Consider the following 57245-nt stretch of genomic DNA (forward strand, 5'->3'; position numbering starts at 1 on the left):
GCTGCCCGGGTGGGTTCGGCCGCGATCGGGGTCCCGGCGGCGGTGGCCCGTCGCAGCGGGACGGGAGTGGTCGCGGATGCGGGCGCGGCCGTCGGCTCGGGCGCTGGACCGGTGTCCGCCGTACGCGCCACCAGCGGGTCGTCGGGGAGTAGGGGCCTGGACGGAGCATCGCCGCGCGGCAGTTCCGGCGGTACGGCTTCCGGTTCCTTGGGCGTCAGGGCCCCGGTGCTCGCCACGGGCTCGCGCTGGGCGGTCGGCGGCAACTCGGTCAGCGGCTCGCCAAGCCCGAAGGCGGCGGGCCGCTGGAGCGGTGGCGAGGGCGGGGAGGGGGACGCGGCCGGTGGGTCGCTCGCCTCCGTATGGGCCCGGGGCGTGGTGAGGGGCAGTGCGGTCAGCTGACGGATCCGTTCGTCCGGAGGGCGTGCGGAGATCAGCGGCTCGACCACCTCCGGCGCGTCCGGGGCGACGGCACCCTCCGTCCCCCGCGCGTCCGGGGCGACCGTACCCTCCGCCACCCGCTGTACGGGCGCACTCCGAGGCGTGGCGAACTCCCGTGCCACGACGGGACCGACCTCGCGGCTCACCGTCGGCGGTGTGCGGGCCGCGTTCGGCGTATCGGCAGGGGGCGGCGGCGTGGCGAGACCATGCCCCACCCCCGACGGCGCCCGCGGGCTCACCAGGTGGCCAAGCGTCCCGAGGAACGACGCGTTCTGCCACGTCCCCAGCCCCGTGCGGAAACCGGCGGGGTCGGTCACCAGCTCGGGCTCCGCCACCGTCCGCTGCAACGGTGGCACCTCCCGCCACCCCGGCACGGGCGGCGACACCGGGCGACTCGTCTCCGATCCGTCGCGCCCCGGGTCCGCCGCCGGGCCCGTATCGCTCCGCCGGTGTCCGGCCAGCCAGGACAGCAATCCCATCTCACATCACCGCTCGTTCAGCCGGGCGATGTGGTCCACGTACCGCAACCGGTCGGTGTGTTCCAGGTCGAGGATCTCGTCGAGGGACCAGTGGAAGTGGTAGGCGAGGTACGCGACCTCCTCGTGGATCCGGTCGGTCGCGTACGTCACGATTCCCCCAGGCGACCACCACCGGACAGGTCCACCGCGAAGTTCTCCTGGCACGAGGGGCAGGTGACCGCGGCCCTGGTGTGCCCTTCCGCGTTGATCCTGCGGTAGAAGTCCTGAAGAAAGGCGAGGTCGGAGGCGAACAGATCCTCCACGATGCCTGGATGGATGTCCTCGATCGAGCCGATCCGGGTGATCACCCGGGAGATCAGCACCACCGAGAGGTAGGCGGAGTTCTCCCGTACCCGGTCGTCCCGCAGCGGGACCAGCTCATCGCGGGCGGTGGCCAGCCGCATGACGCCGTCGCGGTGCACCGTTCCGGATTCGTCCACGTATCCGCGCGGCAGCTCGAAGGGGAATTCGGTCCTCAGTGTTTCGGTCTGCCGGTCCGGGCCGGCCCGCTCGGGGGATGGACGCTCGGGCGATGCCGCGATGGTGCGCCGCATCAGTCGACTTCCACGCTCTCGTAGGTGATGGCCAGCTTCTCGGTGAGTACGGAGGTGTCACCGGCCTTGAGGGTGCTGATCTCCAGGGACTTGGGCCAGGCGTTGATGAGCTTGTACCGCTTGATCGGAATGCCCTCGTAGTCGTAGACGATGATGGAGCCGTTGCGCCGGGCGTTGGTCATCTTCCCGAACCGGGAATCCCTGATCCACTGCTCGAAGCTGTTGTCCTCGGTCAGACCGCGGGTGACCGTGACCTCACCGGCCTTGGGACGGCCGGGCAGCTTCTTGATCGCGTATTTTCCGTCGGCGGTGTTCTGCTTCAGCTCGATCACGTCCTGCTCCATCTTCAGACCACTGACCTCGGTGATCTGCCTGATGAGCACGCTGTCGAATTCCAGTCCGAAGGAATGGCCTACGGAGCTGTCGAGTTCGGGGAGCGGCATATCAGCCTCCTAGGATCGCTCGGCCGTGGTGGTCATCACTCGTCGACCGCTCCCGTGCCCGCGGAGAGCTGGGCGAGCCGGAACACCACGAACTCCGCGGGCTTCACCGGGGCCACCCCGACCTCGCAGATGACTTGGCCGGCGTCGATGGACTCCGGCGGATTGGTCTCGCGGTCGCATTTCACATAGAAGGCCTCGTCCGGGGTCAGCCCGAAGAGCGCGCCCTTGCGCCATTCATTGACCAGAAAGGCCGAGATGGTGCGCCGGACACGGGCCCACAGGGCGTCGTCGTTGGGCTCGAAGACCACCCACTGGGTGCCCGCCAGAATCGACTCCTCCAAGTAGTTGAAGAGCCGCCGCACATTGAGATAGCGCCAGGACGCGTCATCGGCGAGGGTGCGCGCCCCCCATACCCGGATGCCGCGGCCGGGGAAGGCGCGGATGCAGTTGAGCCCGATGGGGTTGAGCAGGTCGTGCTCGCCCTTGGTGATCTGCGTCTGGAGGGCGACGGCGCCCCGTACCACCTCGTTCGCCGGGGCCTTGTGGACCCCGCGCGTCTCGTCGTTCCGCGCCCACACCCCCGCGATATGACCGCTGGGCGGCACGAAGGCGTCCCGGCCCACGGCCGGGTCGAACACCTTGATCCACGGGTAGTAAAGGGTCGCGTACCGGGAGTCGAACCCGGTGGTCTCCTCGCGCCAGGTCTTGATCTGCCGCGGGCTCAGGGCGGGCGGCGGATCGAGGATGGCGATCCGGTCGCCCATCGCCTCGCAGTGGGTGATCAGCCCGCGTTGTACGGTGATCACCGCCTCCAGGTCCAGCGCACCACGCTGATACGCGCTCATCAGGTCCGGCGCGGCCACCATGGTGATCTCCTCGACCGCCTCCAGACCGCCGAATCCGGTCCGCCGGTCGGGATCCCCCACGTACGCATCAGCCGACAGCGTGTCCGGCACCACGGCCGCCCCGGCCCCCGGGCCGGCCCCTGGGGAGGCGGCGAGCGTCACCACTTGTGCCTCGGGCCTCGCGGGCGCCGCGCCCTTACCGGGCTCCTCCAGCCTGATCAGCTGGGACCGGGCCCTGACCTGGGTGGCCACGTTCTCCTTGCTGCGCTTGGTGGTCACGGCCGGGTAGGTCTCCGCGACCACTCCATCGTGCTTGACCACCAGCGCGAAGACGTCCTGCGGCGGGTCGTCGCCTTCGGGATCGGCCACCTCGACGGTGATTTCCCCGGTGACACCGGGCAGGGGGCGGACGACATACGGCCCGAGCTGCGCCGAAGGCCCCGAGGCGATCTCCTTCGCCGTGCCCGCGCGCTCTCCGCCCGACTCCGCCTCCTCCGTGCCGCCGACGCGCACGACGTAGCAGATGCCACCACCGTTGGCGAAGAAACCGTAGACGGAGGAGGCGAGGTAGGTGCCCTCGACGAAGTCCCCGAAAATGGTGGTGAACTGCGTCCAGTTGGTGATGAGCGTCGGCTCGTTGAACGGCCCCTTCTGCGCGAACCCGATGAAGGCGGCGACCGAGGTCCCGACCCCCTCGATCGGCCGCGACCCGGATTCCACCTCTTCGACGTAGACACCCGGGGACAAGTACGACGGCATGCCACTCTCCTCGACCGGGGAAACGAGAGCGATTGTTCCCGGGCAAAGGATCACCGGGAACGGGCATTCGGCCGCCCCCGCGTACAGACCGCCCTGCCCGAAGAGGCAGCGGAGCCCCTTTCCCCATCGGGCAGCGAGCCTTGCCCCCACCACTACCCGGCCTTCCACGGGCCTGACGGGCGCCGCCCAGCACCCTGACACCTATGTGGCGGACGCATATGTGGCGGACGCACCGCCGGCCGACCGGTGAGCGGATGATGCGATGAAGTCTGCCTCGGAGAGGTCCGCGAAGCCCGGGGGGCTTGAACCCAAGGAACGCAAGGCTCCACCCCCGGCCCCGGAGCAGGCGACCGCTCCCTCCGCTGTCTCCGCGCCGTCGGCCGCCCCCGCTCCCGGCCTGGCCCCCCGTCACCTCCAGCGCCTTCAGGCCGCGGCGGGGAACGCGGCGGTCTCCCGGCTGGTCGCCCAGCGCTACGCGGCGCCGGTGAAGCCTCCGCCGTCGCAGGCCCCCGGCTTCCGCAAGGTCCAGTCGGACGTCGCGGCGAAGAAGCGCAAATTGGCCCAGCACAGCCCCGCGACCGCGGAGTCCCGGTCCGCTCAGGACGCGGCGGTGGCTCCGCCGGACGACAAGGAGGCGCAGGGCAAGGCGGCCAACGCGGAGAAGATGAACGCCGCCAAACCGGGGGAGTTCGACAAGGCGGGCTTCATCGCGGCGGTGAACGAGGCGATCGCCGCGCAGGCGCCCAAGAACCTCGACGAGGCCGATAAGTTCGCCGACTCCGGCAAGGCCGACAAGATCAAGGGCGAGGTCGACGGCAAGGTCACCGACGGCAAGAAGGCGTCCTCGAAGGACATAGAAACGACCACGAAGGCCGCTCCGGACACCTCGAAGGCCAAGGAGAAGCAGGTCACCCCGATGAAGCCGGACCAGCCTCCGGCCAACCCGGGCGCACCGAACGCGGCGGACGCGACCCCGCAGCAACAGCCGCCCGAAGTCACGGACTTCTCCGAGGGCCCGAAGAAGACCGACAAGCAGATGGCGGACGCGGACGTCACCGAGGAGCAGCTGGCCAAGAGCAACGAACCGGAGTTCACCGGCGCCCTGGGCGAGAAGAAGAAGGCGGAACAGCACTCGGCGAAGGCACCGGCGCAGGCCCGCGGGGCGGAGAAGCAGCAACTGGCAGCGGCGAAATCACACGCCGCCGGGGCCGGCGCCCAGGCCATGTCCGCCCTGACCGCCACCCGCGCGGGCGCGGGCAAACAGGTCGACGGCGGCAAGGGCGAGGCCAAGTCGAAGGACGAGCAGAAGCGGGAGGAGGTCACCGCAAAGCTCCAGAAGGTGTTCGACGCGGCGAAGAAGGACGTCGAGGGCATCCTCGAAGGTCTCGACGGCAAGGTGGACAAACAGTTCGAGGAAGGGGAGAAGAAGGCCCGGGACGCCTTCAACAAGGACCAGAAGCGCCGGATGAAGGAGTACAAGGACAAGCGCTACGGCGGTTTCTGGGGCCCGGCCAAATGGGCCAAAGACAAGATCGCCGGCATGCCGGAGGAGGCCAACCAGCTCTTCCAGGAGTCCCGCAAGCTCTACGTACGTCTGATGCAGGGCGTCATCTCGTCCATCGCCGACACGATCGGCACCGAACTGGGCAAGGCCAAGGCCCGTATCGCCAAGGGCCGCGCCGAACTGAAGGCGGAGGTCGACAAGCTACCCGCCGATCTGAAGAAGTACGGCCAGGACGCGGCGAAGGACTTCGCCGGAAAGTTCGACGACCTCGAGTCCGAGGTCAACGACAAATCAAAGCAACTGGTCCAGACCCTCGCCCAGAAGTACACCCAGGCCCTCAACAAGGTCGACGAGGAGATCAAGAAACTCCAGGAGGCGAACAAGGGCCTCGTCCAGAAGGCCGTGGACGCCGTCGTCGGCGTCATCAAAACCATCAATGAGCTCAAAAACCTCCTGATGGGCATCCTGGCCAAGGCTGCCGGCGCCATCATGAAGATCATCAAGGACCCGATCGGCTTCCTGGGCAACTTGGTCCGCGCGGTGGGCGCGGGCCTCCAGCAGTTCATCTCCAACATCGGCACCCACCTCCAAACGGGCCTGGTCTCCTGGCTGTTGGGCACGAGCGCCAAAGCCGGAATCGAGATCCCCGCGAAGTTCGACCTCAAGGGCATCATCCAGCTGATCGCCTCCCTGCTGGGCCTGACCTGGGCGAACATCCGCGCCCGCATCACCCGCAAGGGGGTCCCCGACCAGGCCATGAGCGCGGCCGAACAATCCGTCCCGGTAGCGAAAGCCCTCGCCACCGAGGGCCCGGCAGGCGCCGCCAAGGAAATCACCGCCGAGACCGGCGACCTGAAGTCCACCATCCTCGAAGAGCTCAAGTCCTATCTGATCCCCACGGTCATCATCGCGGGCATCACCTGGATCCTCTCCCTCCTCAACCCCGCCTCCGCCTTCGTCCGAGCGGTCAAGGGCATCATCGACATCGTCACGTTCATCGTGAACCAGGGCGCCCAGATCATCGAGTTCGTCAACGCGGTCCTGGACGCGGTCGTGGCGATAGCCAATGGCGGCGCAGCCGGCGTCCCCAAGATGGTCGAAACAGCCCTGGCCGCCAGCATCCCCCTCCTCATCGGCCTGCTCGCGTCGTTGCTGGGCATCGGTGGCCTGGCCAACAAGATCAAGCAGGTCTTCCAAAAGGTCTCCCGCCCGGTCAACCGCGCCATAGACAAAATCGCCGCCAAAATCGTCCGGGCCGCCAAGAAAATCTGGGGCAAACTCAAGGCGGTCGGTAAGAAAACCAAGGGAAATTTCAGTGGCAAGAAGGACGTTGACCAGAAGGTGGGCGAGGGAGGGGGTAAAGATGTGGGCAGGGATGTAAAGCGCGAAGCACGTCAGATGCTGTCCGAACCCATATCGAAACCGCTGAAGAGCAAGGAGTTCTTGAATGGCATAATTGCCGACGTTTTCGGGCGGCTGCGTCCCAAGGGATTGAAGTCACTTTACGCTGAGCCCAGAGAAAGTAATTCCGGAGAGTTCCGCATCATTGCAGAGGCCAGCCCTCCCAGCGTGGTAGGAGTTGCGGCTCTGAACACAAAGGAGAAGAAAGACATTATCCGTGCGGCGATGAATGCAGTAGGAACCCTGGAGTTTTTGAAGGAGATAGCCAAGCCCGAAGGCGTGGTTTCCGTTGAGTTGGACGGCAAAAAATACGACGTTGACTTCGGATTCTTTGCTGCGGCTTGGTCGGACAGCAAGGTTAAGAGCGCGGTGAGTGATAGGTTCCGGGACGCGGTGGACGGACACCATGAATGGCTTCCCGCCTCTTATCTTCTGGATGTTGTGAGGAACGCCAAGGATCATGTCGACGGGGCCAAGTGGATCGACGCTCAGAACTCACTGAGAAGCGACACTGCCCATCTTGTATTCTTCCCTACGAAATCCGCGCGCGAGACGACGGTCAATGGGAAGAATTACAGCATCCCGCAAGGGCATGTCGGCGCTGTCTACTTCACTGGGAAAATTAACGGAAAAACCTTCAACAATAAGCCTATGGTTCAGAAGGGCGGACCGACCGGTCCGTTCCACACCGAGCTCGGGACTGCGTTCACGGGCAGCGGCTCGGTGGCCGCAGCCGTGCAGGCTCTACGGAATGTGATGATGGAATGGATATGGGACGGGAACGGTTCGTTCCCACATGACATCCACCCTTCGTGCGTGGACAAGAATGGCGAATCAGTGACACAGGATCGGCAGCAGACCAATCACGGCACAGTGGTGGACAAGTTCGATAAGTGGGACCGGTGAGTCATGGGATCTTCGACAGGGCGGGAACTTTTCGCCGACGCCAATGCGGCCCTGCGGTGGGTTTGGGATTCCGATCTTCCGCAGCGCTACAAGCAGAACTTCGCTCGATTCATTAAGCGATTTCCCTCGTTCACTTTCACGAGAGACAGTGAAGAATCTCTCGACGAGGTGGAATCCAGAGACGGTGTGGTGCTGCCGTCGCATATCCGGAACTCCAGGTGCGCGCTTTCTTTTGTCCACCCGCCCCTGCTGGCGCTATTCGACGGTTATGACTACGAGTGCAGCAAGTCGGACTCGGAGGTCGACATCTGGTACGGCATTGGTCTTGGTGAAGCGGGAGAAGAGGTGTTGGAGGATTTCGCGGAACGAGCGCACAGCTATGTGGTCGGGTCGTGGCACGGTTCGGATAATTCTTATTTGGTGGTCGACACCTTCAACATGGAGGATGAACGTATTTTCGAGTTCGCAGGGGACGACCTGGCGTACGCCTTGCTTGAGGGGAACTCGGTTGAAGAGATCATCGAGCCAGCATTCGCATCGTATTCGAGCATGCTCGCCCACATCGTTGCACTGAGGACCTGGGAGGGTGCTGTCACCTTGGCTGATGGTATGGGGTGATCGAACCTCCCCGTGAATCAGGTCGTGAGCAGGGACATGTACGGGCCGAGCTCCGACACCAGCGTCAGGCGGCCCAATTTCTGGTATTCGCATTGCAACGCGTGGATCGGGCCCATCGTCGTAACCGGCTTGTCCGACTCGGCAGCCAGGAAGCCCGCCGTGCAGCGGTCCCAGAGGAGGTGTCGCTGGACGGCAGGCGTGGGGAAGCCGATGGCCAAGTCCAAGTGGCGGTGAAGGGATCGTCGGGTTTGGTCTTGCCGGTCCCCGAGTCGCCTGTGAAGAGGGCTGTCACACCCAGGCCACACTGGGAGGCGAGGAAGGCACGGCTAGTACTCCAGTCGCAGATCTCTATCGTCGCTGGTCAGGAGCGTGTCTGTGAGTGTACTTGCCTGACGTTCTGTCAGGTTGTGTGAGTTCGTGACTTCGGGTGCGACGGGCCGTTGTACTGGTCATGCAAGACGATGTGCAGCTCGATGCCTGGGCGGCTGAACTGGAAGAACTGCTCGTGCGTATCGGCCACCGGTTCGGGCGGGTGGACTTACGGCGGCGGATGCGGGCGTATGTGCACGGCTTGCTAGGGCCGGTGGGCCGGAAGAACAGCTGGCAGTTGGCCGAGCATGCTGGTCACCGCACTCCCGCCGGGTTGCAGCATCTGCTGAGCCGGGCCTGCTGGGACCCCGACGAGATACGTGATGACCTGCAAGAATACGTCGCAGAGAAGCTCGGGGCTCCGACGGGGGTGCTCATTGTCGACGACACAGGGTTCCTCAAGAAAGGCACTGTCTCGGCCGGGGTCCAGCGGCAGTATTCCGGCACCGCCGGACGCACCGAGAACTGCCAGATAGGTGTCTTCGCCGCCTACGCATCACCCAAGGGCCGGGCCCTGGTGGACCGGGAGCTGTACCTGCCGAAGTCCTGGACGTCCGACGCGGGCCGCTGCCGGGCGGCGAAGATCCCCGAGGAGCGGGGGTTCGCCACCAAGGGCGAACTGGCCAAGGCGATGGTCGCCCGAGCCCTGGCCTCTCCGCTGCCGATCACGTGGGTGACCGCGGATTCGGCCTACGGCCAGGAATGGCGCTTCCGCCGCATGCTGGAGGAGGCCGGCGTCGGCTATGTCCTGGCCGTGCCGAAGTCGCAGCAGGTACACGCCCTGGGGCGCATTGACTTCGCCATCGCCCAGGCGCCCGAAGAAGCCTGGGAACGCCACTCCTGCGGCAGCGGCGCGAAGGGGCCACGTGTCTATGACTGGGCAGCGGCCCAACTGCCCGCCATCGAGGAATTCGACGGCGATCAGCCCACCCATCAACGATGGGTACTGGCCCGACGCAGCCTGGCCCGCCCGGAGGAGATCGCCTACTACCTCGCCTACGCAGCCGGCGGCACCGCCGTCGCTGAACTGGTGCGCGTCGCCGGAACTCGCTGGGCGATCGAGGAAGCCTTCCAGGCCGCGAAGAACGAGTGTGGGCTGGACCAGTACGAGGTCCGTCGGTATCCGGGCTGGTACCGGCACATCACCCTGGCCATGCTCACCCACGCCTTCCTCGCCGCCATGGCAGCCGCCGCGGGGCCGGAAAGGGGGGCCGCAGAAACGCTTCCGACTTCCTCGCACCGCTCACCGTGGCAGAAATCCGGCGACTCATGGCAGCTGGTCACTCCTCGTCGGCACACCTTCAGCACACCGGCCACGCGATGAGCTGGTCCTGGTGGCGACGCCGACACCAGGCCATCGCCCGCCACTGCCACTACCGCCGTCGCACCCGAAGTCACGAACTCACACAACCTGACAGAACGTCAGGCAAGTACACTCACAGACACGCTCCTGACCAGCGACGATAGCGATCTGCGACTGGAGTACTAGGGCGTGTCCGGCGGATCATGCCGGCGGCCCACCAGCGCTGAATCGCTGTAGCGACCCGCCAGACAAGGAACTGGGCGGAGCAGGTTGAGCCCGTCGATAAATACCTCGACATCGGGCGCGGTGTTCGGGGACGCTTCGCGCGATGACCAGAATCGATGACACGCCACCTGCGTGGGACGAGCGCACTCAGCTCACCACGTTTCTCGACTACGCACGTGACACCGCCCGCGCCAAGTGCGATGGCGTCTCTGCGGAGAACGCACGCAAGTCGCTCCTGCCGGGCTCACCGCTGATGACCATGAGCGGAGTGATCAACCACCTCCGCTGGGTCGAGTACTACTGGTTCCAAGTCGTCTTCCTCGGCGAGGAAGACCGGGGCCCCTGGACCGAGGAGGACCCCGACCGCGAGATGCGTATCGCCGTCGACTTCCCGCTCACGCAGTTGCTCGACGAATACGCCGAACAGAGCACCCGCTACCGCGAACTGGTCGCCGGGAACGGCCTGGACAAACAGGCCCAGCGAGCCGTCCGCAACGGCCTCCACGTCGACCTGCGCTGGATCCTCCTCCACCTCACCGAGGAGACGGCCCGCCACAACGGCCACCTGGACATCCTGCGCGAGATGCTCGACGGCACGACCGGCGACTAGAAGCCGGCACTGCGCGGCGAAGCGGGTCTCTACCTGCCGCAGTAGGGGCAAGTCTGGGAAGTCTGACCAAGATTAACTTTGGTGATCCCCGAGTCCCTGCGACCGCCTCGGCCGGGGCCAAAGATTGGCGTGTTCACGCCGACAGAGGCGGGGTGTCAGCAGCCCATACTGCGGTCTGGACCAGCCGGACGTGCTGGCCGGTCGGCACACGACAGCGGCGCGCCGGGCCCAGCCGTCGCGCCCACAAATTCCGAGGAGACTCTCGTATGAGCGGATTACGGATCACCGGACGTCTCAGATCGCTGGCCCTCGTCCTGGCCGCAGGCGCATTCATGGTCGGCGGTCTGTCCAGTACAGCGGCGTACGCGTCGGAAGCCGCCCCGCTGGGTACCGAACCGCAGATCGGCATCCAGTTCAACCCCGACGGCACGGGTCAGTGCGAAGGGAGGACCGGGGAGCAGTGGGCCACCTCGCCGAACTGGACGGAGGCCATCCGCCTCGACACCGATAACCGTCCCGGCGGCTGTCGGCTGGCGTTCGGCGTCACCGACCCGGACGGCACCCTCGCGGGCTCCTCCATCAAATATCAACTCACCCGCAGCACCAACGGTGTAGGCCAGTGCGGGGACAACCTGAGTCCCAACGAGGTGCCGATACTGCCGATCCCGGCATTCGGGAAGCAGGTCAGGGTCGACACCGACAACCAGCCGGGCTGGTGCAACCTCACTTTCACCGTGACGGGCAGGATCGTCCTCGACGTTCAGCTCTATGCCGACGGTGAACCGGGCCAGTGCGAGGACGCCTCGCCCGTGACCCACTCGGCCTCCGCCGGCTCTCCGGTCACAGTGAAGATCGACACCGACGGACGCCCCGGCGGCTGCCAGTTCCTGCTGCGCCTGCGGCACTTCTAGATCCGGCGGAGATCACGGGCGGAGCCAGAGTCGGATCGAGGCGACGGTGACGGTGCCGTGGAAGATGTAGCCGCGTTTGTCGAACCTCGTGGCCACGGCCCGGGAGTTCTTCAACGTGTTGATCGTCCGCTCGACTTCGTTCCTTCGCTTGTAGATCGTCTTGTCGAAGCCTGCGGGTCGGCCGCCCTTGCTGCCCCTTCGCTGGCGGTTGGCCCGCTGGTTCTTCGGTTCGGGGATGGTGTGCTTGATCTGGAGTCGTCGCAGGTAGCGGCGGTTGCGGCGGGAGGAATACGCTTTGTCGCCCCCGAGGTGGTCGGGCCGCGTGCGCGGGTGTCCGCCACCGAGGCGGCCAACACGGATGCGTTCCATGACCGGAATGAGCTGCGGAGCGTCGCCCCACTGGCCCGGAGTGATCAGCAGGGCCAGGGGGCGGCGTCCACCCTCACCAGCGAGGTGGATCTTGCAGGTCAGGCCGCCCCGGGAGCGTCCGAGTCCCTCGTCGGGGCGATGCTGCCGGGGCGTGCGTCTTTTCCCGGCACTCGTGGCGGTTTCGTACGAGCCCCGGCGGCGTGCTGATGGGCCCGGCACGAGGTCGAATCGACGCTCACCATCGACCAGTCGATCCGGCCGTCCGCGTCGGCGTCGGCCAGGACGGCCGCGAAGATCCCGTCCCAGGTGCCCTCCGCCGACCAACGTCTGTGCCGTTCGTACACCGTCTTCCACGGACCGAAACGCGCAGGTAGATCCCGCCATGGCACCCCAGCGCGCAGTCGGTACAGGATCCCGTTGATGACCCTGCGGTGGCTGGCCCAACGGCCGCCCGGCTTCCCGGACTTCGGCAGATGCGACTTCAGCCGGGCCCACTCCGCATGCGTTAAATCTCCCCGCCCCATGCTCATGCCGACGACCCGAATCCTCGACGGTCACGTGATCCGCCGGACAGGCCCTAGGGTCCGGCTTCAAACCGCCTGATGCCGCAGCTCAGATGCACAGAGTCGCTTGATGCAGGGCTTGCGGAGTGGACACATGACCGTCGCGCAGGACTGAGGCTTCTACGAGCACGGCGGCATCAGCGGATAGAGAGCGGCGGGAGCCGTTCTCTGCCAGCCAGCGAGCTGCCGCCACGGTGCCGTAGGTGGACCAGCCTCCAATGAGTACGACGCGCTTGTTCGGGTTGAGCGGATTGGTGGCTCTGACGATGTAGCCGCAGTCGCGTATGACCTGGCCGTCAGCGGTCTCGCCCTTGTAGGCCGTGCCTTCCCAGGTGATGGCTCCACCGCCGAGGTGGAACGGCAGGGTGCCCGCCATGGCATCAAGGATGCGGTGGGCAACCTCGTTGTTCTTCGGCCCTCCCAGCACGAGCAGGTCGTGCTCCATTTCGTACCCCGGCAGATGGGCCGACAGCCGGACCTTCTCCAAGTCCAGGTCCCGATAGGCGTTGGTGAGCGAAGGAACGAGCAGGGACAACCCCCGCACCTGTCCCAGGCCGGCCACTGGGCGTTGGTAGCGGCCCGTGTCTATGTGAGAAGTGTCCAGAACGATGGAAAGCTCACTCGCACTGGAGTAGCGCCACGTGCGGCGGGCCGGCAATCGTCTGACCACAAGCCACCGCGCCAATCCGGCCATGCCGGTGAGCACTGCCGCAACCGCTGCGCTGAGAAGCTGCGAGCCCACGGCCCCAGCAATGCTGTCGATAACATCCGCCCCCATCATGTCCGCAGACCCTAGCGATCGCACCGCTCCTACTGATCACTGGGGAAGGTCCGAACGTGATGGATTATGGGCGGGTGCGTCGACATGAGCTCACTGACCATGAGTGGGAGTTGCTGGCCCCGCTCATACCTCAGGCTGGGACTGGCCGTCCGCGTGCGGACGACCGGCGGGTCGTCAACGGCATGGTCTACAAGATCCGCACCGGTATCACCTGGCGTGACCTGCCCGAACGGTACGGGTCCTGGAAGACCGTGTACACCCGCCTCCGCCGTTACGCGCTGGAGGGCGTGTTCACCCATGCCCTTCAGCACCAGGTACCCCGCCTCGGGCTCGGCCGACCCCGACGTCGCCCCAGCCACGTGGTGGCCGATAAGGCCTATAGCTCCCAAGGATTCCGCGCCTACCTGCGCAAACGCGGGATCGGCCACACCATCCCGGAGAAAACTGACCAGCAGCATCGCCGTAAAGGGGGCCGCCGTGGCGGTCGGCCACCCGGCTTCGACCGTGAGATCTACTGCCGCCGCAACATCGTCGAGCGGTGCTTCAATGCCCTCAAGAACTTCTGCGGCATCGCGTACGATCGGCTCCGTCTCTCCAAGATGTGACGTCGCGATTAACGTTCTACTTCGGGCGGTAGCAGTAGCTCGAACCACACGGACTTGCCGACCGCGTCTCGGGGACTCACATCCCACTTGGCTGCAAGGCTGTCCACGAGCAGCAGGCCGCGGCCGCGCTCGTCGTCGGTATCTGGTGCGCATTGCTCCGGTTGTTCCTCCGAGGCGTCGGCGACCTCCACGCGCAGGTGACTGTCGGACAGCTCGTAGCGCACCTCGATCTCTCGGCCCGGCGGGACGTGCGCGTGCTGCACCGCGTTGGTGACCAGCTCCGACAGGAGCAGTTCCGCTGTCGCCAGCATGTCGGTTGAGATCCGTTCCTCCGCCAGCTCCTGCCGGAGGCGCTGACGTGCGCGTCCAACGCTGCGTGGATGGCGTGGGAGGCGCCAATGCTCGGATGGGCTGCCGGCTGGGAGAGGGCGGGACGTCATGGCTACTCCTCATGTCGGGCGGTGGCATGCAGGTCGGAGCTGCCGGAGAGCAACCTGCGAGGCGTTCATGAGAAGCCTGTCATTGGAGTTCAATGAATGGTCTTCGTCTCGGTGTAGTTCATTCATGTGAGTGACTGCTTGCGATGGGGTCTCGAACGAACGCGTCTGGGCCGTACGCTCGGCGCGTTGATGAGCGGTTCGTCAGGTGCAGTTGCCTGGCTGGTGGAGGGAGTTCGGGGATGACCGCCACGCTGACGGGGCCTGCTGGGCGTATGCAGATCGCCCGTGGGCTGATCGCTCTGCGGGAGCGTTGTGGCCTGACACAGGCCCAGGTCGCAGAGCGCGCCGGAGTGAGCAAGGCGACGGTCAGCCGTTATGAGATGTGGCAGGACCGGGCTCGTATCCGCTGGGCCACGGTCAAAGCGCTTGCCGATGCTTGTGACGCGTCCGCTGGAGAACGCGACGCGCTCGTCAAGGTGGCCAAGTCGCAGACCGATGGCTGGTGGGTGGGCAACAGCGCTGTGCCGGAGTGGATGGATCCGCTGGTGTCCTTCGAACACGAGGCGGCGTACGAACACGTCTACGCCAACACGGTCGTCCCCGGCCTGCTCCAGACTCGCCCGTACGCCCTCGCGATCCACCAGGCACGGGAGTTGCGCAGTGCCAACGGAGAGATTGAGCGCATGGTGGACGCGCGGATGCAGAGGCAAGAAATCCTGCGCCGGGACCCGACCTTGCATCTGTGGGTGGTTCTCGATGAGGCCGTGCTCCGGCGCGACGTCGGCGGGCGGGCTGTTATGGCTGAGCAGATGGCCCATCTGCATGAGATGGCCCAGACGCCGAACGTCGACATTCAGGTCTTGCCGTTCACGGCTGGCGCCCATGCGGCGGGTACGGGTCACTTCGTGGTCTTGGGGCGAGACGATGAGCGGAACCCGCTCAACTCCATGGCCGTGGTCTATATCGAGATGCGCCGTCGTGGCCTGTATCTGGACGAGGCAGAGGACGTCCGGTCCTATAAATTGACCTTTGACTACCTTCGATCGCAGGCAGCCGACCCCTCAGCGTCTCTGCGGCTGCTGGCCAAAGTCTGACAGGAGCTGTCCCCGTGACGGAGCGTGTCCCTTCCGCTGGTCCGATAGCAGCGGTTTGGTTCAAGAGCAGCTACAGCGGTGGAGAGGGCAATGAGTGCATTGAGGTCGCGGATCTGAGGGGGAAGGTTGGGGTGCGCGACTCCAAGTCGCCTGATGTGCCCGCTCTCTCTCTTTCTGTTGATGCATGGGTCGACTTTGTGAGCAGCGTCAAGGCTGGCGGGATTGGCGGCTGAGCAGGCATGTAGTGCTCGACATGACACCGGCGAGCCGTTCTGGATCCCGGAGTCCGCACGCTCGTGCAGTTCCTCGACACGGTTGTTCCGCCTCCCCGTTCCGCCATCGCGGGCAGCACATGTGCGGCGGTGGTGGAAGTGCCCGCCCACCACGTTGACCGCCCAGGCGTTCAAGTGGCCGCGGACCGACAGTTCGCTGGGGGCGTCCGCCTGGATGATTGCGGTGTTGTAGACCACGACTTCGGGAGGGCCGAGTTCCTCGGCGGCGGTGTCGTGTTTCGGTGTCAGAGCCAAGCCCGGCTCGATCAGGGCTCAGACCGCGTCCCACTCCACCGCCTCGTACGCCGCGCTCACCCGCCCCATCAGCTCTCCGTCCACCGTGTACTCCACCTCGTCGATCCGCCGCACCGGTGCGAACCCCTGCGAGTTGGTGATCGCGCCCTCGGCCACCACGCCCTGGGGGTCGGTCAGGAGGGCCTCGTCGTGGCCGGCGCGGTGTGCGGCGGTGAGGTAGTGGCTCTGGCCGAAGCGGCCCAGGTGCTTGATGTGGGGGAGCTCGCGGACGAAGGGGACCGGCATCACGGACTTCGGTCCTGTCGGCATCGTCTGCGGGACGCACCGTGACCATCAGGGTGGCTCGCTCGTCGCCCTCGGGCCAGTAGACATACACCCGGAGCGAGACGTCGCGGACGTCGGCGGTGTCGCGGACCCGCGCGTTCCTGATCTGCATCGCCGTGAAGTGCCCATAGCTGGTGAGCGCGGGCAGCCGCAGGGTGTCCGCGGTGGCGGGCGATCCGTTGATCTCGATGTACGTCATCCGGTCACCGTGGCGGGACGTCAGTAGTAGCCCTTCTCACCGTCGATGAGTTCCCGGATGGTGTCCATATGGCCGGCGTGGCGGGCGGTTTCCTCGATCATATGGAAGAGGATCCACCGCAGGCTGGTGGAGGAGGCGTTGAAGGCGGGGTGGCGGCCGGTGTCGTCCAGGGCGTGGTCCGCGATGATCTCGTTGGACACCTGGCACTGCTGGGCGTAGTCCTTGAGGAGCTGGGCGAGCGGGATGCCCTCGACCCTCATACCGGCGTCCTCGAAGTCATCGTTGAACTGGGGGCCCTGCGCCGGGCGGCCGAGCAGGACGATTTCGAACCACAGCTGCTCCACCCAGCGCATATGGGAGACGATCCCGGCCAGGGTCATCAGGGGCGAGGTCGGGAGGAGGGAGCGGTGGGCGTCCGCCTCGGACAGGCCCTCGCATTTCCACGCGATGATGGCGCGCTGCATATCGAGCCAGCCCAGCAGCTGGGTGCGCTCATCGGCGGAGCGGTGCGGGCGGATGCGCGGTGGCGTCGTCATGAGGGGTAACGCTAGCGCGGTGCATCGACGGCACGCACTGGGCTATCGGCGGTGGCTCAGTACATTGATCACGCGGCCGTTGGGGTCGCGGACGAAGAAGCGGCGGACGCCCCACTCCTCGTCCCGCAGGGAGTGCACGATCTCGGCGCCGCTGTCGCACATCGCCGCGTAGGCCGCGTCCACGTCGTCCACCTCGACGCTCACATCGGGGACCACCGGTCCGGTTTCGTCATGGGTCAGCACGCTGATCTGGGCCGTGGGGTTGGTGGTGGAGGCGAGCGTCATGATCCAGCCCTGGTTCATCACCTCCTCGAAGCCCAGGAGGCCGTAGAACTCCCGGTTCTCGCGCATCGCTGCGGACCGGACGTTGGGTACGACACGGCGGACGGTCATCGTGGGCTCCCCGGGTGAGTCAGCTGGTGGTGTGGTTGCCGAGCACGGCGTCAAGATACTCGGAGATCGCGTCCCGGTTGCGGGTCAGACAGTCGATGCGCCGGGTCATGCGGTCCCGCTCGTTCTCCAGCGTGGCGACCATTTCCGGTGTGGCATCGGAGAAGTGGATGAGCCGCGGTTTGTCGAGGCACGGCAGGATCTGCTTGATGATGCGGGTGGGGAGCCCGGCGTCGAGCAGGCCCCTGATCTGGAGTACCCGGTCGACGAGACGCTCGTCGTACGAACGGTAGCCGTTCGCGCAGCGGTCGGGCAGGATCAAGCCCTGCTCCTCGTAGTAGCGCAGCAGCCGGCGCGGTGTGCCGGTGCGCTCCGACAGCTCTCCGATGCGCATGTGCCCCGTCCTCTCAACCCTCGCATCCTTCACATTCATGTGAAGGATTCAGCGTATCGTGGGGTGGGTGCGCTCGCGAGGGGCGAAGGCGCCGGGAAAAGTGCCAGGTGATTGAACACGGGCCCCTGGAACGCCGTACGGATAACGACGGCCCAGCCACCCGAGCCGGGTCCGCCGTGTCACCACCGGGCTTCGCAGGGAAGGACCTTCGGGTTGTCGCGCCAATCGAGCTCTCGCCAGCGGTCGGAATCGGACAAGGGAACCACGGGGGAGGGCCTGACGGAGGGCTCGTCACCGGAGGGTCCACCTGAGCGCACACCGGATGTCCCCGCCCAGGGACGGGATGACGCCGGGGAGCGGGATACGGCCGCCGCGCAGGTGGCGGACCCCGCCGCGGACGTGGATACCGGCGCGGACGCCCAGACCACCGTGACCGGCCCGCTGGTCGGCACCGCGCCCGACGTGGCCCCCATACGCAAGGGCTGGCGGGCCAAGTACCCCGTCGTGGCGCGGACGGTGGCGTGGACGGTCACGGGGCTGTCCCTCGCCTTCGTGTTCATCGCCCTCCTCCTGCCCACCAAGCTCACCCTCCTCGAACCCAGCGCCTTCATGCGCATCCCGGTGGAAGGGATCTTCGGCGCCACGCTGCTGCTCATGCTGCCGACGATGGCGCGGCGGGTGGTGGCGGTGCTCGGCGGGGCGGTCCTGGGGGCGCTGACCATCCTGAACCTCCTCGACATCGGTTTCAATGAGTTCCTCGGGCGTGGGTTCAACGTGGTGCTCGACTGGATATTGCTGGACGACGCCGAGTCGTACCTCAAGGACTCGGTCGGCGGGACGGCCGCCACCGTCGCCGTGATCGGGGTCGTGGTGCTCGCCGTCGCCCTGGTCGTCCTGATGGCGCTCGCCGTCCTGCGGGTCAGCAACGTCATGGCGCGCAACACCGCCGTGGCCACCCGTACCACCCTGGTGCTCGGCACCGTCTGGGTGATGTGCGCGGCGCTCGGGGTGCAGGTGGCCGGGGCGCCGTTCGCGTCCAGGAGCACCACCGCGCTGGTCCAGGACCGGGCGGAGCGGGTGCGCAAGACCATCAGGGACGAGCGGGAGTTCGCCAAGGTGGCCGCCGTGGACACCTACGGCGACACCCCCGGCGACCAGCTGCTGACCGGGCTGCGCGGCAAGGACATGATCTTCACCTTCATCGAGAGCTACGGCCGCTCGGCCATCGAGGACCCGGCGATCGCGCCCGGTGTCGACAAGACGCTCAAGAACGCCACCAAGCGGCTGAACAAGGCCGGGTTCGCGTCCAAGAGCGGCTGGCTCACCTCGGCCACGTACGGCGGCAGCAGCTGGCTGGGGCACTCCACCTTCCTCACCGGCCTGTGGATCGACAACCAGAACCGCTACCGCACCGTCACCGCGGGCGACCACATGTCCATCACCCGCGCCTTTCAGCGCACCGGTGCCTGGCGGACCGTGGGCATCATGCCGGGGGTGCAGAAGGCCTGGCCGGAGGGCAAGTTCTACGGCCTCGACCATGTCTACGACTCCCGCGAACTCGGCTACAAGGGACCGAAGTTCAGCTGGTCGACCATGCCCGACCAGTACGCCCTGAAGGCGTTCGAGCGCCTGGAGCACGGCAAGAAGCACGACAAGCCGCTGATGTCGCAGATCATCCTGACCTCCAGCCACCAGCCCTGGGCGCCCATCCCCAAGACGATCCCCTGGAGCCAGGTCGGCGACGGCTCGGTCTACAAGGCCATCCAGAAGGCGGGCAAGAAGCCCGCGGACGTGTTCACCGATTCCACGAAGGTGAAGACCGAGTACGGAAGGTCCATCCAGTACTCGGTCAACAGCCTCATCGACTACGTGCTGAAGTACGGCGACAAGAACACGGTGCTGGTCTTCCTCGGCGACCACCAGCCGCTCGCCCGGGTCAGCGGTGACAACGCCAGCCGGGACGTACCGGTGTCGATCGTCGCGCACGACAAGGCGGTACTGGACCGGATCTCCCACTGGAACTGGGACGACGGTCTGATGCCGGGCGCGAAGGCCCCGGTGTGGAAGATGAGCTCCTTCCGCGACCGCTTCCTGGACGCCTACGGTCCGAACCCCGGCGGGGGAACCGCCCCAGCTTCGCCGTCGGCGAAGCGATAGCTTTCGTTGGCCCGTAAGTCAGTCCGTCAGCAGCCGCGTGTACGGGCCGAACTCCGAGGCCAGGGTGAGTCGGCCCAGCTTCTGGTACTCGCGCTGCACGGCGTGGATGAGGTCGGGCATCGTCACCGGACTGCCGGATTCGGCCGCGAGATAGGCGGCGGTGACGGCCACCGACCGGATGTTGCCGCCGGCCAGCTCGAAGGACTCGGCGCAGAAGTCCAGGTCCAGATCGGTGGAGCGGGGGAGGACGGTGCCCAGGGAGCGGTCCCACAGCAGACGGCGGTGGTTGGCGTCGGGGAGGGGGAAATCGACGACGAGATCGAGTCGGCGGGTGAAGGCGTCGTCCAGGTTGGCGCGGAGGTTGGTGGCGAGTATGGCCAGGCCGTCGAACGTCTCCATGCGCTGGAGGAGATACGCGCTCTCGACGTTCGCATAGCGGTCATGCGCGTCCTTGACCTCCGAGCGCTTGCCGAAGATGGCGTCCGCCTCGTCGAAGAGCAGAACGCCGTTGATACCGGCGGCCTCCGTGAAGATGCGCTCCAGGTTCTTCTCGGTTTCGCCCACGTACTTGTCGATGACGGTGGCCAGATCGACCGTGTAGAGGTCCAGGCCCAGGTCTGCGGCGATCACCTCGGCCGACATCGTCTTGCCCGTGCCGGAGTCCCCCGCGAAGAGGGCGGTGACCCCGCGGCCCCGGCCGCCGCCCGGCCGCATGCCCCATTCGCCCAGGACCCGGTCGCGGTGGCGGGCGCGGGCGGTGAGTTCGCGGAGCTGGGCGAGGGTGCCCGGTGGAAGTACGAGGTCGGACCAGCCCACGGCCGGTTCGATCCGGCGGGCGAGACGGTCGAGCCCCGCCGCGTTCTGGGCCCGGGCCCCGGCGCGGATGTGGTCCGGGCGCAGGGTGCCGCCGTCCAGCGCGGCGCTCTGGGCGGCGCCCCGGGCGGCCCGGGTGATCTGGTCCGGGGCGAGGAGGAACGGGGCGAGGAGGTGGGTGAGGTCCAGCTCCGCGGGGACCGGGGCGCCATGGGCGGCCGACCAGAGCGCCGCCCGTGCCGTCGGTTCCACGCGCGGGGCGTGCAGCAGCAACGGCGGTCGGGAGGACCACGCCGCGTCCCAGGGGACGCGGCCGACCAGGACGACGGGGAGCGGGACGTCGGTCACCAGCCGGATGACCTCGGGCCGCTCCCGGACGAGGGCGTCGATCGGACCGCACACCAGACCGGAGGAGGTGAGCCGGGCCTCGCGGGCGAGGATCCGCACCGCCTCGGCCGGATGGGGGTCCCGCGCGAGGCGTTCGAGGTCGAGACCGAGGACGACGTGGCCCGACCGGGCGAGGGCGCGCGCCCCGAGCGCCGTGCCCGCGCCGCCCTGGTCCTCCCGGAGATAGGCCAGGGGCTCCTCGGTGGCGAGAGCACGGGCGAGCGGGGCCGGATCGCCGACGCCGGACACGTCCTGCCACGGGGCGAGCAGATCGACGATGCGCGGATCGGGTGTGTCATCGCCGAGGAGATGCGCCGTGACCCGGTCGGGGACCCGGAGCGCGCGGGCCAGGAACGGGCGGTCCGGCTCCTCGACCAGCAGCAGACCACCCGCTTGCAGCGGGGCTTGCGGGGACAGCCTGGACCGTGCGGCCGCGTCGGCGGCGGAGAGTCCGCAGAGGCCGAGGGCGAGGCCGATGGACGGCCGGCGGCGGGTGACATCGTCGTTGAGGTAGCCGTAGAACTGCTCGAAACGATCGTCCAGATCAGGGACGAGAGCGATCAGCAGGATCTCCGTATCGAGCGCGGAGAGGCCGAAGTCATGGATGAGGGAGCGCAGCCGGGTCGGGGGGCCCACCCGTGCCGCGGTGTCGGCGCGCGCCTCGGCCTCGGTCAGGAGGGTGGCATCGGCCTCGTCGGGGGCGGTGGCTTCGAGGGAGCGCCCGGAGTCGAGAAGCCGGTGGATGGTCTCGTCGCTGAGGTAGAGACCGCGGAAGGCGTCGTCGGGGTTGGGGTCGGTGAGCTGACGGGCGTGGACGGCGCGCCGTACCCGCTGTTCGACGAGAATGGCGCGGTCGAGGAGGTGGCGCAGGCTCGGGTCCGGTACCTCGGTCTCCGGGTCCGTCGTGCTCGTCATTCGGCTCGCTCTTCCGCCACGCGGGAGGCGATACCGGTGCGGCGGGTGCCGTACAGCGGCAGGTTGGCGCCACCCGGCATCGGCTGGGTGGGTGCCGGGGGCCCGGGGGCTTCCGTCGAGGAGTCGGAGAAGCCCAGGCGCACCCCCTCCTCGCCCACCTGCGGACCCGCCGGATAGACGGGCGATTCGGTGACCGGCACGCTCACCACCAGGTCGAGCGAGGGCTTGAGTTCGCCCCCGAGCGCGCTCCACACATCGGCGAACGACCGGTCCTCGGGGGGCGGGAGCGCGACCGTCATGGGTACGGACACGCCGAGTTCGGCGAGCGTACCGGTGAGCCGTTCGGCGGGCAGGGCCTCGTACCGCAGCAGACAGGACAGCAACGAGGACAGCAGCCGGTGCTCGTCCTCGGGGCGCTTGGTCCACGCGGTGATGAGGTACGAGAGCTTGAAGTAGCGGGGCGGGCGGCGCCGGGCCACGATGGTGCCCTGCTCGTCGTACTCATTGAGCAGACCGCGTTCCCGGAGCCGCATGTCCTCGCGGATGTCGTACAGATAGAGATTGACGGTGGGGGCGTTGACCTTGGCGGCCCAGTCACGGGTGGGGGCGTCGAAGACCACGGCCACCTGGCCGCCCGTCAGGGCGTCGCTCCGGAACATGGCGCGCAGCGCCTCGTCGACCTCGTGGATCACGGAGTCTCACCCCCGGCCGGCGAAGTCGGGCGGTTGCAGATTGCGCCGTACGACGAGCACGGGCTTCTCCAGCCGCTCCAGTCCCCGCACCGTGGCGCGGAGCTCGCGGGGGCCGAGCCGGTCCTTGCGCAGCACCAGAACCTGGGCCTCGAAGGTGCCGCCACGACCCACCCGTACGGTCGACCGGGCCGCGGTGACGCCCGGCCGCCAGCTGAGTGCGACCGTGGCGCCGGGCGGGAAGTCCTCGCCGCGGGCGACCGCCACATCGCCGGGGCGGGCGACCTTGGGAGTGACGGTCAGCTTGGGCTGAAGGACACGGACGCGGGCCGTGTCCGTGTTGTCGGCACGATGGGGATCGCGGGGCGAACCGCTGACGGAGACCTTCAGCCCACCGCTGATCGCCGTGCGGTAGACGGCCGTCTGGGTCACCGTGATCCGTCCGCCCGGCGCGATGGCGCACGGGGCGGCACGGGTGCACCGCGACACCTTGGAGAGGTCGCGGTCGCCCGCGTCCCCGGTGCGGGGCCAGGCGGTGGTGACCACGACGTTCCTGGCCGCCTTGGGGCCGGAGTTGGTGAGGGTGAGGCGCGCGCCGGTCCGCAGCCCGGTGTAGGCGGGGGTGGGGCCGACGGTCGTGGTGACGGCGAGATCCGCCTCGTCCGGTACGGGGGCCGGGCGCACGGTGAAGGTCGCCGTATCGGTACCGGTGTTGCCTGAGGAGTCGGTGGCGGTGCAGCTGACCCGGGTCCGGCCGACGGGGAAGCGCGATCCGGGGGCCGGGGCGCAGCTGACGGGCAGTTCGCCGTCGACCGCGTCCCGGGCGGTGGCGGTGAAGTCGACCTTGGTGCCGTTGTCGTCGGTGGCCTCGATGGTGCGGTCGTCCACGGTGACGACGGGGGCGGTCACATCGTTGACGGTGATGCTGATGTGCTGCTGGTAGTCCTCGGGGGCGGGCTCGTCGCCACCGTCTCCGCCGCCGGGGCCGCCGTTCTGGCCTCCGTTCTGCTGGCCCCCGTTTTGATTTCCGCCGTTCTGGTCCCCGCCGTTCTGCTCGCCGCCGACCTGGCCGCCGTTCTGGTCGCCCCCGTTCTGTCCGCCGTTCTGCTGGCCACCGCCGTTCTGACCGCCGTTCTCGCCGCCGCTCCCACTGGTGGCTCCGCCGAGCAGTCCGCCGATGGCACCGGCGTTCTGACCGCCGTCGGCTCCGCCGACCACCCCGCCGATGACCCCGGCCACGGAACCGCCGTCCGAGCCGTTGCCCCCGGCACCGGAACCGCCGTTCGCCTCTCCGCCGCAGCCGTCGCCGGAGCCTCCGATGAGCCCGCCCAGCACTCCGGCGATCACGCCGCCGTCGCCTCCGCTGTCCGAGCCTCCGGCACCGCCCACGGCCAGGCCCGCGATCGAACCGCCGCCGCAGCCGTCGGATCCGCTCGACACCCCACCGGCCGCGCCGCCGATGAGTCCGCCGTTCCCGCCACCGTCGGTGCCGCCCACGGCACCCCCGATGGCCCCGGCGATGGATCCGCCTGTGCCGTCGGAATTCGTGCCGGAGTCCGTGCCGGAATCGGTGTCGGAGCTCGTGCCGGAGCCGGGGTTATCGGTCTGACCGCGGAACTCCCGGGCGGGTACCACATCGTCCGGCATTTGCCCGCTCGGCGGCTTGCCGTCGAGCAGGAATTGCACACCGCAGTGGACCGTGGCCCCCTGCGGCGCGTCGTCCGCCACCGTGATGGTTTCGGTGAACGTGGCCACCTCCCCGCTGGTCACCTGCCGGGTGGCGGGATCCAGAGTGACCGAGAGGGCGGGGTCGCAGCCGAAGGTCTGATGGCTGACTGTGGTGGGCAGATTGGTCAGCCCCTCCGCCACCGTGGTGGCCACCTCGCCGGCGTCGATGTTCCCGAAGAGCTTGCCGCCCGTGGCCCGGACGACCTTGGTGGCCTGATCGGGATCGTGGGTCGGCTCCTGGTTCTGGCCCGGGCCGTTGCCGTTGTCGCCGTTGCCGTTCAGGCCGTCGCCGAGTTCGGTCGCCACGTCCACGGCGAGAACGCGGACACCCGCGTCCTTGAGCGCGTTGATGCCATCGGTGAGCGAATGTCCCTTGCTGGGGTCGTGGCTGGAGGCGTCACCGACGAGGACGACGACGGGGCTCGCGCCCTCCCGGAAGGTTCCACTCGCCCCGTTGGAGATCTGCCACAGAGCGTTGATCCAGTCCTCGGCGGGCCCGGGGCTGTACGAGCCGCGGTCGTCGGTGAGCTGATCGACACCCCTCCGTACGGCGTCGAGGTCGTCCGTCAGCGGCTGGAGAGTCGTGAACACCCTTTCGCCGTCCACCTGTTGATCGCCGTACGTGGCGACGGCGAAGCGGGAGTCGGGCTGCTGTTCGCGCACCCTGGTGGTGATCTGCTCCAGGTTGGCCTGGACGTTGTCGATGGTGGGCTGCATGCTGCCCGTGCCGTCGACCAGCAGCACCACGTCCGGCCGGGGCGGGACCACGGGCGTGCGCACCTTCTTGTCCACGGTCAACGCGTCACCCGGGTCGAGCGGCTCGTCCACCACGGCCGGGGTGACCGCCGGGCCCTGGGCGGCCGCGCGCTTGCCCGCGGCCGCGCCCGGTACGACGCTGATCACCAGAAGCAGAACGGCGGTCAGCGTGCCCACGCGGAAGGCGCGAGCACGCGCCTCGCCAGGCGCACCGGCCAGCGGTCGGAAGTATCGGAACCCCCGAGCAGAACGCACAGAACGCACATGCACAGAACGCTCAGAACGCACAGAACACCCCACTCGAGATCGGCGCGCCGGGCTCCACGATCGCGGTTCATCGGGGAGCGGCGCACCGGGGTGCGAGCCAGCCCTTGGGGAAGGGCCGGCTGCCCCTTGAGGCAATGCTCAAATCAATCCCTGTCGGAGCGCGTATGCCACGGCATGGGAGCGGTTACGGAGATTCAGCCGCGTCATGACGGCGTGCAGAACGTTTTTGATGGTGCGTTCGGAGTAGGAGAGTTTCATCGCGATATCCGCGGTGTCATAGCCCTCGGCGACCAGCCGCAGCACTTCGATCTCCCGGGCGGCCAGACCGGTGAAATTGAGCCCGTTCGGCGCCAGCACCTGACCCTGGAGCCGGCCCACCTGCTCGAGCAGGCTGCCCAGCAGATCCGGGGGGACCCGGCCCTCGCCCTTCGCCACCGCGCCGATCACCTGGACCAACCGCTCCGGCGTCGCCTCGGCGCGGCGGACGACGCCGACGAAGCCGCACTCGGCGGCGTTGACCAGTTGCTGTTCGTCGATATGCGTGGTGACCAGCACCCCCCGTGCGGCACTGGTCCGCTGAATCTGGCGTAACACGCGTAGAGCTCCGTCATCGAGAACGTCCAGGACGACGACCACCACCTGTGGCGCGTCCGGTTCGTCCGAGTCGATGACCTTGATCTCGGGTCGGGTGCGCAGTTGGCTGGCCACTCCGGCCTGTGACACCGGGTCTTGGGCGCGCAGCGCCACCGTAACGCGATCTCCCGTCTTGTGGTGCACGTCGCTCTCTCCCCTCGGGCGACTGAGGGAGGGGCCTGAAGAATGCACATGTTGTGTCCATGTCATCCACACATTTCATTCACGCTCGCCTCCCCGTAACGGGAAACCACAGTAAACCCCCTAGTTCCCCAAGGGAATTGCGCGTGGCTCACCGGGCACCGCAATTGCCCGAAAGTGTGACTGTGCGGCCGCTGCCGACGCCGTGGACCGGAGAATACGGTGCGCGGCATGAGTGTTTCGGCGAGCCTGGACGAGTCCTCCGTCGTCGTCGAGCCCGGCGGTGAGGCCGAACTCCCCGTACAGGTGCTCAATTCGGGAACCACCGTGGAGGAGTGCCGATTCGAGGTGGTCGGGCCCTGTGCCGCCTGGACCACCGTGGAACCGGAGACCCTGTCGCTCTACCCGGGCGCGACGGGCACCGCCACCTTGACGCTGCGTCCGCCCCGCAGCCCCGGGACGGTTCCCGGGGAGATACCGCTCGGGCTGCGGGTGGTGCCGACCAGCGAACACAGCGAGACCACCATCCTCGAACGCGGTGTGACGGTGCTGCCGTTCACCGAGGTCACCTCGGAACTGGTGCCCCGCGGCTCCAACAGCGCCTGGCGCGGCCGTCACAAGGTGGCGGTGGACAACCGCGGCAACACACCCCTCACGGTGGGGCTCGGCGCACGCGGGGCCACCGAACGTGCCAAGACGGCCCTCCAGCCCGCCGAGCTGACCGTCCCGCCCGGCGAGGCCAAGTTCGCCACGCTCACGGTCCGCCCCGCCCAGCGGCTGTGGCGCGGCACCCCGATCACCCATCCGTTCCAGGCGGTGGTGACACCGCGGCTGGGCGATGGCCAGGACCCGTACGAGCCGGTGGTCCTGGACGGCTCCTACGAGCAGCAGGCCATCCTGCCCCGCTGGCTGCCCCGGGCCCTCGCCGCCGCCGTCCTGGTGGCCGCGCTCCTGGTCGGCTTCTGGTACGCGCTGCTGCGCCCCACCGTACGGTCGGCCGCCCGGGAGGCGATCACCCCGCAGGCGGTCGAATCCGCCGCGAAACAAGGGGACAAGGAGAGCGGCGGCGGTCAGGACGGGAAGCAGGACGGCCGACAGGGAGCGTCGGGCGGCGGCGGTCAGGACGGGGGCCAGGACGGAGGCCAGGACGGGGGATCGGCCGGCCCCGGCGGCGACAAGTCCCGTGACCCGTCGGACGGTTCGAGCGCCGGACCGGGTGAGCCGGGCGGGCCCGCGGCCCCGACCAGCGCGCGGGTGCAGGTGCGCGACGCGGTGGGCGGCGGGGCCGCCGAGCGCACCGCGTACACGGTCCCCAAGGGGAAGAGCTTCGAGCTCACCGACATCGTGGTGCAGAATCCGCAGGGCGACGCGGGGACGCTGATCATCTCCAGCGATGACGGACAGCTGCTCAATCTGGCGCTGGAGAACTTCCGCGACTCCGACTACCACTTCGTGACCCCCATCCAGGTGGCGGCCAAGGGCAAGGTCACGATCTCGGTGAGCTGCCGTGAGGTGGGGCGGCCGGTGAAGGCGCCGGCGCCGTCCCAGTGCTCGGAGTCGCTGTTCCTGGGCGGCAAGATCTCGGCGGCGAAGGCCGACGACTGACCATCTGGCCAGGCCGACGACTGGCCGTCCGGCCCGGGGCGGGCCCACCCGTCGGACAAGTGCTTCCGTTCGGGGCCGGGCTACCCCGCTACCCCTCGGGCGGGGTCTCCTCCTCTTCCTCCGCTCCGTCCTTGGCGGCCCGCTGGACGAAGGCCCCCTGGACGTCCGCCGGCTGCTCGTCCTCGTCCGCCTCCTGGCGCTGTACGCCCGGGGCCGCGGTGGAGGGCGTGGCGGACTCGGGGGCGGTCGCCGGAGCCGGGGCGGGGGACGGCTCCGCCATCACCCGCTCGGCGTTGGCCGACGCCTCCCGCTCGAAGCGGTCGGACGGATCGCTCACCCGGATTCCGCCCGGGGCCTCCGTACCGTCGACCGGGCCGCTGCGCTGCTGGATGACATGGGTCAGCTCATGGGCGAGCGTGGTGCGGCCCTGATGCGAGGCCGGGTCGTAGCTGTCGCGCTGGAAGACCAGGTTGTTGCCGACCGTGTAGGCGTGGGCGCCGACCTCCTTCGCCGACTCGTGCGCCGCGGAGCCGGTGTGCACCCGCACATCCCCGAAGTCGGCGCCGAGCCGGGTCTCCATGTCGCCGCGGGTGTCGGTGTCCAGGGGCTCCCCGCCGCCGGACGAGACGACGTCATGGACGCTCGACCGCCGCTCGCCCTCCTCGCCGTGTTCGGCGTCCCGCTGGAGCGCCGCGCCGACTGCCGAGTTGCCGACCGTGCGCTGCAAGGTGTTCATCCCGGACGGTCCGAGCACCTCCGTACGGCCCGTGGCGGCGGCCCGCAGCAGATGCGGAAACTCCGCCCGCTCATGAGGGCCCGTCCGCTTCGACGAGGCGAGGGTTTCATCGTGCTCATGTCCGTGGTCATGCTCTTGTGCGCGCATCTGCCGCTCCCCGGGGACTGCCTCCCCGCACCGGATGTCCGCCTCCAGCCAGCGTCGCGGGGCGGGCGCCGCCCCGTCCAGACCCCGGTCCACCGGGAGAGGGCAGTGCGGACTGCCCTTTCGGGCAACGCCGTACGACCACGTCCGATGGCGGCCGTACGGCGCTCCCGGGTCAGTCGTCCTCCGACCGCTCCCGCCGCGCGTCGAGCCGTTCCCGCTGCGGCAGGACCGTGTACTTCGGGTCCTCCGCCGACCGCATCCCGGCGTGGAACACCCCGAAACGGGTGCACGCGGAGGCCGCCAGCAGGGCGGCGCCGCCGAGGGCCGCGGCGGGGCGGCCGCGGCGGCCGAGGAGGGCGCCGCCGAGCGCGCCCGCCACCGAAAGCGCCTCGGCGGCGCGCATCAGCTTGCCCGCCCGGCCCTCGCGGTAGGTCTCGGCGACCACCCCGAGCCGCCGTTCCATGGCCTTGACGGCGGCGGTCTCCACCGCCGTGCCGAGCAGTGCCACCCCCCGCGCCGGGGCGTTCTCGGCGACCGGCGAGGCGAGCAGGGCCATACCGCCCGCGGCCATGGCGGCGGAGCCGACGAAGAGATACGGCAGTTCGCGATAGCCGTCGTGCCATGCGGGGACGGCCGTGTCGGCGGCCAGCACCGCCGTGTACGAGGCCACCGCCGGGCCCAGCAGCGCCGCGCCCACCGTGGCCGCCCGGCCGGTGCGCGGCAGCCGTCCGGCCAGGTCCGAGGCGGCGGCCGCCCCGGCCATCGGGCCGTAGGCCGCCAGCACCCATGAGCCGACGCTCATCGGCGAGGTGGGCTTGAAGACCCGCAGCATATTGGCGAACCGCCCGGGGCGCCCGAGGTCGTGGATCAGGGCGGCGGTGGAGCCGGTCAGGGCGGCGAGCGAGGACACCTTGAGCGCGCGGGCCATGGCCGGACGGCCGGTCAGTTCGGCACCCGCCGCGAGCACCGACCCGGCGCCCGCGAGCCCGCCGAGGAAGAAGTAGCCCGCGATGTCCCGGGGGCGCCAGGTGGGCGGATTGAGCACCGGCCGCCCGTAGTAGGAGGTGAACTCCGCCCGGGGGACAATCGACCGCTCGCCCCCGCGGCCCTTCCCACCCTTGCGGCCGGGCCGCTCGCCGTCCCCCATCCCCTTGCCGACCTGCGCGTCCCGGCCCGGCCGGGCGCCGCGGATGCCGTCACGGGTGACGTCCGACTCGCTCATCAGCGCCTCCTTCCGGTACGGCGCCCGCTCACGCCGGCCTGGGCCGCGAACACTGCGGCCACGCCACCGAGCAGGGTCAGTGCCGCGGCACCCGCGTGCCGCCACATCGAGGGCAGGTCGCGGGTGGTGACGACCGGGTCCGGCGGCAGCCCGTACACCTCCGGCTCGTCCAGCAGCAGGAAGAAGGCGCCGTCACCGCCGACGCCGTCCTCCGGGTCGTGTCCGTACAGCCGCGCGTCCTCGACCCCCACCCGGTGCAGCTCCTCGACCCGGGCGGCGGCGCGCTCGCGCAGCTCGTCCAGGGGGCCGAACTGGATGGAGTCGGTGGGGCACGCCTTGGCACAAGCGGGTTCCTGCCCTGCGCCCAGCCGGTCGTAGCACAGGGTGCACTTGTGGGCCCCGCCGTCCTCGGGCCGTACGTCGATGACCCCGTACGGACAGGCGGGCACGCAGTAGCCGCAGCCGTTGCAGACGTCGTCCTGGACCACCACGGTGCCGAACTCGGTGCGGAACAGCGCACCGGTCGGGCACACGTCCAGGCACGCGGCGTGGGTGCAGTGCTTGCACACGTCCGAGGACATCAGCCACCGCAGCCCGTGCTGCCCGCCGTCGGACGGGGACGCCGGGGAGGTGGGGGTGATCGCCGCCTCCTCGACCGGGGTCCCGGAGCCCCGCGCCGCGAGGGCCAGCACATCGACGTCGCCGTGGTCGACGCCCGTCTCGGCCCGGCCCAGCGGCTTGTCCTGCTCGATGAAGGCCACATGGCGCCAGGTGGAGGCGGAGAGACCCTGGGTGTTGTCGAAGGACATGCCGGTGAAGTCCAGCCCGTCCTCCGGGACGGCGTTCCACTCCTTGCACGCCACCTCGCACGCCTTGCAGCCGATGCACACCGAGGTGTCGGTGAAGAAGCCGACCCGGGGCGGATGGTCCTGGTGCCCGGCGTCCCCGGCGACATCCGGTTCGGTTCCGGCGAGCAGATTGCGGCCGATCAGCGATGAGCGTTTCGAGGTGTCGGTCATCCCCGCACCTCCGTTCCGGTCCGTACCGTGATGCCGGCGCGCCGCCGGTACTCTTCGAGCAGGGCCGTCAGCTCCGGGCCGCGGGGGCGGCGGCCGGGACGGATGTCGGCGCTCATCGCCTTCACCTCCTGGATGTGGACATTCGGGTCGAGGGCGATGGCGGACAGTTCATTGGCGGCGTCCCCGCGGGTGTAGCCGTTGGGACCCCAGTGGTACGGCAGCCCGATCTGGTGCACCGTGCGGCCCCCGGCCTTGATGGGGGACATCCGCTCGGTGACCATCACCCGGGCCTCGATCACCCCGCGCGCGCTGACCAGCGTCGCCCAGCCGGTGTGCTCCAGATGCCGCTCACGCGCCAGCTCGGGGGAGACCTCGCAGAAGAACTCCGGCTGGAGCTCGGCCAGATACGGCGTCCAGCGGCTCATCCCGCCCGCCGTGAAGTGCTCGGTGAGCCGATAGGTGGTGATCATGTACGGGAACACCTCGCTGCCCGGCTCGCCCCCGCTGGGGTGGAAGGCGTTGTGCACATCGGAGATCACCTCGCGGACCGGGTTGCGCTGCTGCTCCGAGTAGAGGGGGTTGCGCACCGGCGAGTCCTGCGGCTCGTAGTGCGTCGGCATCGGACCGTCCACCAGCCCGGCCGGGGCGTACAGCCACCCCTTGCCGTCGGCCTGCATGATGAACGGATCCACTCCGCTGAGCGCGTCCGGGCCCCGGGCGTCCTCGGGCGGCCGGTAGGACGGCGCCCGGTCGGGGATGAAGTCCGGGATGTCATGGCCGGTCCACCGCTCCCGCTCCTCGTCCCACCACACCAGCGCCTTGCGCTCGCTCCACGGCCTGCCTCCGGGGTCGGCCGAGGCGCGGTTGTAGAGGATGCGGCGGTTGGCCGGCCAGGCCCAGGCCCATTCGGCGGCGACCCAGTCCTGCTCGGTGTGCGGTTTGCGGCGGGCGGCCTGGTTGACGCCGTCGGCGTACACCCCGCAGTAGATCCAGCAGCCGCAGGAGGTGGAGCCGTCGTCCTTCAGCTGGGTGTACGCGCTGAGCGGCTCGCCGCGCGCGTCCTGGCCGTTGATCTCGGCCAGGACCGCCTCGGCGCTGGGCTCGTCCAGCGGCCCCTCGGTGGGATAGGACCAGGCCAGATCCTGGACGGCGCGGTCCATCGGGTCGGTGGAGTCCTTCAGCCGCTCCTTGATCCGCCGCCCCAGGTGGTACATGAACCACAGATCGCTGCGCGCCTCGCCGTCCGGCTCCTTGGCGGCGAAATGCCACTGGAGCATCCGGTTGGTGTTGGTGAAGGAGCCGGACTTCTCGATGTGGGCGGCGGCGGGGAAGAAGAACACCTCGGTGGCGATGTCCTCGGTGCGCAGCTCGCCGGTCTCGATCTCCGGGCCGTCCTTCCACCAGGTGGCGGACTCGATGAGGGAGAAGTCCCGGACGACGAGCCAGTCCAGGTTGGCCATGCCCAGGCGCTGCATCTTGGTGTTGGCCGAGCCCACGGCGGGGTTCTCACCCATCAGGAAGTAGCCCTTGCAGACTCCGTCCAGCATCTCCTTGACCGTGTGGTAGGTGCTGTGGGAGCCGGTCAGCCGGGGCAGATGGCCGAAGCAGTAGTCGTTGTCGGCGTGCGCGGCGTCGCCGTAGTACGCCTTGAGCAGGCTGACGACATAGGAGCGCATCTCGCCCCAGAAGCCCTTCTCGGTCTTCACGGCCCCGACGAAGGTGTCCAGGTCCTCGTGGGCGTGGGCGTGCGGCATCGGGATGTAGCCGGGGAGCACGTTGAACAGGGTGGGGATGTCGCTGGAGCCCTGGATGCTGGCGTGGCCGCGCAGCGCCTGGATGCCGCCGCCGGGACGGCCGATGTTGCCGAGCAGCAGCTGGAGGATGCTGGCGGTGCGGATGTACTGGGCGCCCACGGTGTGCTGGGTCCAGCCGACGGCGTACACGAACTCCGAGGTGCGGTCCGGGCCGGAGTTCTCCACCAGCGCGCGGCACACCTCCAGGAAGGTGTCCTGGGGAATTCCGCAGGTCGTCTCGACCATCTCGGGTGTGTAGCGGGAGAAGTGGCGCTTGAGGATCTGATAGACGCAGCGCGGATGGCGCAGGGTCCGGTCGGTGGGGACCTTCGCGGAGGTGGGCGCGCCGCCGGAGCCGTGGGATTCGGAGGAGGCGGCGGTCGCCAGGGACGCGCCACGCCGGGTGCGGTCCTCGTACAGCTCGTCGGGCGCGCCCTGCGGCGCCTGGACCTCGGCGCCCTCGTAGGCCCACGTGGAGATGTCGTAGTGGCCGGTCTCCTCGTCGAGACCGGAGAAGATCCCGGCCAGGTCCTCGGTGTCCTCGAACTCCTCGCCGACGATGCTGGCCGCGTTGGTGTACTCCAGGACGTAGTCGCGGAAGTCGTGGCCACCGGTCAGGACGTGGTTGATGATGCCGCCGAGGAAGGCGATGTCGGTGCCGGCCCGGATCGGTACGTACAGATCGGCCAGCGCGCTGGTGCGGCTGAAACGCGGATCGACATGGATGACCTTCGCACCGCGAGCCTTCGCCTCCATCACCCACTGGAAGCCCACGGGATGGGCCTCGGCGAAGTTGGAGCCCTCGATCACGATGCAGTCCGCGTTTTGCAGATCCTGTAGGAAGGTGGTGGCGCCACCACGGCCGAAGGAGGTGCCGAGCCCGGCCACGGTCGAGGAGTGGCAGACCCGGGCCTGGTTCTCCACCTGGATCACCCCGAGCCCGGTCAGCAACTTCTTGATGAGGTAGTTCTCCTCGTTGTCCAGGGTGGCGCCGCCGAGGCTGGCGATGCCCATGGTGCGGTTGACGCCGACCCCGTCCCGTTCCCACTGCCAGCCCTCGCGGCGGGTCCGGATCACCCGTTCGACGACCATGTCCATCGCGGTGTCCAGGTCCAGCCGCTCCCAGTCGGTGCCGTACGGGCGGCGGTACAGCACCTCGTGGCGCCGGGACTCGCCGGTGGTCAGCTGGAGGGACGCGGAACCCTTGGGGCACAGCCTGCCGCGGCTGACCGGTGAGTCGGGGTCGCCCTCGATCTGCACCACCCGGTCGTCCTTCACATAGACGTTCTGGGCGCACCCCACCGCGCAGTAGGGGCACACCGACTTGACCACCTTGTCGGCCGTGACGGTGCGGGGGCGCTGCTCACGGGTGGCGGCCGAGGTGGCGGCGGCGCCGCGGCCGAGCGGGTCGCCTCCGGTCAGCTGGCGGTAGACAGGCCAATCCTGGATCCATGTACGTACGCCCATCGCCGTCCTTTCCTGCCGTTCGGCCCCGCACCGGCTCATCCGCGTGGTCGGATACGGCGCATGGGTTCCCGTCGCGATGTTTTTCACACTCAGCCCGCACCCGGATGCGCCGAATCGCCCGTCGTGGGGGTGGACGCCTGCCGCACCGGCTGGGTGGCCGTGACCCTGGACGAGGAGGGCCGCGTCGCGGGGGCCGACACCGCCGGGGTGCTGAGCGAACTGCTCGGCCGGGTTCCGGACGCCGCCGTGGTGGCGGTCGACATGCCGCTGGGGCTGCTGGCGGGGGGATGGCGCGAGGCGGACCTCCTGGCCACCGCGATGGTGGCCCCGCACCGCTCCCGGGTCTTCCCCGTACCACCGCGCGAGGTCTGGGAGGCGGACGGCTACGACGAGGCCAACGAGGTCTGCCGACGGGTGGCCAAGAAGGGGCTGAGCCGCCAGTCGTGGGGCCTGGCCGCGAAGCTGCGCGAGGCGAACGCCTGCCGCGACGGGGGCGACCACCGGCTGTACGAGGTCCATCCCGAGGTCTCCTTCGCCGCCCTCGGCGAGGGGCGGCCGGTGCCCTGGAGCAAGAAGAGCTGGAACGGCCAGGCCGTGCGCCGCCGGCTGCTGGAGGACCAGGGCATCGTCCTGCCCGACGACCTCGGACCGGCCGGGCGGGTGCCGCCCGACGACGTCCTGGACGCCGCGGCGGCGGCCTGGAGCGCGCGGCGCATCGCGCTCCGGGCCGCCCGGAGCCTTCCCGATCCGCCTCAGACGACGGAGACCGGGCTGCCCGTCGCGATCTGGTACTGACCGGTCCCCGCGCGGATGGCGGGAGGCCGCCCGAGCCGTGCCTCGGGCGGCCTCCCCTTCCCCCACCCCTCGGAGATGGACCGTGCGGACGCCATGCGTCCGGTGTGCGGTGTCAGACGCTGACGCCGTGGGAGCGCAGATAGGCCAGCGGGTCGATGTCGGATCCGTAGCGCGGGCCGGTGCGGACCTCGAAGTGGAGATGCGGCCCGGTGGCGTTCCCGGTGCTGCCGGACCGGGCGATCCGGTGGCCCGCCTCGACCGACTGCCCGGTGCGTACCGTCAGCGCCGACAGATGCGCGTAGTGGGTGTAGAGCCCGTCGGCGTGGCGGATGATTACCTGGTAGCCGAAGGCGCCGCCCCACCCGGCCGCCACCACGGTGCCCGGGGCGGCCGCGCGCACGGAGGTGCCGGTGGGCACCGCGAAGTCCACGCCGGTGTGATGGCCGCTCGCCCACCGCGGGCCGCGGGTGCCGTACCCCGCGCTGACCGGCCCACCGACCGGGGCCATGTGCGGGCGGGCCGCCGTCTTGCGGACCACCGTGTGGCTCGAGACCGTCGAGGCGCGGTGGCGGGGCGCCGCCTTGTGCGGATGCCGGGAGCCCGCGGGCAGGGTCAGCCGCTGCCCCGGGTGGATCAGATCCGGGTTCGGGCCGACGGTCTGGCGGTTGGCGTGGTACAGCGCCTTCCAGCCGCCCCTGACCGACGCGCGTGTGGCGATGCGGGACAGCGTGTCGCCGCGGACGACCGCGTAGGAGCCGGACGCCGCCGCGCGCCGGGCGGTGTGCTGCCGGGCCCGGGACTTCGCGGCCGACTTGGCCGACTTCTTGGGCTTGGCCGGGTGCTGGGCGCGGGGCTGGGCGTTCTGGCTCGTCACTCCGGCGGGTGGACCGGACCGGGTCAGCCGGCTGCGGACGGAGCACACCGGCCATGCGCCGGGGCCCTGTTTGCGCAGCACCGCCTCCGCCACGGTGATCTGCTGGGCCTTGGAGGCCAGATCGGCCCGCGCGGCGTAGGCGGTGCCGCCGAACGCCGCCCAGGTGTGCTGGGAGAACTGTAGTCCGCCGTAGTAGCCGTTGCCGGTGTTGATGTGCCAGTTGCCCCCGCTCTCGCACTTGGCGACCCGGTTCCAGGTGTCGACCGAGGCCGCGTGGGCGGCGCCGGTGCCGAGGAGCGGCAGGACGATGCCGACACCGCCCGCGGTGAGCGCCGCGCACAGCGGCGAGACCCGGCTGGGCGATGCGGGGCGTCGGTGACTTCCTCGTACGGCCATGAGGCTGGTTCCTCTCCACAACGGCTCTCGACGTCGCCCTCCGGAGGACCCGGCGGGCTGTACGAGTACCGCAGCCCGGCCCCGCCGGTCACAAGGCGCAGGGGGCCTCATGGACCGCCGCGCGCCGCCCGGTGCGACCCCGGAATCGGCTGACGCCCCCTCAGCTGTGCGGTGGGAGGCGCATGGAGGGCCGGGGGCGCACGGTCGCCGGCGGGACGGGAGCGGCGGGCCGGGGGCGGGCGCGGGCGATCACGGGCCGCCGGACGTCCTCGTACGGCGGGAAATGATTCTCCGGGGCGCCGGACGGGGCGGGCGCTATTCCGCCGTATTGGTTTCCGGGTGATCGGTGACCGATCCCGGACGGCGGTCCGGATGAATTGCCGCCGGGACACGGGAGGTTGAAGACCGGACGAGCGGTGGGCGGCGCAATACGGCGTCCGGTGCGGGCCGGGCGCCTGGCACGGGATCTTCCCCGGCGCTATTGCGTCACCTCCCGGTCAAGATCGGCCGCTTGGCGGCCGGGCCCGATGAGGCCGCCGTAACCGCGCGGCACCGCGCTGGAACCGGCCGTTCCGGTCCCCTCCCCGGCATCCGGAGAATGCCGGGGAGGGGAGGAGAGGGAAGAGGAGGGAAGGGGAGAGCGGGAGGCGGCCGGCGGGGCGGGAAATAGGACGGCCTTGCGGTGGGGCGGGGAAGAGGGGGACGCGTGAGCGAACGCGCCGGAGGTGCCCGGCGGGCTTTCGCAGGGCGCGGCGGGAGACTGAAACGTATCGACGGGGACCCGCCGCCGACCGTGGCGTTCGGGGCCGGAGCCCGCCGGAAGCGGACGCGGCCTCCCGGCGACGACACGGCGGGGAGACAGCGCGGCGGCGGCGAGGCGAACGCCTCTTCTTGGGCCGCTCGCCTCCGGGCGCTCTGATCCGGTGCCGGCACTCCTCGTCGGCGGTCGCTCGTTCCTCGCTCCCCGTTCCTCGCTCCCCGCTCCTCGTCGCTTTCGGCACCGGCGCGCCCTACGGCTCGCTCCCGAGGGCGCCGGGCGTGGAACCACGGCCCCGACTCGTATGCCCTCGCGCCTCCGGTATGGCCCGCGGAACGGGGGAAGCCGCTCAGCGTCCCGGCCAACTCATGGCCACGGAACGGGACTTGACTCGGCGTTTACCGTATCCCTTGTCGGGCATCGCCCCGCCGAGCGCCCGTGCGCCGCCGGAGTTCTCCGAAAAGGCCCGGTCGTCAAGGCGGCGGGGAACTGGCGGAGAATCACGCCGTCCGTGTATAGCGGGAACCGCGTCGCCGCGCATATCATTGCCTCACATCGACTTCCTCCCTTCCAGCCGCTCGCAGGAGCGGCCCCGGAATAATCACCCTTCACCCCGCCTGTCCGGGACCCCGGGCGGCGCCGGGGGCCGCGCTTTTCCCGCGGCCCCGTCCGTCGCTCCCTGGAAACGGTTCGATTTGGGTTCCCATCGACGGGAGGCGCAGCGCGCCTACGGCGTATGCCTGTGGTCACCGGCCGTGCGCGGTGGGTCATTCGGCGTACTGGGTGCTACGCCCTCCCGCTGGACGCCGGGCCGGGGGCGCATGGCCGAACCGGGCCGTGCCATGAAACGCCGGTCGGGCACCGGGCGATGGGGGCCGAGCGCCCCGGCCGGCCGCTCGGAGGCGCCGCCACCCCTCGGGTAGGGTGCCCGCGTGGCCACCGTTGTCGAGCTGACCTGCTATCCCATCAAGGGCTGCGCGGGCGTCCCCCAGTCCGAGGCGCTGCTGACGGAGGCGGGTCTGGAACACGACCGCGGCTTCATGGTCATCGGCGAGGACGGAGAGTGCCGCACTCAGCGGCGGGATCCCCGGCTCGCCGTCATCCACCCCGCCATCGACCGGCACGGCACCCGGCTCACCCTGTCCGCCCCCGGCGAGGACGAGGTGGCCATCGACATCGACACCACCTCCGCCCGGCGCGAGGTCACCGTGTTCGACACCCCCTATCTCGGCATCGACCAGGGCGAGGACGCCGCCATCTGGCTTTCCCGGTTCCTGGGCGCGCCGAGCAGGCTGGTGCGGGTGCCCCCGGAGCACGACCGGGTGACCGACGGATGGATCCCCGGCACCTGCGGCTACGCCGACAGCGCCGCGGTGCACATCGTCTCCCGGGCCAGCCTGGACGGGCTGAACGAGCGGATCGCCGAGGCGGGCGGCGCTCCACTGCCGATGAACCGCTTCCGCCCCGGCATCGTGATCGGCGGATGGCACGAACCCCATCGGGAGGATCGGGTCCGCAGGATCGCCGTCGGCGGAGCCGAGCTGGGCTTCGCCAAGCACACCGCCCGGTGTGCCGTGACGACGGTCGATCAGAGCGCGGGCGTCAAGGCGGGCCCCGAGCCGCTGCGCACCTTGGCCGGCTACCGGCGCGGCCCCGGCGGCGCCACCCTGTTCGGCTGCCAGTTCTCCGTGGTCCGCGCCGGAAAACTGGCCGTGGGCGACGAGGTGGACGTCATCGAGTGGGACGGGACGCCGCCGGGGGAGTGACCGGGATCGCTCAGACCGACGCGAGCACCTTGGCGAAGGCGTCCAGCAGCTGGGCCGCGCCCTCCTCGGCCTGGGCACACTGCTCCCGTGGCGGAGCAGGCTGCCGGAGCACCACCCGGGTCCGGCCGCCGTCCAGATCGGCGAAGGTGGCGGTCATCTCCATCGCACCCTGCGGCAGGTCCAGGGTCCACACCAGCCGCTCCCGGCCGGTCACCTCGCGGTAGACACCGCGCATCGGCATCTCGCCCGCGGGAGTGGCGACGGTCGCCCTCCAGGCGCCACCCGGCCGGACGTCGAGGTCGACGGACTCGGGCGCGGCGCCGAACCAGCGGGCGAAGTACTCCGGCTCGGTCCACACCCGCCACACCGTCTCGCGCGGTGCGTCCAGGTCCCGGCTGATGGTGATCTCGTCGCTGCTCATGGTGTCTCCTCGGTGAGCGGGGGCGGGAAGGCGCCGCCCCCTGTTTCACCTCTCAGACCGCCGCGCCGCGCGGAACTCATCGGCCCTGGCCCAGCAGTCTTCCGTCCTCGCGGCCGATCCAGTACCGGCGCAGCACATCGAGGACCACCGACACCTCGCAGGCGGTGATGCCGGGAAGCGTCGCCAGATCGCGGGTGAGCAGCTCGGCCAGGCCGTCCTCGTCCCGGAACACCCCGTGGTGGATCACCGAGGAGGTGCCCGCCACGATCGAGACATAGCGCGCCGAGGGATGCCGGGCCAGCGCGTCGGCCACTTCCTGGATGGCCCCGGGCGCGGCATGCAGCTCGATCACGACCTCCAGCGGATGGCCGAGCAACGCCGGTTCGATCTCCACGCGGGGCCGCACCAGCCCGCGCTGGAGGAGCGACTGGGTGAGCCGGTAGGCGGTGGACCGGCTGATGCCGAGCCCGCGCGCCACATCGGCGGCGCTCGCCCGGCCGTCCTGGCGCAGCAGCTCCATGGCTCGCAGCTCGTCGTCGCCGAACCCGGTGACGGACGCGGGCTCCGCCACCGGATCGGCGACCTCCCGCAACGCCCGCGTCCGGGCGTCGTCCAGCCGCCGCAGCCGCCAGGAGTCGGACTTCGCCGTCGCCCGCAGCACCAGCTCGGTATGGGCGGACCGCACACCGGGGACGGACGGGATCCGCGTCATCAGCAGCTCACGCGCCCGGTCGCGCCGGGTGGCGTGCAGGGAGCAGTAGACATCCGCGCGGCCCGTGGTCGTGGCGACGAACGGGATCTCGGGCAGCTCGGACAGCTGCCGGGCCACCTCCCACGCCTGCCCCGGGGCCGTGGCCACCCAGATGTGCAGGGGGTTGCCCTCGGCCAGCATCGGCCACTCCACCTGCCCGATCACCCGCAGCAGCCGCTCCTCCGCGAGCCGGGCCAGCCGGCGGCCGACGGTGCTGGCGGAACTGCCGAGCACCTCGGCCAGCGCGCTCAGCGGCGCCCTCGGGGCCACTTGCAGGGCGGCCACCAGATCGAGGTCGGCGTCGTCGAGCACCGGTGGGGTGGAGGGAACGGTTGCCATGGGTACGAATCTATCGTGCGATTGGTGCTCCATGCGTGAATCATTCTTGCGTAACGAGTCTTTTACTTGCCTCATTCCGTCATGCCTTCTCTAATGGACGACCACTACTGCGTCCTCGACGAAGGAGTGCGGACGGTGAGTTCCAAAGACACCACGACCACACCCGACAACACCCCCGGCAAACTGCCTCCCGACGAGCCCGGGGACTCCTCGGCGGCGCTGTCCGCCCTGCTCCGGGTGCTCGGCGCCGTCGAACGCGCGGGCAACAGACTTCCCCATCCCTTCTGGCTGTTCGCCATCCTCAGCGCCTTCCTCGCACTGATCAGCTGGGGGCTGGCCACCGCGGACGTCTCCGCGGTGGATCCGGCGGGGGGCAAGACCGTGGCGGTGCGCAGCCTGATCTCGGTCGACGGGGTGCGGTCGATGATCAACGATGCGATCACCAACTACGCCACCTTCCCACCGCTCGGCACCATCCTGGTCGTCATGCTCGGTGTCGCCGTCGCCGACCGGTCGGGGCTGCTCGCGGCGATGCTGCGGGCCGGTGTCGCCAAGGTCCCGGCGCGCTGGATGACCTTCGCCCTGGCCTTCACCGCGATGGTCGCCCACATCGCGTCCGACGCCGCCTACGTGGCGCTGGTCCCCCTGGGCGGGCTGGCCTTCCGGGCCGTCGGGCGCAGCCCGCTGCTGGGGATCGTCGTGGCGTTCGTCGGCGTATCGGCGGGCTATGACGCCAGCCCGCTGATCACCCCGATGGACGCGGTGCTGTCCGGGCTGACCACGGCCGCCGCGCACACCGTGGACCCCGGCTATGTCGTCACCCCGCTGTCCAACTACTTCTTCTCCCTCGCCTCCTCGGTGGTACTGGCCGCCGTGATCACGTTCGTCACCGAGAAGGTGCTGGTGAAGCGGGTGGCGGCACTTCCGCCCGAGCCCGAGGAGGCGGACGCGGAAGCCACCGGGAAAGCCACCGGGGACGTCGAGCTCGCCCTGGCACCCGAGGAGCGCCGCGGGCTGCGCCACGCCACCGTCGCCCTCGTCATCTACCTTGTGTTGATCGTGGTGGCGATGATCCCCACCGGGTCACCGCTGCGCGGCGAGGGCGGCAGCATCGTCGAATCGCCCGTGCTCTCCGGGATCGCCGTGGTGCTCGGACTGCTCTTCGCCCTCCTCGGCGCGGTCTACGGGCGTGCGGCCGGTACCGTCCGCGGCGGCCGTGACATCCCGGACTTCATGGCGCAGGGCATGCGGGACATGGCCCCCATCCTGGTGCTGTTCTTCGCCATCTCCCAGTTCCTCGCCTACTTCAAGTGGACCGGAGTCGGCCAGGTGCTCGCCATCCGCGGCGCCGATCTGCTGAAGGACCTCGGGGTCACCGGCCCGGTCGCCTTCCTCGGCATCGTGGTGGTGTGCACGGTGATCAATCTGGCGATGACCAGCGGCTCGGCCATGTGGGCGCTGGTGGCCCCGGTCTTCGTGCCGATGCTGATGCTGCTGCACATCCCCCCGGAGGCCACCCAGGCCGTCTACCGCATCGCCGACTCCTGCACCAACGCCATCACCCCGATGAGCGCCTACTTCGTCATGGCGCTCGGATTCCTCCAGCGCTACCGGCGCTCCGCCGGAATCGGCACCCTCGCCTCGCTGACCCTGCCGCTGTCCGTGGCCATGCTGGTGGCCTGGACCCTGCTCTTCTACGTCTGGTGGGCGCTGGGCATTCCGCTCGGCCCCGGCGCGCCCGTCCGCTGATGCCCTGCCGCTCCCTCACCTGATCCCCAGCCGCTCCCTCACCCCCGCCACCCCCCGGGAAGGACCCTCATCGCATGACCCCCTCCGACCTCGCCGCCGCCACCGCCCAGGCGCTGCCCGAGATGATCGACGACCTACGGACGCTGGTGGAACTGGAGACGCCGAGCAACGACAAGCGGCTGCTGGACGCCGGACTCGCCACGATCAGCGGCTGGGTCGTCGACCGGCTCGGCGAGCCGGACGGAACCGAGCGCCACGACTGCGGACCGCGGGGCGATGTGCTCGTCCTGACCTATCGCGGCACGGCCCCGGGCACCGTGCTGATGCTGTGCCACTACGACACGGTGTGGCCGGCCGGAACGCTCGCCGAATGGCCCTTCGAGGTCGAGGACGGCCGGGCGAGCGGCCCCGGTGTCTTCGACATGAAGACGGGCCTGGTGCAGGCCGTGTGGACCCTGCGGCTGCTGCGCGAGCTGAAGCTTCCGCACCCCTCGGTGCGGCTGCTGCTCAACGGCGACGAGGAGATCGGCAGCCCCGCCTCCCGCCGCCATATCGAGCGGCTGAGCGAGGACGTCCTGGCCACCCTGGTCTTCGAGGCATCGCTGGACGGGGCGCTCAAGACCTCCCGCAAGGGCGTCGGGCTGTTCGATGTGACGGCCCACGGCGTCGAATCGCATGCGGGTCTCGACCCGTTCGCGGGCGCCAGCGCCATCCACGCGCTGGCCGAGGTGGTCCCGCGGATCGCCGCGCTCAGCGCCCCGGAGCGGGGGACCACGGTGAACGTGGGGCTGATCAGCGGCGGTACGGGGCGCAATGTGATCGCCGCACGGGCGAGTTGCGGTATCGACATCCGGATCGCCGAACCGGAGGAGATGAAGCGGATCGACGCCGCGCTGCACGCCCTCACCCCCTCCGACCAGCGGGTGCGGCTGACCGTCACCGGTGAGTGGAACCGTCCGCCGATGGTGCCGAGCGGCCCGTCCCGCCGGCTGTTCGAGCAGGCCCACGCGATCGCCGCGGAACACGGCTGGGAGCTGGAGGAGACCGCGGTCGGCGGTGCCAGCGACGGCAACTTCGTCTCCGCGCTCGGCCGTCCGGTCCTCGACGGGCTCGGTGCCCTCGGCTCCGGCGCCCACGCCCGCCACGAACACACCGTGCTCGCCCCGATCCCGGCCCGTACCGCGCTGACCATCGGTCTGCTGCGGGCACTGGCGGCGGACGCCACATAACGGCACACCGACGCCGCGCCGACGCCGACGGCCCACCGGCCGTCGGCATCGGCGCGCACGGGAGCCGCGTCAGCAGACGAGGAAGTCCGCCTCGCCCGCCTTGGCGCCCTGGATGAACGCGATGATCTCGCTGCGGGTGTAGATCAGCGCCGGACCGTCCGGATCGGTCGACTGACGGATCGCGACCCGGCCGTCGTCCAGCTTCATGGCCTCGACGCAATTGCCGCCGTTGCCACCGCTCCACGGCTTGTGCCAGCCCTCACTGCCGAGGTCGCTCGCGCGCATGCCGTTGTGAATGCGATCCATTCCGATCAGAGCTCCTTGCGGAAATCCCGGAGGATTTCCTTTGTGCGTCGTGCGGTTGCCGCCTGGGCCGCCATGCGGTCCATGGCCTCCAGATGGGAGGCCACCTCGATGCGCTCATCCAGGTAGACGGCGCCGGTCAGGTACTCGACGTAGACCATGTCCGGCAGTTCGGGTACAGCGAAGCGAAAGAGGACGAAGGGCCCATAGGTGCCCGGATGGTGCCCGGAGGAGAACTCCGAGATTTGCAGCGTGATGTGCGGCATCTCCACGGCCTCCAGCAGCCGGTCGACCTGGTGGCGCATCACCGCCGCCGAACCCACCTGCCGGCGCAGCACCGTCTCGTCCATCACCACCCACAGCCGGGGCGGATCCCGCCGGGTGAGCAGGGACTGCCGCTCCATGCGCAGCGCCACATGGCGCTCCGCCTGCCGGGAGTCGGCCTGGCCGACGGCGCCGGTCTGCATGACCGCGCGGGCGTAGTCCTCGGTCTGGAGCAGCCCGGGCACGAAGTGCGGCTCGTACGCCCGGATCATCTCGGCCGCGCCCTCCAGGCTGACGTGGACGCTGAACCAGTCCGGCAGGATGTCGTGGAACCGCTGCCACCAACCGGGCTTGTTGGCCTCCTCGGTCAGGGTGATGAACGAGTCGAGCTCATCACCGGTGATCCCGTAGGCGTCCAGCAGCATCTGCACATACGGGACCTTCAGCGCGACCTCGGCGGTCTCCATGCGGCGGATGGTGGCGGGCGCCACCCGCAGCACCCTGGCCGCCTCGTCCCGCTTGAACCCCGCCTTCTCCCGCAGATCCTGGAGCCTCTTGCCGAGGACGACCTGGCCCACGGTCGGCGCCGACCGCGGTTCGCTCACCTGAATCCCTCCCTGGCCTCCCCAACGCTGATGTTCGCAGTGTGCCATGGCCAGTGCGGAACGGACACATTGCACTGACGACTCTGCACAATTCAGAGTGGCCCTTGCCAAGTGTCCCCGGCGATGCGCATAGTTGCGGCATGATCCCGTTACCGCGCTCAGCCGCGGCGACCGCAGGCACCATCGGCCCGACCTCTGTGAAGTGCCCCTAGATGACGTACGCCTTCGCCGGTGCGCTGACCGGCCTCGTCCGCGGCCGGTTCGGCCGGCGCGGATTCCGTGCGGTGTCCGGCCGCCACCGCCTTCAACTGCCCGCTGCGCTGCGGACGGACCGGGCCTACGACGCGGTGGGGATCGCCGAGCGGCACGGCCCCGGGGTGATGGCCCTGCTGCCCCGGGCGGGATGTGTGCTCACCGGCGCCGGGCGCTGGTGGTGGATCGTGCCGCCCCATTCGGACGTCGGGGTCGACTGGCCCGCACCCGCCGTCTACGCGGCCGGCGCCATGGTGACCGGCCCGCCCGGGCGGCGGACCGGTCCCACGGACCGCCCCACGGGGAGCGAGGAGCCCGGTGTGGTGCACTGGCCGGAGGACGGGGAGCCGTACACCCACCCCCTGCTGCTGCACATCGCGGTCTGCGCGGCGGCCGGGGTCTCCCCGGCCTGGCCGTGCGACGGCCGGCTGCGTCGGTCATGACCTCGGCGGCGGAGCCCGGTCATGCGGTCGAGTCGTCCTGGAGGTACGCCGCGGGGCGCGGATAGCGCTTCATCGCCGGGGTCTGGCCGGTCGGGTCGTCGTCCTGCTCGCTGAGGGGAACGACCGGGGCCGCTGCCGCCGCGGCGGCCTTGAGCTCCGCGGGGTCGTAGGTCATGGCCTGCGTCCGCTCCATCGCCGTTGGCTCGGGTATTCCCGTGTCCTGCTGCCCGTAGACCGGGATCTGGTCGATCGTCGTCTCCTCGGGCCGGGTCTGGACGTACGCCGCCGTCCCCTGCCCCTGGGCACCCTGGGCCTGGACCTGGGCCATCGGCATCTGGGAGGTCTGCGCCTGGACGCCCTGGTACGGCGCGCTCTGCGGCTGGGGTGCCATCTGCATTAACGGCGCCTGGGCCTGCGGCGGCTGGCTCTGGACCGGCTGCAACTGCGCGGCCTGGAACTGCTGCGCGGGCATCTGCTGCGGAATCTGCGGCTGCGGGGCCTGGACCATCTGGGGCTGGGGCAGCGCGGCCGGGGCCTGGTACAGGGGTGGCTGGGCCGGGGGAGTGGCGACATAGGCGGGCGACAGCTCCGGGAGCGGCTGCTGCTGGACGTAGCCCGGCGAGGCGCCCGTGCCCGCGCCCATGCCCATGCCCGTGCTCGCGAAGGACGCCTGCCCGTACAGGTCCCCGGCGACGCCCTGCGGGGCCGGAAGGGCGGCCGCGGAGTACATCGGCTGGGGCTCCTGCGCCATCGGCGCCGCGGGCAGCTGGGGCGGCTGCTGGTAGGAGTAGTCCAGGGACTGCGCCTGTGAGGGGGCGACTCCCATGGACCCCGAGGACCCCGCGTATCCCGAGGGCAGCGACGGCTGCTGGTCCCAGCCGACCTGCGGAGCGTAGAAGGACGTCCCGTACAGCACCGTGCTCAGCCCGGTCAGCAGCCGCTGCACATCCGGCTGGGAGCGCACCACCAACCGCATGAACTGGCTGCTGCTGCCCAGCTTGTTGCCGCATTCGCGCACCAGCACACCGTGCTGGGACAGCAGTTGGTCGCGGACCCAGCTGCCCTCCGTCCCGGCCGGCAGCTTGACGAAGACGAAGTTGCCCTGGGAGGGGTAGACCGTCATCCCGGGCAGCCCGGCCAGCTGGGTGGTCATCTGCTGCCGGTCGCGGCTGAGCATGCGCAGGCTCTCCACGTACTCCTGCCGGTACCGCTTCAGCATGAAGACGATGACCTCGGCGAAGGAGTTGAGGTTCCACTTCGGCAGCCGGGAGCGGATCTGCACGGCGAGCGAGGGATTGGCCACCAGATAGCCGAAGCGCACCCCGTGCAGCCCGAAGTTCTTGCCGAGGCTGCGCAGCACGATCACATTCGGGCGCAGGATGGCCTCGTCCACGACGCTCGGATACGCCTCGGCGTCCGCGAACTCCAGGAAGGACTCGTCGATCACGATCAGGTCGAGGTCGGCCAGGGCGTCCATGATGCCGATGAGGGCCTGGCGGGACACCAGGCCGCCGTCGGGGTTGTTGGGATTGCAGATCACGGCGACCCGGGAGCCCCGGGAGCGTACGAAGTTGACGAAGGCGTTGGGGTCGAGCGCGAATCCGCTCATTTCCGGGAGCTGGAACATATCGACCCGTTTGCCGGTCTCCATCGGCTGGTCGGTCCAGCGGCCGAAGGTGGGAATCGGCACCGCCAGGCTTTCCTTCACCAGCAGATGGTCGATCCAGGTGATGAGCTCGGTCGAGCCGTTGCCCATCGCCATGGTCTGCGGCTGTAGCCCGAGCACATCGGCCAGTTCGGCGGTGATGGTCTCCGCGGAGCTCGGGTAGTAGGTGAGGATGTCCCGCAGCCTGACCGCCATCACGGCGAACATCGCGGGGGTGGGGAAGTACGGATTGCAGGGGATGCAGAAGTCCACGAGCTCCTGTCCGCCACCCGTGACCCCGGCGCGGTTGAGCGCGAAGAACGACGGGCTGTGGGCGGTGCCACGGAAAAGCTCCATGGCATCACCGGTATTGCCGACTGCGGCAACAGTCACGGCGGGACCTCCTCGGTCGCATGAGCCGCGTCGACGCACTGACACGGCCGTTGCGGCTCGTCCCTCGAGCCTGACGCATGATCTCTCGAAGCCGGGGCGGGCGAGGATTTTCGTGGGGGTTGTGAAAACTTCCGGGACACCCGCTCCGGTCTCGAATAGAATTCCGCCCCTTGTCCCTTGAGAATGCCGACGCCGCCTTCAGACCGTATCCTCCGGCGGGCGTTCGCCATCGACCTCGGTGGTGCGGTGCTGTTCCGCTACCCAGACCGCCACCTGCGCACGCGAGGTGAATCCCAGCTTGCTCAGAATGTGCTCAATATGGCCCTCGGCCGTGCGCTGGGCGATGACCAGGGACGAGGCGATCTCCTTGTTGCTGAGCCCCCGCGCGACCAGCCGCGCGATCTCGGACTCCCGGGGCGTCAGCGGCGACGGCCGCCCGCCCGCCGACGTCTCCCCGCTGGGCAGTTCGTCCTCCAGCGCGTACCCCAGCGCCTCGGCGTAGGACAGCCGGGCACCCTCTTTGCGCGCCGCGTTGAAGGCCGGTTTGCCCAGGGCCCGCCGCACCGCGGCCTCGCACTCCTCGTGGTAGTGGACCAGGTGCCCGTAGCCGGAGAGCGGGGCGCCGATGGCGTGCCAGAGGGTCCCCAGGACGCCCAGCAGCCTGGCCGCCCGCAAGTGGTCCCGTTCGGTGGCCGCGATCCAGGCCAGCACCTCGAGGTTGACCCCGACGCCCAGCGGGTCGTCCAGCGAGCGGTTGAACGTGAGGCTCTCCTTCTCCAGGGCGGCGGCTCTCGCGGTGTCGCCCTGGCGCCAGACGTCCACGCCGAGCGCCATCATCGTGTAGGCCCGGTGCCAGCCCTCCCCGTACGCGTCGCACACCTCCAGCGACTCCTCGCCCAGGGCGATCGCGCGCGGCGAGTCGCCGATGAAGGAATGGGCGAGCGAGAGCCGGATGAGCGCCAGGGCCAGCCCCACCGGATCGCCGGTCGCGCGATGGCGGGCCACCGCCTCCTCGTAGAGCGCGATCGCGGACCGGGTCTCGCCCCGGTACATGGCGACCATGCCGGAGTAGAGCGCGGCGTAGGCGAGCACCGGCTCCAGGCCAAGCCGGGTGCCGATGGACCGGCTCTCCTCGAGCATGGCCGCGGCGGCGTCGACGTCGGACTGGATGACGGCCAGCCAGCTGTTGGTCCACAGGGCCCGCGCCCGCGGCCCGTCGGGTTCGGTGCACAGCGCCAGCGCCTGGTCCAGCCAGCGGCGGCCTTCGCCGAGGTAGTAGCTGGTGATCCAGTGGTAGAGCAGATCGGCGGCCATGTCGAGTCCGCATACGGTCTGGTCGGGCTCGGCCAGGCAGCCCTCCAGGGCGGTGCGCAGATTGGCGTGCTCCAGGTGGAGCCGGGTGAACCACTGCACCTGGGCCGGTCCGAAGAGCGCCGCCCGCGCGTCCGCGGCGAGGCCGCGGTAGTAGTCGCGGTGGCGCCGCAGCCACACGGCCTCCTCCCCGGAGGCGGCCAGCCGCTCACGGCCGTACTCGCGCAACGTATCCAGCATCCGGTAGCGCACCGACGTCCGGTGCTCCTCCCTGAGCAGCACCGACTTGTCCACCAGCTCGGCCACCAGGTCCAGGATCTCTTCGCGGTCGATGCCCTCGCCCGAGCAGACCGCCTCGGCCGCCTCCAGGTCCAGGCTTCCGGCGAACACCGAGACCCGGGCCCACAGCAGCCGCTCCCGCTCGGTGCACAGCTCATGGCTCCAGTCGATCAGCGCCCGCAGCGTCTGATGGCGGGGGAGGACCGTCCGGGAGCCGGTGGTGAGCAGCCGGAACCGGTCGTCCAGCCGGTCCAGCAGCTGCCGCACGGACAGGGCACGCAGCCGTACCACCGCGAGTTCGATGCCCAGCGGGATGCCGTCCAGCCGGCGGCAGATCAGCTCGACCGCGTCCCGGTTGTCCTCGTCGAGCTGGAACCCGGGCACGATGGCCGCGGCCCGCTCGACGAACAGCCGTATCGCGTCGCAGTGCGCGAGCGTCGCGAGGGAGGGCCGAGGGCCCTCGGGGTCCGGCAGCCCCAGGGTGGGGACGGCCAGGCTCTGCTCACCTGCGGTGCCCAGCACCTGACGGCTGGTGGTCAGCAGCCGCAGCCGGGGGGCCGCGCGCAGCAGCCGGTCGGCGAGCCGGGCGCACTCCTCCAGCAGGTGTTCGCAGTTGTCGAGGACGATCAGGGCCTGCCGGTCCCGCAGATGGTCGACGAGGATGTCCATCGCCGGGCGGGAGGAGTGGTCGCGTATCTCCAGCGCCTCGGTGACGCCCTGGGCGAGCAGCGTGGGGTTGTCCAGCTCGGCGAGCTCGGCCAGCCAGACCCCGTCGGGGAAGGCCCGGCGCGCCTCGTCCGCGACCCGCAGCGCCAGCCGGGTCTTCCCGACGCCGCCGGCCCCGGTCAGGGTGACCAGGCGGGACGCGGACAGCATCCGTTTGACCTCGGCCGCCTCATGCCGACGTCCCACGAAACTCGTCACCTCGGCCGGCAGCCTGACTGTCTGCCGCCCGGTCGGGGTGCCCGTCGCCACCGCACCCATCGATGCCTCGCACGGCCCCGGGTGGGCGGGACCCTGCGCCCGCACGGACCCGAAGCCCTGTTTCCAGGCTATGCCCGGGCCGGGCCGCCGCACACACCCCGGGCGGGCGCCGGGCGGGGGTCACCGGGGGTGATCGGCGGCCGCCCGTCCGTGACCGCACCGGCGGGGGAGGGGAGCGGGACAGGTACCGATGCGGGGATATCTCCCCTCGCCGCGCCCGGCCGCGCGGGACCAGGATGGTGGCCTCGGTGAGTTCCGCCGCCTTCCATGGCGGAAGATCGAAGGTTCGGACCATGTGCCTCCATCAACCCCAATGTCCTCCCGCCGACGCACCGGATCACGATTCGGCGCGCCCGGTGGCCTCCCACCCCGAGCAGGGATGGAGCCTGCTCTGCAACGGAGTGGTGATCTTCGCGGACACGGGTGAGATCCTTCCCGACGGGCGCGCCATCCCCGCCCCCCGGACCAGCCCCGACCCCTCAGCATGAACGCCACCACCCTCACGAACGGCCCCCCGATGAGCACCGCGCACCGCCCCGACACGGTGCCTCCCGCCACCAGCGGCGGGACGTCCTGGCTGCTCCCCTCCGAGCCGTCCTCGGTGCCGACGGCCCGGCGGCTGGCGCTCGCCCAGCTGTCGGCGTGGACCCTGCACGACTTCGCCGATGACGCCGAACTGCTCGTCAGCGAGCTGGTTACCAATGCTTTGCGGCACGCGGGTGGACCGATCCGCCTGACGCTCTCCCTGTGCTCCGTCGACCGCGCCTTCCGCTGCGAGGTGGCGGACGAGGACCCCGGGCAGCCCCGGGTGCGCCGGGCGTGCGGCGATGACGAGGGCGGGCGCGGACTCCATCTGCTGGATCTGCTCTCCCGCTGCTGGGGATCCACCTGTACGGCGGCGGGCAAGGTCGTCTGGTTCGAGCTCCACCCGCCTGCCACCGCCCTGGAGGCCGCCCTGGAAGAGGCCCGAACGACCCCGTGATCGTTTGCCGACGAAGGGAGATGCCATAGACGACTTCACGCCTCGTACCCACACAGTGATACCGAACGGCCCGGAGACGGAATGGTGAACGCCCTCACCACGCCTTCCGTCTCCGGGCCCGGCTGTTCGCGCTCCGGGCCCGAATGATCGAAATTGATCGTCGTCATTGCGCTCGTGTAGCCTGCTGATCGCGTCAGCAGCACACACTTTTCCGAAATTCTTCGTATTTTGTGGCTCGAGGAGGCTGCGTGGTGGACCGGAAAACGGATTCCGGTTTACCCGGCGCGCTGGTCGGGCGCGCCGCCGAACTCGCCGCGCTGACCGCCCACGCGGAGGCCGCCCACGGCGCCCGCTCCGGTCTGGTGGTCCTGTCCGGTCCGGCCGGAATCGGCAAGACCAGCCTGCTGCGCGCCTTCCTCGACGGTGAAGCCTGCCGGAAGATGACCGTGCTGTACGGCGCCTGTGGTGAAGTGGTGGCCGGCGCCGGATACGGCGGCGTACGCGCCCTCTTCGGAAGCCTCGGGCTCTCGGCCGAGGACGCCCAGGACTCCCCGCTGCTGCGCGGCAGCGCCCGCCGCGCCCTCCCCGCGCTCAGCCCCCGCCCCGGCGAGGAGGGGCCGCCCACGGCCGCCAGCGTCTACCCGGTGCTGCACGGCCTGTACTGGCTCGCCGCCAACCTGATGACCCAGGGCCCCCTCGTGCTCGTCCTGGACGATGTGCACTGGTGCGACGAGCGCTCCCTGCGCTGGATCGACTTCCTGCTGCGCCGGGCCGACCAACTGCCGCTGCTGGTGGTGCTCGCCCAGCGCAGCGAGGCGGAGCCGGTCGCCCCCGCGGCCCTGGCGGACATCCTCGCCCAGCCGCGCTCCGCGGTGATCCGCCTCGACCCGCTGACCGACGCCGAGGTGGCCGAAATGGCTCACCAGGTTTTCGACGCCCCCGTCGCGCCCTCCTTCGCCGAGCGCGCCGCCGCCGTCTGCGGCGGCAACCCGCTGACCGTCACCCGGCTGCTGCGCGAGCTGCGGGCCAAGGGCGTGGCACCCGACGAGACCGGCATCCGCGAGATCGCCGAGGTCGGGAGTTATGTGGTCGCCCTGTCCGTGCGCGCGCTCTTCGACGCCCGGCCCGACTGGGTCCGGGACGTGGCCACCGCCATCGCGGTGCTCGGCGAGGAGGAGGCGGAGCACATCGGCGCGCTTGCCGGAGTGCCCGCCGCCCGTGTCGCGGAGGCCGTGGAGCAGCTGCGCGAGGCCGAGCTGATGGCGCCGGACCGGGCGGACCTGGCCCATGACGTGGTGCGCTCGGCGGTGCTGGAGGCCGCCGGGGCGGAGCGGCTGGCCGAACTGCGGGCCAGGGCGGCCCTGCTGCTGAGCGACGCCGGACGGCCCGCCGAGGAGGTCGCCAACCAGGTGCTGCTGGTGCCCGGCACCCCCCAGCCGTGGATGGGCTGGGTGCTCCGGGAGGCCGCGGCCCAGGCCGAGCACCGCGGCGCCCCGGAGGCCGCCGCCCGCTATCTCTACCGGGTCCTGGAGGCGGAGCCGGACAGCCTGTCGGCGCATGTCCCGCTCGCCAAGGCGCTCGCGGAGATCAATCCCGCCGAGGCCATCCGCCTGCTCAAGCGGGCGCTCACGCTGGCCACGGACATCCGCACCAAGGCGCCCATCGCCGTGCAGTTCGGCCTCACCTGCCTCACCGTCCAGCAGTCACCGGCCGCCGTACGGGTGCTCAGCGAGGTGCTCGACGAACTCGAGGCCGAGCTGGGGGCCGACCCCGATCCGCGCGACCGCGAACTGCGCACCCTCGTCCAATCGACGCTGCTGATCAGCGGTTCCGACGAAAAGGCCACGATCCACACGGTCCGGGAGCGCTTCACGCGCATCCCCGAACCCGCCGGGGACACCCCCGCCCAGCGCCAGATGCTCGCCATGATGACGGTTCTCTCCGCGATGGAGGGCCGCTCGGTAAAGCGGGCGGTGGGGCAGGCCCGCCGCGCGCTGGGCTCGGCGGACCGGCTCGACAACTGGTCGCTGCTCTTCTCCGCGTTCACCCTCGGCCTGGCCGACGAGATCGAGGAGGCGATGGAGACCCTGGAGCACGCGCTGCGCCACGGCCAGGACAACGCCGCGGTCTGGTCGTATGTGATCACGCTGTCCTACCGCGCCCTGCTGCTGCACGGTGTCGGCGCCATCCCCGACGCCCTCGCCGACGCCCAGACCGCCGTCGAGATCATCGGCGAGGAGCGCTGGAGCGCCAATGTGACCATGCCGCAGACGGCGCTCGCGACGATCCTGATCGACCGGGGCGAACCGGAGCGGGCCGAGGAGTTGCTGGCCGCCGTCACCCGGCCGAACCTGGACGGGTTCGTCATGGAGTACCACTCGTACCTCATGGCCCGCGCCCGGGCCCGCTGGGCGCTCGGCGACAGCGCCACCGCGCTGCGGCTGCTGCTCGACTGCGGCGCCTCCCTGGAGGAGTCCGGCTTCGCCAACCCGGTGTTCCTGCCCTGGTGGGCCGAGGCGGCCTGTCTGCTCGCGGCGGAGAAGCGGGCGGACGAGGCGCGGGACCTGGTCGAGCACGGCGCCGAACTGGCCCGCCGCTGGAGCACCCCGCGCGCCTTCGGGCTCGCCGCCCTCGCCCGCGGGGTGACCACCCCCGGCGAGGAGGGCATCGCCCAACTCACCGAGGCGGTCGAGCACTTCTCCGGGTCGCCCGCCCGCTCCGAGCACGCCCGGGCCGAGTTCCTGCTCGGCGGGGCGCTGCTGGACGCGGGGCGGCCGCGCGAGGCCCGGGAGCGGCTGCGCTCGGCCGTCGACCTCGCCCAGGGCTGCGGCGCGCTCGCACTCGCCAGGGACGCCCGCAGCCGGCTGGTGGCCGCGGGCGGCCGGATGCGCGAGATCACCGCCTCACCGGTGGACCTGCTCACCGGCACCGAGCGCAAGGTGGCCCAGATGGCCTCGCGCGGGGCGGGCAACCGCGAGATCGCCGAGTCGCTGTTCGTCACCGTACGGACCGTTGAGACCCATCTCACCAGCGTCTACCGGAAGCTGAGCGTGGGTCAGCGCGGGGAGCTGGCCTCGGTGCTGAACACCCCGAACCTTCCCGATCCACAGGCCCCCGCGTGGGTCTTCGCCTCACGCGGCCGGCGCTGACGCGCGCACGGTGGTTCGGTGACAGGTCCATGTCCCACCCCAGGCATATAGTCACACCATGCAGCTCAACGGGCTCCCGTTCCCCGGACGTGAACGAGAGCAGGCCATGCTCGCCCAGACCGTCGCCGATCTCGGCCGGGGCCGTTCCTCGGTGGTGACACTGATCGGCAGGCCCGGCTACGGACAGAGCCGCCTGCTGAACCTCGCCGCCCGGCTGGCCGAGGACCAGGGCTTCCGCGTACTGCGCGCCAAGGCGACCCCCGGTGAGCGCGATGTGCGCCACGGCGTGGTGGGACAGCTGCTCGCCCCGATGGACGGCCTCACCGAAGGCTCGTTGAAGGCCCTGACCGGACAGGGGCCCGAGAGCCGCTTACCGGGCCTGGCCGAGTTGCTGCGGACCGCCCGGGAGCGGCCCACACTACTGGTCGTCGACGATGTGGAATGGCTGGACCCGGCCTCGGTGCGCTGGTTCGGGGCGCTCATCCGGCGGCTGCCCGACGCCCGGATAGCCCTCCTGATCGGTGGCACCGGCCGGCTCCGCCCCGGCGCGTGCCCGCTGTCCACCGCGCCGCAGCAGGTGATCACCCTCGAATGCGAACTGGCCCCGCTCGCCCCGCGCGACGTGGCCGCCACGGTCGCGCTGATCTGCGGCCGCCCCGGCGACAACGCCTTCATCTCGGCGGCCCGGGAGGCGAGCGCGGGCAACCCCGAGGTGCTGTCCGAGGCACTGCGCCGCTTCACCAAACACGGCTACGCGCCGGTCGCCGGGCGAGTGCCGGAACTGTCCACCATCAGCGAGGCCGTGGGCGGTGAACACGCCGCCCGTGTGCTCGGAGGGCTGTCCGACACGGCCGTCGCGCTCGTCCGCGCGCTCGCCGTCTGCGGCGATCTGCTGGATCTCTCCCTGCTCTACGCGCTCGCCGGACCCAGCGCCGCGAGCGAGCCCGGACTGCCGGAAGTCCTCCAGGAGAGCGGGCTCGCCATCGCCTCCGGGACCGGGTTCCGGCTGAGCCGGCCCGAGGCGCGCGGCTGGATCCTCGCCGAGATGCCCGTTGACGAGCGGGCCGAACTCCACGCCCGCGCGGCCGAGTTGGCCTACCGGGCGGCCGTGGCCGACGAGGACATCGCCCGGCTGCTGCTCGCCGCACGCCCGGTCGACGAGCCCTGGGTGATCCCCGTGCTGCGCCGCACCTGCGCCGCAGCGCTGCGCCTGGGCCGGACCGCCCAGGCGATCGCCTGTCTGTCCCGGGCGCTGGAGGAGCCGCTGGACCCGGCGCCACGCGCGCGGCTGGGCCTCGAACTCGCCGCCATCGAAGTGCTCGCCGCCCCCGAGGCCGCGGTCCGCCGACTGGCGGAGATCATCCGCACCGGGGACGGCGGGCCCGGCCCGATCCGGGTACGCGCCGCCGACCTCGGGCTCTCCCGCGGCGACGACAAGGCGCTGCGCCGCGCGATCGTCGACGTGCTGCCCTCGACCGACGGCGAGGAACGGGGGGCGCTCGCGGGGCTGTTCTGGCTCACCGAGTCCGACGGGCCGGACGACACCGATCTGGTCCCGGACGGGATCCCGCCGCTGCCCGACGACCCCGTCTGCCCGGTGCAGGCCGCGGCGCGCGCCTGGCGGCTGGCCCTGCGCGGGGCGGACCTGCCCACCGCCCGGACGCTGGCCCATCGGGTCTTCACCCTGGACGGCGGCGCGGGCGCCCTGATCCTGCCCCGGCTCACCGCCGCCCGTACCCTGCTGCTGACCGACGACCTGGACGAGGCCGAGGTCCGGCTGGACATCCTCCACACCGATCTGCGCCGGCGCCACGCCCGTGCGGCCGCCGCCCAGGCCCTGGCCGTCCGCGGCGAGCTGAATCTGCGGCGCGGCCGGCTCGACATGGCCGAACGGGACGTGGCCGCCGCCGAGCGGTCACTGCCCCGCTCCCTCTGGCACCGCTACACCGTCCCGTATCTGCTGGCCGTCCGGATCCTCATCGCCCTGGAGAACGGCGACCTCGGCCAGGCCGGTGTGCTCGCGGCCGCCTCCGCCCCCGCCGAGTCGCGAGAGGGCGCCTCCTGGGGCTATCTGCTCTTCGCCCGGGCGCTGGTGGCGGTCAAGGACGACCGGCTGCCCGAGGCGGCGGAGCTGCTCCGGGCCACCGGCAGATGGCAGTTGGGCCGCAGGCGGATCAACCCCGCCCTGATGCCGTGGCGTTCGATGGCCGCCCGGGTCCACGACGCCCTCGGGGACCACGAGGAGGCACGGCGGCTCGCCGACGAGGAGCTCGCGCTGGCCCGGTTGTGGGGCGCTCCCAACACGCTCGGCTGGGCCCAGCTGGGCGCCGGACGGGTGGCCCGGGAGGGGCGGGTCGAACGGCTCCGCGAGGCGGTGGCCACCCTGCGCGGCACCCCGGCCCGGCTCGCCTACGCGGGGGCCCTGATGGAGCTGGCCACGGCCGAGCTCGACACCGGGAACCCGCGCGCCGCGGCCCCCCTGGTGGCCGAGCTGTTCACCTTCGTCATCGCCCACCGGCCCTCCAGCAAGCTGGTCGCGAAGGTGCGCGAGCTGTCCGAGCGGACGGGGCCCTCCGCCGTCCGCGGACGCGTCCCGCATCCGGCGTGGGCGACGCTGACCGAACCCGAGCAGCGCACCGCCTCCCTCGTCGGACTCGGACATGGCAACCGGGAGATAGCCGAGACCCTCTCCGTCAGCAGACGCACCGTGGAGCTGAGGCTCAGCGGTGCGTACCGAAAGCTGGGGATCGGCGGTCGCGCGGAGCTGATCGCGTTGCTGCGGGCGGCACAGGGAGGCGGAATCGATGTTGCTTGAACGGGAGGCCGAGCTGGCGCAGGTCGCGGAGGCCCTGCGGGCCGCGGCGGCGGGGGACTCGTCGCTGCTGTTGCTCACCGGCCCGCTGGGCACCGGCCGGACCGCGCTGCTGCACCAGCTGCCGATGCTCGGCGAGGGCGAGAAGATCAGGGTCCTGCGCGCCAACGCCGCGCCCATGGAGCAGGACTTCGACCTCGGCGTGGTACGCCAGCTCTTCGACAGCCTGCTCACCGGCGCCCCGGAAGAGCTCCGCGGGCAGCGCATCGAGGCAGACGTCGACCTGTGCCGGACGGTCTTCTCCGACGACGTCCCGCCGCTCGACGAGGACGGGGCCGTCACCATCCCCGAGGAGGCGCTGTACGGCCTGCGCTCGGTGCTGGCCACCGCCGGCGCCGAGCGCCCGCTGCTCATCCTCGTGGACGATCTGCAATGGGTCGACACCCCATCGCTGCGCTGGCTCGCCTTCCTCGTCAAGCGGTTGCACGGGCTGCGCGCCGTGGTCGTCTGCGCGCTGCGGGACGGCTACCGGCGCCCCGGGGACCCACTGCTGCGGGAGATCGTCGAGGCGGCGCGGCGGGTGCTGCGCCCCGCGCCGCTGTCGCTGGGCGCCACCAAGGAAGTGATCCTCGAGCAGTTCGGCGT

At 70.2% G+C, this 57245-nt stretch carries 48 protein-coding genes (2 of these 48 cut by a window edge); 20 read left to right on the plus strand and 28 right to left on the minus strand.

The window, feature by feature from the left end; genetic code table 11:
• The 5 genes from ACJX2R_RS44945 to ACJX2R_RS44965 form a co-directional block, all read right to left on the minus strand.
• Positions 1 to 794, minus strand: partial view of a hypothetical protein gene (locus ACJX2R_RS44945; RefSeq protein ID WP_413106113.1) — the 5' portion only. Its footprint begins 781 nt before the window's first position; 794 of the gene's 1575 nt are visible here — the first part of the coding sequence; it begins with the start codon at positions 792 to 794; its stop codon lies off the left edge, out of view.
• 129 nt (positions 795 to 923) lie between these two features.
• A complete protein-coding gene (locus tag ACJX2R_RS44950; protein ID WP_198273108.1) occupies positions 924 to 1067 on the minus strand; it encodes a DUF6760 family protein in 144 nt (47 codons plus the stop codon).
• The gene (locus tag ACJX2R_RS44955) at positions 1064 to 1510 is read right to left on the minus strand and encodes a hypothetical protein (RefSeq protein ID WP_262697657.1); all 447 of its coding nucleotides are present in this window, start codon (positions 1508 to 1510) and stop codon (positions 1064 to 1066) included. Before ACJX2R_RS44955 ends, ACJX2R_RS44950 begins: the two co-directional genes overlap by 4 nt.
• The gene (locus ACJX2R_RS44960) at positions 1510 to 1953 is read right to left on the minus strand and encodes a phage tail protein (protein WP_020866076.1); all 444 of its coding nucleotides are present in this window, start codon (positions 1951 to 1953) and stop codon (positions 1510 to 1512) included. Before ACJX2R_RS44960 ends, ACJX2R_RS44955 begins: the two co-directional genes overlap by 1 nt.
• A gap of 35 nt (positions 1954 to 1988) precedes the next feature.
• Positions 1989 to 3557, minus strand: a complete 1569-nt coding sequence (locus ACJX2R_RS44965) for a phage tail sheath family protein (protein ID WP_413104794.1) — start codon at positions 3555 to 3557, stop codon at positions 1989 to 1991.
• A gap of 262 nt (positions 3558 to 3819) precedes the next feature.
• Here ACJX2R_RS44965 and ACJX2R_RS44970 point away from each other — a divergent pair, with 262 nt between their 5' ends.
• A complete protein-coding gene (locus ACJX2R_RS44970; RefSeq protein WP_413104795.1) occupies positions 3820 to 7368 on the plus strand; it encodes a hypothetical protein in 3549 nt (1182 codons plus the stop codon).
• Positions 7369 to 7371: 3 nt separating this feature from the next.
• Complete coding sequence (locus ACJX2R_RS44975; RefSeq protein WP_262697654.1) at positions 7372 to 7986, plus strand: hypothetical protein; 615 nt, start codon at positions 7372 to 7374, stop codon at positions 7984 to 7986.
• A gap of 17 nt (positions 7987 to 8003) precedes the next feature.
• On the opposite strand, the gene ACJX2R_RS44980 is transcribed toward ACJX2R_RS44975, so the two are convergent.
• Complete coding sequence (locus ACJX2R_RS44980; RefSeq protein WP_413104796.1) at positions 8004 to 8204, minus strand: hypothetical protein; 201 nt, start codon at positions 8202 to 8204, stop codon at positions 8004 to 8006.
• Positions 8205 to 8437: 233 nt separating this feature from the next.
• On the opposite strand from ACJX2R_RS44980, the gene ACJX2R_RS44985 reads away from it, so the two are divergent.
• The 3 genes from ACJX2R_RS44985 (at position 8438) to ACJX2R_RS44995 (ending at position 11404) form a co-directional block, all read left to right on the plus strand.
• Positions 8438 to 9679: an IS701 family transposase gene (locus tag ACJX2R_RS44985; protein WP_413098204.1), complete on the plus strand. Its 1242-nt coding sequence runs from the start codon at positions 8438 to 8440 to the stop codon at positions 9677 to 9679.
• 307 nt (positions 9680 to 9986) lie between these two features.
• A complete protein-coding gene (locus ACJX2R_RS44990) occupies positions 9987 to 10493 on the plus strand; it encodes a DinB family protein (RefSeq protein WP_413104797.1) in 507 nt (168 codons plus the stop codon).
• 266 nt (positions 10494 to 10759) lie between these two features.
• On the plus strand, positions 10760 to 11404 hold the full coding sequence (locus ACJX2R_RS44995) for a hypothetical protein (protein WP_413104798.1): 645 nt from the start codon (positions 10760 to 10762) through the stop codon (positions 11402 to 11404).
• 12 nt (positions 11405 to 11416) lie between these two features.
• Here ACJX2R_RS44995 and ACJX2R_RS45000 read toward each other — a convergent pair.
• Both ACJX2R_RS45000 and ACJX2R_RS45005 read right to left on the minus strand, forming a co-directional pair.
• Positions 11417 to 12297, minus strand: a protein-coding gene (locus ACJX2R_RS45000; RefSeq protein ID WP_413106114.1) for an IS5 family transposase whose coding sequence is annotated in 2 segments (ribosomal slippage) — positions 11417 to 11934 and positions 11934 to 12297 — 882 coding nt in all. Because the reading frame shifts where the segments join, the coding sequence is not laid out codon by codon here.
• Between the two features lie 88 nt (positions 12298 to 12385).
• Positions 12386 to 13117, minus strand: a complete 732-nt coding sequence (locus tag ACJX2R_RS45005; protein ID WP_262697652.1) for a hypothetical protein — start codon at positions 13115 to 13117, stop codon at positions 12386 to 12388.
• Positions 13118 to 13176: 59 nt separating this feature from the next.
• On the opposite strand from ACJX2R_RS45005, the gene ACJX2R_RS45010 reads away from it, so the two are divergent.
• Positions 13177 to 13722: a transposase gene (locus ACJX2R_RS45010; RefSeq protein ID WP_413104799.1), complete on the plus strand. Its 546-nt coding sequence runs from the start codon at positions 13177 to 13179 to the stop codon at positions 13720 to 13722.
• A gap of 8 nt (positions 13723 to 13730) precedes the next feature.
• Here ACJX2R_RS45010 and ACJX2R_RS45015 read toward each other — a convergent pair whose 3' ends face one another.
• Positions 13731 to 14162 carry an ATP-binding protein gene (locus tag ACJX2R_RS45015; protein WP_413104800.1) on the minus strand — a complete coding sequence of 144 codons (432 nt, stop codon included), beginning with the start codon at positions 14160 to 14162 and terminating at the stop codon, positions 13731 to 13733.
• A 239-nt stretch (positions 14163 to 14401) separates the two neighbouring features.
• On the opposite strand from ACJX2R_RS45015, the gene ACJX2R_RS45020 reads away from it, so the two are divergent.
• A complete protein-coding gene (locus tag ACJX2R_RS45020; RefSeq protein WP_413104801.1) occupies positions 14402 to 15256 on the plus strand; it encodes a helix-turn-helix domain-containing protein in 855 nt (284 codons plus the stop codon).
• 14 nt (positions 15257 to 15270) lie between these two features.
• Positions 15271 to 15489: a DUF397 domain-containing protein gene (locus ACJX2R_RS45025; protein WP_262697648.1), complete on the plus strand. Its 219-nt coding sequence runs from the start codon at positions 15271 to 15273 to the stop codon at positions 15487 to 15489.
• A 312-nt stretch (positions 15490 to 15801) separates the two neighbouring features.
• On the opposite strand, the gene ACJX2R_RS45030 is transcribed toward ACJX2R_RS45025, so the two are convergent.
• The 4 genes from ACJX2R_RS45030 to ACJX2R_RS45045 form a co-directional block, all read right to left on the minus strand.
• Positions 15802 to 16092, minus strand: coding sequence for a hypothetical protein (locus ACJX2R_RS45030; RefSeq protein ID WP_413104802.1), 291 nt, complete (start codon positions 16090 to 16092; stop codon positions 15802 to 15804).
• 234 nt (positions 16093 to 16326) lie between these two features.
• A complete protein-coding gene (locus tag ACJX2R_RS45035) occupies positions 16327 to 16842 on the minus strand; it encodes a DinB family protein (protein WP_413104803.1) in 516 nt (171 codons plus the stop codon).
• A 42-nt stretch (positions 16843 to 16884) separates the two neighbouring features.
• The gene (locus ACJX2R_RS45040; protein ID WP_413104804.1) at positions 16885 to 17235 is read right to left on the minus strand and encodes a VOC family protein; all 351 of its coding nucleotides are present in this window, start codon (positions 17233 to 17235) and stop codon (positions 16885 to 16887) included.
• 19 nt (positions 17236 to 17254) lie between these two features.
• Complete coding sequence (locus tag ACJX2R_RS45045) at positions 17255 to 17626, minus strand: MerR family transcriptional regulator (protein WP_413104805.1); 372 nt, start codon at positions 17624 to 17626, stop codon at positions 17255 to 17257.
• Positions 17627 to 17839: 213 nt separating this feature from the next.
• On the opposite strand from ACJX2R_RS45045, the gene ACJX2R_RS45050 reads away from it, so the two are divergent.
• Positions 17840 to 19783 carry a sulfatase-like hydrolase/transferase gene (locus ACJX2R_RS45050; protein ID WP_413104806.1) on the plus strand — a complete coding sequence of 648 codons (1944 nt, stop codon included), beginning with the start codon at positions 17840 to 17842 and terminating at the stop codon, positions 19781 to 19783.
• 18 nt (positions 19784 to 19801) lie between these two features.
• On the opposite strand, the gene ACJX2R_RS45055 is transcribed toward ACJX2R_RS45050, so the two are convergent.
• From ACJX2R_RS45055 to ACJX2R_RS45070, 4 genes are all read right to left on the minus strand, one after another.
• Positions 19802 to 21898, minus strand: coding sequence for an ATP-binding protein (locus ACJX2R_RS45055; protein WP_413104807.1), 2097 nt, complete (start codon positions 21896 to 21898; stop codon positions 19802 to 19804).
• The gene (locus tag ACJX2R_RS45060) at positions 21895 to 22590 is read right to left on the minus strand and encodes a DUF4255 domain-containing protein (RefSeq protein ID WP_413104808.1); all 696 of its coding nucleotides are present in this window, start codon (positions 22588 to 22590) and stop codon (positions 21895 to 21897) included. The genes ACJX2R_RS45055 and ACJX2R_RS45060 overlap by 4 nt, the downstream gene beginning before the upstream one ends.
• Positions 22591 to 22596: 6 nt before the next feature.
• Positions 22597 to 25248 carry a VWA domain-containing protein gene (locus ACJX2R_RS45065; RefSeq protein ID WP_413104809.1) on the minus strand — a complete coding sequence of 884 codons (2652 nt, stop codon included), beginning with the start codon at positions 25246 to 25248 and terminating at the stop codon, positions 22597 to 22599.
• A gap of 228 nt (positions 25249 to 25476) precedes the next feature.
• Positions 25477 to 26046 carry a helix-turn-helix transcriptional regulator gene (locus tag ACJX2R_RS45070; protein ID WP_413106115.1) on the minus strand — a complete coding sequence of 190 codons (570 nt, stop codon included), beginning with the start codon at positions 26044 to 26046 and terminating at the stop codon, positions 25477 to 25479.
• Positions 26047 to 26343: 297 nt separating this feature from the next.
• Between ACJX2R_RS45070 and ACJX2R_RS45075 the strand changes: the two genes are divergently transcribed.
• Positions 26344 to 27717, plus strand: a complete 1374-nt coding sequence (locus tag ACJX2R_RS45075; RefSeq protein ID WP_413104810.1) for a hypothetical protein — start codon at positions 26344 to 26346, stop codon at positions 27715 to 27717.
• Positions 27718 to 27805: 88 nt separating this feature from the next.
• On the opposite strand, the gene ACJX2R_RS45080 is transcribed toward ACJX2R_RS45075, so the two are convergent.
• The 4 genes from ACJX2R_RS45080 to fdh form a co-directional block, all read right to left on the minus strand.
• On the minus strand, positions 27806 to 28600 hold the full coding sequence (locus tag ACJX2R_RS45080; RefSeq protein ID WP_413104811.1) for a DUF4157 domain-containing protein: 795 nt from the start codon (positions 28598 to 28600) through the stop codon (positions 27806 to 27808).
• Positions 28601 to 28772: 172 nt separating this feature from the next.
• A complete protein-coding gene (gene nrfD / locus ACJX2R_RS45085; protein WP_413104812.1) occupies positions 28773 to 29822 on the minus strand; it encodes an NrfD/PsrC family molybdoenzyme membrane anchor subunit in 1050 nt (349 codons plus the stop codon).
• Positions 29822 to 30841, minus strand: coding sequence for a 4Fe-4S dicluster domain-containing protein (locus ACJX2R_RS45090; protein ID WP_413104813.1), 1020 nt, complete (start codon positions 30839 to 30841; stop codon positions 29822 to 29824). The genes nrfD and ACJX2R_RS45090 overlap by 1 nt, the downstream gene beginning before the upstream one ends.
• Positions 30838 to 34101 (minus strand): formate dehydrogenase, encoded by a 3264-nt coding sequence (fdh, locus tag ACJX2R_RS45095; protein WP_413104814.1) that lies wholly within the window; start codon positions 34099 to 34101, stop codon positions 30838 to 30840. The genes ACJX2R_RS45090 and fdh overlap by 4 nt, the downstream gene beginning before the upstream one ends.
• Before the next feature lie 123 nt (positions 34102 to 34224).
• On the opposite strand from fdh, the gene ACJX2R_RS45100 reads away from it, so the two are divergent.
• Positions 34225 to 34896 carry a DUF429 domain-containing protein gene (locus tag ACJX2R_RS45100; protein ID WP_413104815.1) on the plus strand — a complete coding sequence of 224 codons (672 nt, stop codon included), beginning with the start codon at positions 34225 to 34227 and terminating at the stop codon, positions 34894 to 34896.
• Positions 34897 to 35008: 112 nt separating this feature from the next.
• On the opposite strand, the gene ACJX2R_RS45105 is transcribed toward ACJX2R_RS45100, so the two are convergent.
• Entirely contained in the window at positions 35009 to 36166 is a 1158-nt protein-coding gene (locus ACJX2R_RS45105) for a transglycosylase family protein (RefSeq protein WP_413104816.1), read from the minus strand.
• Positions 36167 to 37855: 1689 nt separating this feature from the next.
• Between ACJX2R_RS45105 and ACJX2R_RS45110 the strand changes: the two genes are divergently transcribed.
• Complete coding sequence (locus ACJX2R_RS45110) at positions 37856 to 38689, plus strand: MOSC domain-containing protein (RefSeq protein ID WP_413104817.1); 834 nt, start codon at positions 37856 to 37858, stop codon at positions 38687 to 38689.
• A 10-nt stretch (positions 38690 to 38699) separates the two neighbouring features.
• Here the strand turns inward: ACJX2R_RS45110 and ACJX2R_RS45115 are convergent, their stop codons facing one another.
• Complete coding sequence (locus ACJX2R_RS45115) at positions 38700 to 39110, minus strand: SRPBCC family protein (protein ID WP_262697632.1); 411 nt, start codon at positions 39108 to 39110, stop codon at positions 38700 to 38702.
• Between the two features lie 76 nt (positions 39111 to 39186).
• Positions 39187 to 40200, minus strand: coding sequence for an Lrp/AsnC family transcriptional regulator (locus ACJX2R_RS45120; protein WP_413104818.1), 1014 nt, complete (start codon positions 40198 to 40200; stop codon positions 39187 to 39189).
• Positions 40201 to 40293: 93 nt separating this feature from the next.
• Between ACJX2R_RS45120 and ACJX2R_RS45125 the strand changes: the two genes are divergently transcribed.
• Both ACJX2R_RS45125 and ACJX2R_RS45130 read left to right on the plus strand, forming a co-directional pair.
• Entirely contained in the window at positions 40294 to 41949 is a 1656-nt protein-coding gene (locus ACJX2R_RS45125; RefSeq protein WP_413106116.1) for an AbgT family transporter, read from the plus strand.
• A gap of 74 nt (positions 41950 to 42023) precedes the next feature.
• Positions 42024 to 43178, plus strand: coding sequence for a M20 family metallopeptidase (locus ACJX2R_RS45130; RefSeq protein WP_413104819.1), 1155 nt, complete (start codon positions 42024 to 42026; stop codon positions 43176 to 43178).
• A gap of 69 nt (positions 43179 to 43247) precedes the next feature.
• On the opposite strand, the gene ACJX2R_RS45135 is transcribed toward ACJX2R_RS45130, so the two are convergent.
• Positions 43248 to 43484 (minus strand): DUF397 domain-containing protein, encoded by a 237-nt coding sequence (locus tag ACJX2R_RS45135; protein WP_020866051.1) that lies wholly within the window; start codon positions 43482 to 43484, stop codon positions 43248 to 43250.
• A 5-nt stretch (positions 43485 to 43489) separates the two neighbouring features.
• On the minus strand, positions 43490 to 44350 hold the full coding sequence (locus ACJX2R_RS45140) for a helix-turn-helix domain-containing protein (RefSeq protein ID WP_262697628.1): 861 nt from the start codon (positions 44348 to 44350) through the stop codon (positions 43490 to 43492).
• A gap of 212 nt (positions 44351 to 44562) precedes the next feature.
• On the opposite strand from ACJX2R_RS45140, the gene ACJX2R_RS45145 reads away from it, so the two are divergent.
• Positions 44563 to 45045: a hypothetical protein gene (locus tag ACJX2R_RS45145; RefSeq protein WP_413104820.1), complete on the plus strand. Its 483-nt coding sequence runs from the start codon at positions 44563 to 44565 to the stop codon at positions 45043 to 45045.
• Between the two features lie 19 nt (positions 45046 to 45064).
• On the opposite strand, the gene ACJX2R_RS45150 is transcribed toward ACJX2R_RS45145, so the two are convergent.
• Positions 45065 to 47083 (minus strand): aminotransferase class I/II-fold pyridoxal phosphate-dependent enzyme, encoded by a 2019-nt coding sequence (locus ACJX2R_RS45150; protein ID WP_413104821.1) that lies wholly within the window; start codon positions 47081 to 47083, stop codon positions 45065 to 45067.
• Positions 47084 to 47281: 198 nt separating this feature from the next.
• Positions 47282 to 49585 (minus strand): ATP-binding protein, encoded by a 2304-nt coding sequence (locus ACJX2R_RS45155; protein ID WP_413104822.1) that lies wholly within the window; start codon positions 49583 to 49585, stop codon positions 47282 to 47284.
• Between the two features lie 365 nt (positions 49586 to 49950).
• Here ACJX2R_RS45155 and ACJX2R_RS45160 point away from each other — a divergent pair, with 365 nt between their 5' ends.
• The 5 genes from ACJX2R_RS45160 to ACJX2R_RS45180 all read left to right on the plus strand — a co-directional run.
• The gene (locus tag ACJX2R_RS45160; protein ID WP_078956464.1) at positions 49951 to 50145 is read left to right on the plus strand and encodes a DUF5999 family protein; all 195 of its coding nucleotides are present in this window, start codon (positions 49951 to 49953) and stop codon (positions 50143 to 50145) included.
• On the plus strand, positions 50142 to 50639 hold the full coding sequence (locus ACJX2R_RS45165) for an ATP-binding protein (protein WP_413104823.1): 498 nt from the start codon (positions 50142 to 50144) through the stop codon (positions 50637 to 50639). Before ACJX2R_RS45160 ends, ACJX2R_RS45165 begins: the two co-directional genes overlap by 4 nt.
• Positions 50640 to 50887: 248 nt before the next feature.
• Entirely contained in the window at positions 50888 to 53788 is a 2901-nt protein-coding gene (locus ACJX2R_RS45170) for a helix-turn-helix transcriptional regulator (protein ID WP_413104824.1), read from the plus strand.
• A gap of 58 nt (positions 53789 to 53846) precedes the next feature.
• Complete coding sequence (locus ACJX2R_RS45175) at positions 53847 to 56603, plus strand: AAA family ATPase (protein ID WP_413104825.1); 2757 nt, start codon at positions 53847 to 53849, stop codon at positions 56601 to 56603.
• Positions 56593 to 57245, plus strand: partial view of an AAA family ATPase gene (locus tag ACJX2R_RS45180; RefSeq protein WP_413104826.1) — the beginning only. Its footprint extends 2158 nt past the window's final position; 653 of the gene's 2811 nt are visible here — the first part of the coding sequence; it begins with the start codon at positions 56593 to 56595; its stop codon lies beyond the right edge, outside the window. Before ACJX2R_RS45175 ends, ACJX2R_RS45180 begins: the two co-directional genes overlap by 11 nt.

The sequence above is a fragment of the Streptomyces sp. Inha503 genome (assembly GCF_047215865.1).
GTDB classification, from domain to species: Bacteria; Actinomycetota; Actinomycetes; order Streptomycetales; family Streptomycetaceae; genus Streptomyces; species Streptomyces lycopersici.

What these genes read in the sequence shown, in the direction of transcription:
- ACJX2R_RS45165 (WP_413104823.1), top strand. Translation starts at nt 50,142, where the DNA reads ATGAACGCCACCACCCTCACGAACGGCCCCCCGATGAGCACCGCGCAC.
- ACJX2R_RS45010 (WP_413104799.1), top strand. Translation starts at nt 13,177, where the DNA reads ATGGATTATGGGCGGGTGCGTCGACATGAGCTCACTGACCATGAGTGG.
- nrfD (WP_413104812.1), bottom strand. Translation starts at nt 29,822, where the DNA reads ATGAGCGAGTCGGACGTCACCCGTGACGGCATCCGCGGCGCCCGGCCG.
- ACJX2R_RS44990 (WP_413104797.1), top strand. Translation starts at nt 9,987, where the DNA reads ATGACCAGAATCGATGACACGCCACCTGCGTGGGACGAGCGCACTCAG.
- ACJX2R_RS44965 (WP_413104794.1), bottom strand. Translation starts at nt 3,557, where the DNA reads ATGCCGTCGTACTTGTCCCCGGGTGTCTACGTCGAAGAGGTGGAATCC.
- ACJX2R_RS45055 (WP_413104807.1), bottom strand. Translation starts at nt 21,898, where the DNA reads ATGACGAGCACGACGGACCCGGAGACCGAGGTACCGGACCCGAGCCTG.
- ACJX2R_RS44955 (WP_262697657.1), bottom strand. Translation starts at nt 1,510, where the DNA reads ATGCGGCGCACCATCGCGGCATCGCCCGAGCGTCCATCCCCCGAGCGG.
- ACJX2R_RS45105 (WP_413104816.1), bottom strand. Translation starts at nt 36,166, where the DNA reads ATGGCCGTACGAGGAAGTCACCGACGCCCCGCATCGCCCAGCCGGGTC.
- ACJX2R_RS45135 (WP_020866051.1), bottom strand. Translation starts at nt 43,484, where the DNA reads ATGGATCGCATTCACAACGGCATGCGCGCGAGCGACCTCGGCAGTGAG.
- ACJX2R_RS45125 (WP_413106116.1), top strand. Translation starts at nt 40,294, where the DNA reads ATGGACGACCACTACTGCGTCCTCGACGAAGGAGTGCGGACGGTGAGT.
- ACJX2R_RS45075 (WP_413104810.1), top strand. Translation starts at nt 26,344, where the DNA reads ATGAGTGTTTCGGCGAGCCTGGACGAGTCCTCCGTCGTCGTCGAGCCC.
- ACJX2R_RS44995 (WP_413104798.1), top strand. Translation starts at nt 10,760, where the DNA reads ATGAGCGGATTACGGATCACCGGACGTCTCAGATCGCTGGCCCTCGTC.
- ACJX2R_RS45030 (WP_413104802.1), bottom strand. Translation starts at nt 16,092, where the DNA reads ATGCCGACAGGACCGAAGTCCGTGATGCCGGTCCCCTTCGTCCGCGAG.
- ACJX2R_RS45090 (WP_413104813.1), bottom strand. Translation starts at nt 30,841, where the DNA reads ATGACCGACACCTCGAAACGCTCATCGCTGATCGGCCGCAATCTGCTC.
- ACJX2R_RS45040 (WP_413104804.1), bottom strand. Translation starts at nt 17,235, where the DNA reads ATGACCGTCCGCCGTGTCGTACCCAACGTCCGGTCCGCAGCGATGCGC.
- ACJX2R_RS45045 (WP_413104805.1), bottom strand. Translation starts at nt 17,626, where the DNA reads ATGCGCATCGGAGAGCTGTCGGAGCGCACCGGCACACCGCGCCGGCTG.
- fdh (WP_413104814.1), bottom strand. Translation starts at nt 34,101, where the DNA reads ATGGGCGTACGTACATGGATCCAGGATTGGCCTGTCTACCGCCAGCTG.
- ACJX2R_RS45020 (WP_413104801.1), top strand. Translation starts at nt 14,402, where the DNA reads ATGACCGCCACGCTGACGGGGCCTGCTGGGCGTATGCAGATCGCCCGT.
- ACJX2R_RS45005 (WP_262697652.1), bottom strand. Translation starts at nt 13,117, where the DNA reads ATGATGGGGGCGGATGTTATCGACAGCATTGCTGGGGCCGTGGGCTCG.
- ACJX2R_RS45160 (WP_078956464.1), top strand. Translation starts at nt 49,951, where the DNA reads ATGTGCCTCCATCAACCCCAATGTCCTCCCGCCGACGCACCGGATCAC.
- ACJX2R_RS45120 (WP_413104818.1), bottom strand. Translation starts at nt 40,200, where the DNA reads ATGGCAACCGTTCCCTCCACCCCACCGGTGCTCGACGACGCCGACCTC.
- ACJX2R_RS44960 (WP_020866076.1), bottom strand. Translation starts at nt 1,953, where the DNA reads ATGCCGCTCCCCGAACTCGACAGCTCCGTAGGCCATTCCTTCGGACTG.
- ACJX2R_RS45080 (WP_413104811.1), bottom strand. Translation starts at nt 28,600, where the DNA reads ATGCGCGCACAAGAGCATGACCACGGACATGAGCACGATGAAACCCTC.
- ACJX2R_RS44975 (WP_262697654.1), top strand. Translation starts at nt 7,372, where the DNA reads ATGGGATCTTCGACAGGGCGGGAACTTTTCGCCGACGCCAATGCGGCC.
- ACJX2R_RS45015 (WP_413104800.1), bottom strand. Translation starts at nt 14,162, where the DNA reads ATGACGTCCCGCCCTCTCCCAGCCGGCAGCCCATCCGAGCATTGGCGC.
- ACJX2R_RS44985 (WP_413098204.1), top strand. Translation starts at nt 8,438, where the DNA reads ATGCAAGACGATGTGCAGCTCGATGCCTGGGCGGCTGAACTGGAAGAA.
- ACJX2R_RS45115 (WP_262697632.1), bottom strand. Translation starts at nt 39,110, where the DNA reads ATGAGCAGCGACGAGATCACCATCAGCCGGGACCTGGACGCACCGCGC.
- ACJX2R_RS45145 (WP_413104820.1), top strand. Translation starts at nt 44,563, where the DNA reads ATGACGTACGCCTTCGCCGGTGCGCTGACCGGCCTCGTCCGCGGCCGG.
- ACJX2R_RS45175 (WP_413104825.1), top strand. Translation starts at nt 53,847, where the DNA reads ATGCAGCTCAACGGGCTCCCGTTCCCCGGACGTGAACGAGAGCAGGCC.
- ACJX2R_RS44970 (WP_413104795.1), top strand. Translation starts at nt 3,820, where the DNA reads ATGAAGTCTGCCTCGGAGAGGTCCGCGAAGCCCGGGGGGCTTGAACCC.
- ACJX2R_RS45130 (WP_413104819.1), top strand. Translation starts at nt 42,024, where the DNA reads ATGACCCCCTCCGACCTCGCCGCCGCCACCGCCCAGGCGCTGCCCGAG.
- ACJX2R_RS45035 (WP_413104803.1), bottom strand. Translation starts at nt 16,842, where the DNA reads ATGACGACGCCACCGCGCATCCGCCCGCACCGCTCCGCCGATGAGCGC.